We start from the raw sequence: 57,671 nt of genomic DNA, 5'->3' as shown, positions 1-57,671 counted from the left end.
CCTGGACAACGACGATGAATTCATGGCGAACGCCGGAGGCGGTCTGCTTTACTATTTCGCCGAAAACATCGCCCTGCGGGCGGACGTGAGATATCTGGCGGCCTTCAACGAAAGCAATCTGGAAAGCAACCTGCTCTACACCGCCGGCCTGAAGTTCCAGTTTTCCGGCGTTGCCGCGCCCGCCAAAGCCGAACCGATGGACAGCGACGGCGACGGCGTGACGGATGATCTCGACAAATGCCCGGGCACCCCCCGGGGAGTTGCGGTCGATGCCAACGGATGTCCGCTGGACAGCGATGGCGATGGTGTGACCGACGATCTCGATCAGTGCCCCGGCACCCCCAAGGGTGTTCCCGTTGACGCCAAAGGTTGCCCGCTGGACAGTGACGGCGATGGTGTCACCGACGACATCGACGAATGTCCCGGCACCCCCCAGGGAGCTCCCGTTGACGCCAAAGGTTGCCCGCTGGACAGCGACGGCGACGGCGTTCCCGACTATCGGGACAAGTGCCCCAATACAATCAAAGGCATGCCCGTCGATGAAACCGGCTGCGATCTGAAACTTACTCTCCATATCAACTTCGATCTGGATAAGGCCGAGATAAAACCGGAGTTTAAGGATGAAGTGAGGAAGGCGGCCGAGTTCGTTCAAGCCAATCCCAACGTCCCCTATATCCTCATAGCCGGTCATACCGACAGTCTCGGCAGTGACGCGTACAACCAGAAACTCTCCCTGCGGCGGGCCGAAGCCGTCCGGGAAGCTTTGATCAAGGATTACGGTCTCGACGGCGAGCGGTTGAAGGTTCGCGGATACGGAGAAACCACTCCGGTTGCAACCAACGCCACCCCCGAGGGGCGGTACGAGAACCGGCGGGTGGAATTGATCTGCTGTGCCGTCCTTCCTGAATAGAGACTGATTCAACCGACATTCAATGACAATAACAACAAACCCCGCTCCAAAGGAGCGGGGTTTGTTGTTATCCGGAACTTAAACTGACAAAAGGAAAATAAGAGGCTGCCTTTTGACAACAGGTGTCAATGGACTCGGGGCGGACCTTCACGATCGGCAAAATTCGTCAACTTCGGTTCATTTTTTCGATGATCGAGGCCGCCTCTTTCGGAAAGTATTTTTTGAGGCATTTCAGGCATATGCCGTGACTTATGCCTTTCAACTCAATATTAAACCCGATTTCAGCTTGACACCAACTGCAGATCTTATGCATCGGGGACCCCTCCTCCTGAGTCGGCGGGGGACACCGACCCGCCTTCCTGAAAGCCGGTTTTGTCAACAATATCATCCGCCTTTCATATCGCAATTAAAATTATGCAAGATTCCGGCCATGCGAGGACAGATGGACTGCCCAGGAGAGAAAGGAGGGCTGCCAGGGTTGCGGGCAGGAGTACGAAACTAGGTATCCCGCACGGCTTCTGATGCGAGTTCGACAATCTCCACAAACGGAAGGAGATTCCGTGTTGTCGCGACATAGCCATTGGCATGCACGAAATCGATGCCAGGATGATTGGCGATGGTTCTGAAGTCCACGATGCTGCTGTTGCCCAGGCGCAGCAGTTCCCATCCCCGGCAACGGACCGAGGGGGTAATGCACATGACGATTCCGGGATCGGCAAGATGCCGGAAAAAAAGCTCCATCGACAACTTCGGCTCCTCACTGATAGTACTGACGATCGCCCTGAACTGCTTTACCTCAACCACCCTGGCCTCCTTTTTCAGCAGTTCGAGGCGCTGTTTTTTCTGGTCGATCAGCCCGATCAGAGCTTTCCCCATTTCTTTCATGAACTTGTAGATCAGATCCCTTTTCCCCAAGGAGGAAACCAGGGAGAATCGGGACAGAACGTAACCGTCGATCGGGGAAGAGGAGGCCAGAAGAAAACCGGGGTCGACCCCCAGGTCCTCGGCGGTCTTGTGAGGACCGTCCACATCCATCATGTTCATGATGGGATACCAGCCGTACACCTGCATGGCATCCTCATGATACCCCAGATGCTGCATTATCAGATGAAAGGCGCAAGGCAGGGTCCGGTCGTGGTGGTGGTCGAAATTGTGCTTTTCAGGATCGTATTCCATCCCGACATCGATCACGAAGGTTTCGGGATCGGCCAAGTCCTCTTCAGTCGGTTGACAACGGAAAACAGCGGCGTCACCGCAGGTTGCAAGCAGAACGCAGACCGAAAGAAAATCATCCCTGTGGGCATTGCCGGGATGTACGACGATTTTTTGCATGAATCGAACCCAGGATCTAAGGATCGGAATGTCAGGAACGGTTTCCGCCAACCGTCCTGGCATTCACTTTAACAGAAGGTCGGCAATAGACTTCAATTCCGGATCGGCCGTGTGTCCCTCACGATAAAATGACTTTCAGGGGGCCTCATCCCTTCTTGACAAAATGTCCCGTCTCGGAACAGGAAGGGCATTTCTTGGGTTTACAGCGACCTTCCTTTTCGTATCCGCATTTTTCACATTTCCAGACGCTCATGTTTCAATCGCTCCGTAAAATTAATCCTTTAATAACCTAAATGGTAAAGACTTTAAACTTATAGATTTCCCTGTCAAGAAAAATAAAATCCTGGAACATGCCAATTCCGCAAAGCAGCTTGCTGCTGTTGGTCGAATGATATAATGAATCGAAAAGAGAGATCCCGGCGGATACTCCGGCCCGGATTAAGGGAAGCGTAGCATATTGGCCTCCAAAGGAGAAGGAACCCGAACATGAAAAACCTTATTATACTCAGCTGCCTCCTGCTTTTCGCCACTTCTGCCGGTGCCGCAGGCAGAGCCGTCGACTATGAGATGGCGGGACAATCCTTCGAGGGATATTACGTGAGCCCATCGCCCAGAGCTCCGCTGGTATTTCTGATTCACGATTGGGACGGGCTGGGCAGTTACGAGATCAAACGGTCCGAGATGCTGTCCGAAATGGGCTACGCGGTGTTTGCCGCCGACCTCTTCGGCAAGGGGATAAGGCCTGCGGAAATCGCCGAAAGACGGCGCTTGACGGAGGCCCTGTACAAGGACAGAGCCCGCCTGCGGGCCTCGCTGAAGGCAAGTCTTGAGGCCGCGAGAAGCCAGGGCGCCGACATCGGGAATGCCGTCGCTGCCGGCTACTGCTTCGGCGGTGCGGCGGTGCTGGAGCTGGCCCGGGCGGGAGCCGACCTCAAGGGGTTCGTGTCCTTTCACGGCGGACTGGAAACCCCACCCGGACAGGACTATTCAAAGGTAGAGGGAAGGATCCTGGTTCTTCACGGCACCGCTGACAGCAGCGTGACCATGGAGGATTTCGCGGCCCTTGCCAAAAATCTGGAAAAGGCCGGCGTTCCTCACGAGATGATCACCTACGGCGGCGCCCCCCATGCCTTTACGGTCCTCGGCGGCGACCGCTATCGCAAAGACGCCGATGAAAAATCGTGGCGGCGGTTCGGATTTTTCCTGAAAGAGACCTTGAAGTGAATGGAATAAACAGTCGGCAACGCCCGAGTTTTTTTCATTAAAGGGAGGGCTCTCTAGTGCATCAACCAGAGTGCTCCGTCTGTTATGGCAAATATCAGGGCGGGGCAGCGGGCAGGGAAGCCCGAATTCTCTGCGAGAAATCTTCTGCATCGCCGGCATCTTGCGCGGCCTTGTTGATCCACGAGCGCCGGCGCAGCTCGTCAAAGGGCAAGGCTGCAGTCATCCTGCCCGAGGCGTAGAGATAGCCGTCGATGAACCCGTTGAAAAGGTGGCGAAAATCGAAACCGCCAGGCCTGCCTGCGGCATTTGCATAACGAATGATGTTGATCGTGCAGCTGTTGCTTAGCAAATTGTAGAACTCGGGACGATCGGCCAGCTCATTGATCCTCTTCAAATAGACCAGAAAAAGCCGCCGGGCATCCGCAGGCGATGTGTTGAGATGATAAAGAAACACATCTTCGTCCCGATAATTCGTGCGAACGCGCGCGATGTCCCGCTCATCCCCCACGATATAGATCAGCTCGAACTGCTTGAAGAGCGAGGCGACGGGGTCAAAACCCTCCCCTATCTCCGGCCTGGTCTCGATGGAAATGTTGATCGGCGGTGCGTTGTCGAAGATGAAACTGACGAAGGTGTGCGCCACAGGACCGATCTTCCAATAGGAGATGAAGAAATCCACCCCCGTCAGATGCGAGATTTGCACCTCGCGTTCCTCGTATCGCGCCGTAAATTCATTTTTGCTGCGGTACTCGAAATTGCGGAACCCCGTAAAGCGCACGCGATCGCCGTCGATGATTGCCCGTGGCATGACCGCCACCTTCGGCCGCCACGGACGATCATGCGAAGGCCGGATGAAGGTCCAGGCAACGGCCACGACGACAAACAGTCCTGCGAAAGCCCAGAACATGTGGGGTCTTTTGGTCAGCCACAAGACCCAGACATTGCAGGCAAGAAACGACGCCGCCAACACTGCGCGCAGCCATGGCCATGGCAGGTTCGAGTAATAGATCGCCAGAGAAGCCCAAGAGACGAGGAGAATCAGGAGGAGATTTCGGCCCGCCGCAAGAATCAACCGACCGATACGATGGGCCAATCGATTGTGAGCGGTATTCCGGGAGGGTGATTCAGGGACTGTCATCGGTGCCCCCTCTTGCTCTTATGGATGCAGAGTCTCCAGACAGATTAGGGGGTCGGGCCTGTACAAGTATTCGATCCAAAACGGTAATCCATGTCTGCAACCCTTTGGAACCGAATCAGGTTTCGACAAGCATACCACATCCCGGGTTCAATATTATGGCACCGGTACTGCAAGGTGAGGTGCAGCACGGATGGATCATCCTTTATAGCCTTGCCGCCACCCCTCGGCCTGTGGTACCAATGCGCGACTTTACATTCCGAGGGGCGCCATGATTCACCTGAACAATATTTCCAAACAGTACGGGTCGCAGATCCTTTTTTCGAAAGCCAGTTTCCAGATCCCCGCCGGTACCCGCACCGGGCTGGTCGGTCCCAACGGGGCCGGCAAATCCTCAATATTCCGCCTGATAACGGGTGAAGAAACGATCGACAGCGGGGAGATGACCTGCGGCAAAAATACCGTGATCGGATATTTTTCGCAGGACGTCGGCGACATGGCCGGCCGTTCGGCTCTGGCGGAGGTCATGGCCGCTTCGGCCCGCACCATGGAACTGGGCCGGCAGATCGCCGAAATGGAAGGGGCCATGTGCGAACCGATGTCCGACGAGGCGTTGGCGTCACTGCTGGAACGCTATGGCGACGCCCAGGAAGAATTCGAACACCGCGACGGCTACAATCTCGAAAGCCGCGCCCAGGCGGTGCTCACCGGCCTCGGCATCGGTCCCGAAGCCCATGACCGGCCGGTGGAGGCGTTCAGCGGCGGCTGGAAGATGCGCATCGCCCTGGCGAAAATCCTTACCCTGAACCCCGACGTGCTGCTGCTCGATGAACCGACCAACCACCTGGACGTCGAGTCGATTGTCTGGCTGGAGAACTGGCTGGCGGAGGATTACAAGGGCGCGCTGCTGATGACCAGCCATGACCGCGACTTCATGAACCGGCTGGTGACGCGGATCATCGAGGTCGGCAATCAGACCGTCACCACCTATGGCGGCAATTACGATTTTTATCTGCGGGAACGGGACATTCGCCGCGAACAGCTTATGGCCAGCCATCGTCGTCAGCAGGAGATGCTGGCCAAGGAAGAAGAATTCATCGCCCGCTTCGCCGCCCGTGCCTCCCATGCCGCCCAGGTGCAGTCGCGGGTGAAAAAGCTGGAAAAGATCGAGCGGATCGTCCTGCCGCCGGAACAGAAGAAGATCCGCTTCGAATTCGTCGAGCCGCCGCGCAGCGGCGACGACGTGGTCCTCCTGCAGGACCTGACCAAGAGCTGGACAACCCCCGAAGGCAATGACCATCCGGTCTTCAGCGGGATCTCGGGTCTGATCCGGCGCGGCGAAAAGATCGCCGTCACCGGGGTGAACGGCGCCGGCAAATCCACCTTCCTCAAGGTTCTGGCCGGCCAGACCGAACCCACCCATGGCACCGTCACCATCGGGGCCAGCGTTCATGCGGGCTACTTCAGCCAGCACTCCATGGATATTCTCGATCCGAAAAAGACCGTTCTGGAAACGGTCAGCGACGCCCTGCCCATGGCGTCCGTCGGTGTCATACGCAACCTCTGCGCCGCCTTCCTCTTTCAGGGCGACGACGTGGAAAAACGGATCGAGATCCTCTCCGGCGGAGAAAAAAGTCGTCTGGTGCTCGCAACCCTCCTGGCCAAACCCCTCAACTTCCTGATTCTCGACGAACCGACCAACCACCTAGACATCGCCTCCCGCGAAATCCTCCTCGAAGCCCTGCAAGGCTTCACCGGCACCGTAGTTCTGGTGAGCCACGACCGCCATTTCCTCCGCTCACTCGTCAACCGCGTCTTCGAAGTCGACCACGGCCAGTTAATGACTTATGACGGCGATTACGGCTATTACCTGCACAAATCGGGGCGTGAGGGGTTGGTGGCGTAGGTTTTGAGGGTCTAAAGGGAACGAAAGAAAAGAAGGAAGAGCTTTTGAAAGGTCGGTGAAAAAGGGACGGATGACCATTGTATCGATCTGGGGTGTCCCATAAATCCCATCTAAAGCCAGAAAACAATCTGGAGCAACAAATTGGAATGGCTATTTTGGAAAATTAAGTGGCCGTTTAAGTGTTTCAGATGTGGTGAAAAATCGGCACCCCATCGGACTGTCATCTTCTTTCCTTAAAGCAATAAAGCAGGACCGTCCCTAGCCTTCCCGAGTCTTCCTTTCTTGGGCGAGTCGACCCCAGGTCGGCCTAGTAGTAAATTAAAAAGCCCGCGGTTATGACTGCCGCGGGCTGCTTGTCTTTCTGCTTTCCTTAGAAGCGGATAGCGACGTAAATGTTGTGCCCTTCGTATTCGCCTGTAAAATTACCAAACTTGGGATTTTCAGCATCGAAATAGCGGTAGCCGACGTCGAAACCCACCGGTTGCATGGCGAAGCTGAGACCGACCATGGCCTGCCAGGCGAAAGCGTAATCGTCGTCGTCCACCTTCCCGAAACCCGTTACCGTCCCTAAATCGGCGTCAATTCTGGCCACGCCCGTACCGAGGCCGATGAAGGGGCTGAACTGCCACAAGTCGAAATCGAGGTAGGTATTGACCATGCCGCTTATGGCCTCGACCTTGTCGCCGTTCCCCGCTCTGATGCCACCGATGCCGATGCCGTCGATATCATTGCTGCGGTAAGCAACCTCGCCTTCCAGCCGGAACAGTTCAAACTGTTGGCCGACCGCAACAAATGCGCCCCAGCCATCGTCGAAACCAACCTCCCAGTCAGGACCAGGTGCGCTGACATCGGCATCGCTCAAATCGATCCACATTCCGCCCAGGCTGAGGTACGGTTCTGCCGAAGCGCTGCTGGCCGCAAAGAGCAGTGCCATGCAGATGAAGAAGATTCTTTTCGCCATGATTGCCTCCTGTAGCCAGAGTACGTACTTCACAGTTGCTGCACCCCTGTGCAGCAACGCAGGAAAACCGCCCATGGTGTAGTTCTACGGAAAGGTTTACCAGGCGCAGAAGATTATTCAATCGTCTGCGGAAGGAAACGAAGGGGTAGGACAGGGGAATGGCGGCTGCGGAGAAGGGGGCAGTCGGGCCAATCTTCCTTTTTTTCTTCCAACCGCAGGGAGCAACGCCTCGTCAAAGACCTTGGCAAGAACCCTGGCAGTCTCGCGCACGTTAAAACCCTAGCATTCGAGGCCGATGCGTTGCATTGATTTTTTGTCGTCGGCTGAATTTTTGCTGCTTATATTCTGTGTCAGTAGACCTCTTCCAGCAATAAGTCAACCCCACCGAGAATCGAGCCGCTTAAAGCTATGCGTCATGTCACAGGGGAGCCTTTTCCAGTATGTGGTGGTTTCAGCAAAATTCAAATGCTTCCTGTTTCAGATAAATCCGACAATTTCAAGTGAACCGTTAATTTACACCCGGCAGAAGGTAAGTCAGGATGTGTCTAAGAAGTTGTTCCGGCATATCTCATCTGTCCAATCCGGCTGAAGCACGAGGGGCTCTGTTTCCGTACCGCCCTTCGCTGTAGATGGCACCACAGCCACCTCCTGAGAGCACGACTTCTCGCCCAAAATAACCGATCCAACCCATTATTGTTTATGAAGCCAGGATCGTAAAGTCGGGCTGGGCCTCGATGAAGCGGCGGTGGTATGCGAGATAGGCGGTGCGGTAGAGGCGGTCGATTTCGTCCGCCTCGGGGAAACCGGCGCAGAAGCCGGGGCAGGACGGTTCGATGGCCAGCTGCGCCGCCCGCAGCATGTGGGCAATCAGAGCCCGTGGGTCCTCCAGGCCCACGGAGATGCGGGTGGTGGTGAGGGCGATCCCGGCCTCCTTCAGGGCCTGCGGGGAGAGTTCCGAATGGCTGGTCAGGGCCGGGCAGAGCGCCATGGTGTTGGTCTGGCCGAGGCTGACCTGCAGCCCCACGGCCGGCTCGAGGGAATCGAAGAAACGTTTGAAGGCGTCCCGGGGAACCGGCGGACGCCCCTTTTTCCCCTCGAAATCGATGGAAAACAGCGGGGCGGGGAGTCCGAGGAACATGAGCTTCTCCCGCAGCGGGCCGTTGGGATGGTCTTCCAGTGCCGGGCTGTGGACATTGATGTCGGGATGGCGATCGAGGATCCGGGTCAGCACCAGAGTGTTGATCCCTTTCTGAAGTATGCGGCCTTCCAGGGTGCGCAGTCCGTTGAGGACCTCGAAGGCCTTGTCTGCATCGAGAAAAGCCCCCTTGACGTAGTAGACGTTCCAGAACAGGGTCTCCTCCCAGGGGATGGTCTGAGGCCGCCCGTCCGGTCCGTCGATGACGGCGCTCTCCCCCTTGGGGAGAAACATCCGCTCGTTGCGGCCGATCACCACGCCGGCGATGGTGGTGCCGCTCCCGGAAAGGTCCTTGGTATAGGAATGGATGACGAAATCGGGACGCTCCTGCAGATCCCGGCGCTGCAGGACCGGAAAAAGGACCGGGGTGCCGACGGTGGTGTCGCAGATCACCAGAGAACCGTGCCGGTGGGCGATGCGGCTGATTTCGGGCACGTCGAGGATGGTGCCGTGAGGGTTGCAGGGGGATTCGAGGTAGACATAGATCCGTCTCCCCTCTTCCAGACGTCCGGCATATTTTTCCCGGGTCTGCTGAAACGCCTTTTCGAAGGCCGGACCGTCGAAACCGTCGAACCATTCGAGGGCGATGTCGAGGTTGCCTTTCTTGGCATACCAGTCGTGCAGCAGCTGGTAGGTGCCGCCGTAAACGTTGCGGCTGGCGACAATAATATCCCGGGCTCCGGTCACATGGGCCAGCACGCTGTCGATAGCGGCCATGCCCGAATTGAAATTCCAGGCCAGGTACTCCCCGGCCAGAGGGCCGGCTTCCAGGTCGACCATGTGATGGGCGAGGCTGATGGAGGTCGGGTTGAAAAGCCGCGAATAGATATCCAGCAGCGGTTCCCGTCCGTGGAAGGCGTCCTCGACCCACTCGGTACAGGCAAAGAGGTAGGTGGCCGTGCGGGTGATGACCGGGTTGGCGCTGAAGATCGCCGCCACATTGTCGAACAGAGGATAGGCCCCGCGACCCGCAAAACCGTGGGGTCGCACGCTGATCGACCGATAGGTCCGCCGCAACGGATTCTGCAGGGCATCGAGGATCTTGGCCAGCTGGAAGGAGGCGAACCGCTTGGCGTTGAACCAGGCGATCCGGTCTTCCCGTTCAAGTCCTCCAAGGGTCTCCGAGGTGAGGCGCCACAACTCGTGCACCGCCCCTTGGGCCTGGTAAAGCCTGAGGGTCAGATCGGCGAGTGCTCTGCCGTAATCGCTTTCAGGATCGATACCGAAATGCCGCAGCTGCTCGGCGGTCAGGGCGGCGGGGTCTTCGGCATGGGTGGTATTGCGCAGCGGACTGAGTTGCTGGATCGGCGTGGGCATGTATCCTCCTCTTCCCTGTCGGCCATAAGGCCAGTTTACCACTTGCCGACTCGCTATGACCAACATCGGCCGGGGAGGACAACTTTCCTACCTGCGAAAAAATTCTATGGTCCTGTTTATCAGGGCGGGGATGATTTTCATTTCCTGGCTTATGGCGTTGCTGCGACACTTTTGCAGGACCTGCAGATAGTACCCTTCGGGAACCAGCTGATAACTCAATGAAACCGCCAACAACAGGCCGAGTACCGCGTTCAGACGTGGGAAAAGACGTTTCAATGCTCTTCTACGGAGCATCGCGTTGTCCGCCGGGTATCTCCGCAACTTTTCGAGGTAAAGTTCCTTGCTGGAAACAAAGGAGTCGTAAACGCCGATCACCCAAAACAGGCTGGACAGAACAACCACCAGCACTGCCGTAACCAGGCAGGCTTCGAGCAGTCCGCTGCCCGATCCACTCTTGACAGCCGGCCAGGCCAGAGGCGCAACGGCAAGCAGGACGACGGAGAGAACACCCGCCCCTGCCGTCAGAAGAAAAAAAAGGCCTTTTCCCGGTTGGCCGTTCAGAAACTGGCCCCATCCAGGGAATGCCAGGGAAAAAACCAGAGGCAGATATTCATTGTCAACACCTCGAAACTTTGAAGCGCGCAGGCGTGCTGCCCGATAATAGACATCGACGGCATTTGCGAACCAGCAGACGACTCCCAGGGTCAGAAAGCCGAAAAAGCTGACCAGCAGAACCACGGACTGGATTCCTGTATCGGCCGCGAGCCGGCCGATGGAGGGGCGAAAAAACCACAAAGAGACCAGGGGGACATAGAAGAAAAACATGGCGGCCAGGAAAACCGAGCCGGAGCGATAGGCCCGCAGATAAAGATGCCCGGCCCCCCAGAAGATCATCGAAAGGCTGAAGGCCCAAGCCGGGTTTTTCGGCTTCGAAAAGTGCCGGGATCGGCTTTCGGAATTTTCCGCCGCTCCTTGCCCGACAGGAGAAACCGTGGAGTCCACATGCTCAGAATCGTTTAAGCACCAGATTTTCTGCTTCATTTGCCCTCCCAATGTCAGATCCGGTCCCGACAAGGATTCCTAAACAACGGAATCGCTATCGGGACCGGATTGGTCTCTTCCTGTTTAAACCTCCTATCCGGCCGGCAGGAAATCGATCGGGTAGAGTATAGTCGTCTTCGGCACTCCTTCCTTGGGACCGAAGTTGAACCTCTTGACCCGCTCGACAATCTGGGCCACCAGTTCTTCAGAAGCCAGGTCGGTCGATTCGGCCCGGCACAGGGACACCTCCCCGCCCGGCTCGATGGTGAGCCGCAGCAGCAGCTTGCCGCGCAGGGTCGGATCCTCCCGCAGCTTCTTGTTGTAGATCCGGTAAAGGGTCGCCTTATAGCGGTCGAAAACGATCTGGATCTCCTCGTCGGTCCGTCCCGGTCCTGGGCCGTCGCTGAGAGGTCTGCCGGCCTCTTCCTTCAGTCCCGCCACGGCGCTCTCGACCCGGCCGAAGCCTATGCCGTCGCCGTCGCCGCTGCCGGTGCCGTTGCCGCGGCCGAAACCGCCGCCCCTGCCGTAGCCGGCGCCGCCGCCATTGCCGCCGTTGCCGAGGTTCGTGCTGACGCCCAGGTTGGAGATTCCGCCGCTGCCGCCGCTGCCCTGCATGGCCACCAACGAGCGGTGGGCCCGGGCTTGTCCCGCCACCTGGGGAACATTTTTGTTCAACCGCGCCTCGGCGCCGAGCCGGGCCACCGGAACTTCATCCATCAAATCCTCGAAGGAACTCTTGAAGGCCAGAACCCCTGTGGTTTCGGCGCGTGACCGTGCAGTCTGGGAGCCACCACCGCCACTGCCGCCGGAAGGCGTCGCTTTGGGCTTGGTGCTTTTCTTGCCCTGATCGGCTTTGGCCTGCTTTTGGTCGGCCTTGGTCGGCTCGACCTTGTCGGGCGAGGCTTTCTCCTCCCGTTCCAGCCGCTTCGGCACCGGCGCCGGCTTGGGCGGTTCGCTCTTGACCAGCATGGCCAGCCGTTCCGGAATCTCGGGCATCACGATCCGGCGATCCGGTATCGGTACCGTCACCAGCGGAATCAGGATTCCGAAGAGAAGGGACCAGAACAGCGAACCCAGCAGCACCTTGCGGAAGCGCCGCTCGCTCTCGCCCTGCATGTGCCAGGGCATAACCATCTGTCGATAGGGAACCGGCGAAAGGTCCCTTTCAACAACAAATTCTTCCTGGCGTCTCTCCTCCCGGGCATAGGCGTCATGCACCTCTTCGTGCAGATAGTCCAGCTCGTCGAGCTGCTGGTCGACCATCGCCTGGAGGGAATCCCGGACTTCCCGTGCCTCCCGGGTTTCCTCCTCGAAGTCGATAGTCCTTGCCTGCAGCCGAATCAGGTGCTCGGCCGGATCCGGGGAACCCGGCAAACCTTCCCAGAAGAGACCCTGCGCGTCGAGTTCACCCAACTGTTCAAGGGCGGTGCTGATCTGCCGCAATAAATCGAAACGCTTTTCTTCTTCGGCGAAAGTTTCGACCTCCGCCTCTGCCACGCGCAGTTCGGCCTGCAGTTCCTGCAACCGTTTCCGGGCCTGCTCGATCTGGGCGTTCAGGGGCGCCAATTCCTGGGCCAAAATGGATGCGTCCACTGAAATCATCCTAGCTTTGCGGGGCCTTCTGGATGACCGCGAGGGAAATCCTCCCGTATCCCGAGCCCGTACAGGTTGACATGACTTTCTTCAGCACCTTGAAGGGGATGGTTTTATCCGCCAAGATGGTGACTTCCTTGCCGGCCACCGCTGCCTTGGTGCTTATGCCGATGATGTTCCTTTCAAGCTGATTCAACCGGTCAGCTATGGCCGGGACATCCTCGCTCTTCGATCCCAGCAGGTCGGCGGTGCCGATCACCGGTTCTCCCTGAACCAGGACAGATTCGGGGCCGACCAGGATGACAACCGTCTCCCGCGGCTTGGTTTCGACAATGGAATCCGGCAGCTTGATCTGCTTCGGGGTCGCCAGAACTTCGCTGGAAGAGGAGTTGGCCAGCAGAAAGAACACCAGGATGGTGAACACGTCCATCAGCGAGGTCAGATTCAGGCCCGTCACCTTTTTCCGGTTCCGTTCCATGCGCCTCATGCGTCGCGATTCTCTCATGGCGCGTCTCCAATCGATATGCGGGGGAAAAGCTCTACTTTTACCATCTCGTCCCCTTGCTCCGCCTTGACTTCGGTTTCCCGTAACGCATCCATGATCCGGATGAGAGAGTCGTACTCGATATCTGGTTCCATCAGGACCGTGGCGTCGTCCTTTTCCGGATAGTCCTTCTTCAGGCGGACCAGCATTTCGTTCAAAGTTTCCATATCGTACTGGTCTTTCTTCTTCGGAAGCGCCGCCACGACGCTGGCACCGTTGGCCAGTTCCAGTCCGGCTTTGCGAACGATCACCTCGATGGTGAAATTCGGCTTTGCGACAGCAGAACCGCCGGCGGCGGTCGGCACGCTCAGCTCCAGGATCGTCACCCGCGAGAAGACGGCGCCGATCAGCAGAAAGGGAACGAGAACGACCATCAGGTTCATGAAGGTCGTGATGTCGAGGTCAGGTGCTTCCCCGGACCTCCTCGATGTCCGATAGTGATGTCGTCTGGCCATGGTCAGCTCGTCGGGTATTGGCGTTTGGCAAAGTTGGAAATGCTGTTCAGGGCCTTGACCGAAGCCATCTCCAGGCTGTCGACAATCTGACCGGTGGTCGAGGTCAGCTTGGCGTGGATGAGCAGCAGGGGGATGGCGACTATCAGTCCAAAAGCCGTGGTGTTCATGGCCACCGAGATGCTGGCCGACAGCAGGTCGGCCTTCTCAGCGGGGTTGGCGTTGGCGACCGCAGTAAACGCCTCGATCAGACCCATGATGGTGCCGAGCAATCCGAGCAGGGTGGCGATATTCGCCAGCAGGCCGACGTAGGGTGTGCGCTTTTCCAACTGGGGGATAATCTCCATCATGCTCTCCTCCATGGCGATTTCGATATCTTCACGCCGCCGGACAGCCCCCTGCCGCGCCAGCCCCATTCCCAGCATCTGGGAGATGGTCGACTGATCCTTGTCGACCATTTCCCGGGCCTTGTCGAAATCCCCCTTCACCAGCACCGGCTGCAGCAGGTTCCACATCTTGCGGTTGGCGTTGCGGGTGCGGATCAACTGAATCCATCGTTCGATGGCGATCGCCATGCCCACCGTGAAAACGAGCAGAATGGGATACATGAACAATCCGCCCTTTTGGAAAAAACTCACCAGAGAATAGAAAACGCCCATCTTTGTTCCTCCTGTTCCAAAAATATGATCCTGGTTGTGACTTGACTGAAGTCGTGTCTGCTTATTGGTCGAGTGACTTAAATCGATCCCGATTATGATTTACCTGCCCGAAGCGACCTCGTAGAAATCCAGTTGCCGCTGAAAAACGTCCCGATCCACCGGTGCATTGCCATTGTTGAGCATCAGGCTCAACCCGGTCTCGATGCCGAGCTCTGAACTTTTCCATGGGACGATATAGAGAGATTTCGGAGCTTCGTCGTTGCCGACGATCGACATGCCGGACAACTCCTTGGCTTCCGATTCCCCGTTTTTCGCCTCCTTGCCCTTCTCCTCGGCCAGGGCCGGAACAGCGATGGCCAGAGCCAAAAACAGGCATATCATCAATTTTCGCCTCATTGTTCCCCCGTAGGGGCGGACCCCTGTGTCCGCCCTATCCCATGTGTTTGCCCTGTCCCCACGTCTCCTCACCGGCGGCCACCCGATCATCTGTTTCCCAGCCGCATCCGCAGGTCTGCAATCCATATCCGGATCTGATCGTCCTGAGGCGTCGCCTCACTGTAGATTTCGTAATGGCCGACCGCGCAGGCCGGGTCGTTCAGATAGATGTCGCAGAGAATCCCGAGATTCTTGTGCACCGGAAGGTACTCGGGAAATTTTGCGAGGGCCTGTTCGTAAATTGTCCGCGCCTCGGCAAACCGCCCGGCCTTGCGCAGCAGCAGACCGTACTCGTTGCAGGCGACCGGATGACCGGGAAACAGGGTCAGAGCCTTCTGCAGATGGGTTTCAGCCTGCTCGGCCTGACCATTTCGGGCACAGGCCATGCCGAGGTTGATGCGGGCCGCCGTGTTTTCCGGGAACTTCTCGACCACTTTTTCCAGTAAGGCGATGGCCCCGGAGTAATCCGCCTGGTTCATCAGGACAACGGCACGCTCGAAGTCGGCCAGGGCCGCGCCGTCCAGGGTAGAGGGCTGCACGATGGAAAAGCCCTCTCGTCCGTCGGCCAGACGCTGCACCCCTGTCTCTTCTGAGACGGGAATCTGGGCCGACGGCGGCGGGACTTCAGGGGCTTCGGCAACCGGCGGGAGCTTGCCGCCGGGGGCACAGCCGAAAGCCATCGAAAGAGCCACGGCCAGGATGGTAAATCCGGTGGAAATAGCCATTTTTCCCTTCAATCCCGGATATCTGATTCTGTCAGGCATTTCTTCCCCCTATCCTTTCATTCATCCCTGCTGCTGTGCCGCGGCATTTGGCAGCTCAGGTTCGCTTTGCTCGCCGGTCGCGGCTTCCCCATCCGGAGTCTGGACCTTGTTTTCGACCTCCGCCGGATCTTCCGCCGGGGACGAAACCGGCCGAACGATGGCAAAGGTATAATGACCCGGAGAAGGAATGGCGCTGCTGGCCTCCTCCGCCCGGGCATAGCGGGCCGGCACAAACACAGCCAGTTTTTCCAGACTGCGGTTCACCCAGTCGTTGAAGATCCCCTGGGACAGCAGTTGAAGGTTGCTTTCATGCACCTTGATGGCTTTTTCCTCGAAGGGATAGGCCTGCTCCTCGAGAGCCAGCTCATACTGTTCGAGCTCCTCGGGGTACAAGCCTCGAGGTATTTTGAGTTTTTTTCCTGCAACGAGGATTTTCGATTTATTTAAATCGTTAGCGTTGACAATCCTGCTGATATCGCATTTGGTTCGTTTGGCGATTTTGGTGAGGTTGTCGCCAGGTTGGATAGTGTAGCTGTCAAAAGTCAGATCAGGACGTTCCGAAATCATCAGGGCCTTGCTGAAGTGGGCATAGATCTCAGCCATGTAGAAGGTAGAGGCTGCAGTCACTTCGGCTATTTCATAATCCAGCAGTTTGCCAAAATCCCGAGTCGCCACTTTCATCAGGTCCTGCTTCTTGCGCAGGTTGTCCTGGAAGGGTTTGACCAGACGAATGTTAACGAACCGGTCGAAATTCTGCTCCGCCAGCACCAGGGCGGCTTTGGCGGCCAGGTAACGGGTCCTTTCGGTGCGCTCACCCCCTGCCGAGGCTTCGATGGAAACGATCTTTTTGAGCTGTTCCAGGTAGGCGACCCGATTGTCGGTTTTGAGGAATTCGGCGATCTTGTTCCGGGTTTCCAGGTTGAGCTCGACAGGTTTCGGGAAGTCGGCGACGTAGCGCCGGTAGACATCCAGGGCGCGATCCTTGCGCTCCGCCTCGATATAAAGATCCGCAGCGACCAGCAGGGCCTCCCGGCGAACCTCCGGATCTTCGGACTCCCTTTCGATCCTCTCGTACTCCTCTGCGGCCTGGGCCAGCCGCCCGTCCTCCCGGTAGACAAAGGCGATCTTCTTGGTGACCTCGGGCTGAAGCTCGTGTTCCGGGAAGGATTCGCGGAATCCGGTCAGCACGACGGCGGCGGCGCTCCAGTCCTTGAGCAGGATAAGAGCGGTCGCGGCATCATACTCCGCGTTCGGCCTGATCTTGGAACTCGGCGCCATCCGGCCCACCCGTAGAAAATGATCGGCCGCCAGCCGGTAATCCTCGGCGGCATTGGCCGCCTCGCCCTGCTTGTAGATCGAGGCCGCCAGGTTGTCGGTCAGACTTGCCCGCAATTCGTCCTCCGGCGCCAGCATGGCCAGGACTTTGACGTAGGCGTTCTCAGCCTCGGCGTAGCGCGACAGCTCATAGGAGGCATGGGCGACGATCAGCCAGGCACTGCGCTGAACATTGGGGTCCGCCTGCGGAAAGGACTGGATCAGTTTGTCTGCAGTGACCATCGCCTGCTCGAAATCCTTCAGGGCGTAGAGGTCGTCCGCCGCCGCACCCAGTACGATGGCCGCCTGCTCGTGTTCGGGGAAGGTTTCGGCAAAGCGCAAGGAACTCGTTACCACCTGGCGGCGCACCGGATCCCGCCGGTCCTCGGCAAGAGCGGCCAACTGCTCCCGGCGGGCGAAAACGGCGGCATAGCCCGCCTTGGACGATTTTTCGTGGGCGGGATAATCGTAAGCGGTTTTTTCGTACTCCATTGCCGCGTCGGCAAAGGAGCGGTTTTCCAAAAGCAGGTCGGCCAACTGGTAATTGATGTCCGGCGATTCCGTTTCCTTCGGGAAGGACGCCAGGAATTCCCGGTACCAGTGGAGGGCCTCGGTGAAATTTGCCGGTTTCTCTTCAGCCTGTTTCGGGTTCTGGTAGAGGGCGTGGTAGTGGTTGGCCAGGTCCTTCAGGTTGGTTTTCAGATAGCCGAGGACCTGGGGATTTTCGGAAGGGTCGAAATGCTGCCAGTAATCCGCCTTGAGACCGTAGCGGGTGGCGAAAGTCTTTTTCGAATCGATGACCAGACTGGGGAAGCCGCCGGCCATGTTGATCTCGATCACCCGCATGTCGAAATGGGGCGCCATCTTGTGGAAAGGATTGCGGCTGACGAAGGCGTCGTAGGTTGCGGTAGCGTCGGCGTAACGCCTTTTGTCGTAATAATATTCGGCGAGATTGGAATAGATCCGGTCCTCGAAGCTGCGCCGCCCCCGCGTGCCAAAATAGTCGACTACCACGTCCGCGCCGCCGAGATAGGAAAAGCTCAGGCTGATGACGCGGAAGGTATCGTCCATCCGCTTGCGTTCCGGCTCGTCTTCGGTCTGTTCGAAGTCGTACCCAACCGCCACCTGATGGTCCAGCAGGGCGACGAACCGGTCCAAGCCGTCTTCGTAAAGTTCCTGTTTATAGAAGGTCCAACCCAGCTTGTAGAGGGCGAATTGATAGAAGGAGGAGGCCACGCCGGTCTCCACGATCGACGTGTAGGCGTCCTCGGCTTCCAGGTACCTGCGCCGGGTGAAGAAGAATTCGGCGCGTCGGAATTGCACCTCGTCCAGATAACGCGACCTCGGGTAATCCCGGACCAGCCGGTTCATGACCTCCATGGCCTCGTCGACCCGGCCCAGTTCCTCGTAGGCACGGGACATCTGGTACAGCACCTGGTCGTTGCGGTCGTAAAGCGGATATTCCCGCAGCAGTTTCTGATACAGTTCGATTGCCTCGAGTGCCCCTGCTCTTTCCAGGTCGTCTGTGGCGGCAACCGGCTCCGGCCGCTCCCCTTCGACGATCGCCGCAACTTCCGCACGGCTGGCCCGCCGTTCGAAATCGACGTCCGATTCGCCGCCCGGCACAGCAGCGGCAGGTTTGTTCGCCGCGATTTCCTTAGGCCTGGAGGTATCCGGAGCCGGCATTGCCGAGGGCAGGGCGGCGCCCGAACCTGTGCCATCGGTAATGATTCCGTACTCCTTTTCCACCTTGAGATCGGCGAGGCGACGAATCGCTTCGGGAGCCAGAGGCGAGTCCGTCGTCTCCCGGAGAAAATGCTGGTAGCTTTCCATCGCCTTCTCGAGGCCGCCGACCACCTTTTCTTCCCTGATTTCGATCTGTTTGTCGCGCAACTGGGCGATCGTACCCCGTTCGTCGAGGGGCGAACAGGCAAAGAGGACCAGGGGCAGTGCCAGCAGCAGGTTTCGTGTGCGGATCATGGCTCCACCTTCTTCAGGCCTTCGGCCCGGGCGGCACGATCGTAACTGTCCGCCAGGGAGAAACGGGCCTTGATCTGATATTCCGCCAGTCGGTCCTGACGGGCTGCAAGTTCGGCGACGGCCATCTCCTCCAGGAAATGACCCTGCCGGGCCATCAGCACCGTCACCTGTTCCTCGGCATCCCTGATTCGCTGCCGCTGGCGCCGGATCCCATGATCGTAGCCCTGGTAGCTCTGGGTCGCCGCCTGACGAATCCGCACAAAGGCCGCATATTGCTCCTGCAGGGCCTCGATGTCACGGTTCAGTTCCAGCAGATGATGATGGGCCTCGGTCAGGCGCCGGTCGTAATCGGTATAAATGTCCCAGTCCAGAACCCCGCGCAGGCGGCGAATCCGGGTCTTCAATTCCTCGTCTCCATCCAGGGCTCCTTCGAGGACGGCGATCTGTTCCTTGAAGATCCGTTCCCCGGCGGTGGCCAGGTGTTGCGGGCGGGGTGCCGTGAGCAGATCGTGCAGACGCTTCTCCACGTGATCCCGCTGTTCCAGCCGCAACCGCATCTGCGAATCGAGGCGACGGAACTGCCGGTCGATCTCGGGAAGGAGCGGCTCGTAATAGGCCCGGCGCAGGCTGATCAGTTCCTCGAAGGCTTCCAGGTCCCCTTCCCAGGCTTCCAGTTTTCGGCGCAACTCCTCGAGATCCAGATAATTCTTCAGCGATTCCTGGAAATCGTGGCCAGCCATCAATTCGAGCAGATAGAAGGTTTCCGGGGTCTCCGGGAGTTCCCGCAGCCGGACCACCCAGTTGGCATCCTGTTTCAGCTCCTCTCGCACCAGAGCCTCGAGGAACTTGCCCTCGCGGATGCTCTTGATGGAGGCGCCGAGCTTGTCGACCTCGTTACCGAAGGCGTCCAGCGCCCGGCCGTAGAGAAGAGCCGCCTTGCTGTAGATGCCGAGCTTGGCATAGGCATAGGGGACGGCGAGCAGGCCTTCCTGTACGGCGGAATCGGTCATCTCCCGCTCCGACAGGATAGTCCAGGGCACCAGAGCTCTCTCGAAGCGGTTTTCGAAGGCATCGGCCCACCCCGACCCGAGCAGCGCCCGGTTGGAGAAGGCGCCGTTGAGGCGAACCCGGTCAAGGATCTCTTTGGCACTGCCGTACAGTTTTCCCTGCAGCAGCTTTTCTCCCAGCACCAGGTTCGATTTGTCCCTGATCGCCAGCGTGGCGGGAAGATCGGTGTCGTTCCGGCCGCTCCGCTCGAGGACGCGGTTCCCCTCCAGCTCCTTGCCGTCCCCCATCAGGGCGATGCCGAGGTTGTAGTCGGCGAAGCCCGCAAAATCCTCCGATCCCTGCAACCCCTTCAGAAGCGGGACAGCCTCGGCATATCGGCCATTGGCCATCAGGATCTGCCCCCGCAGAAAATCGAGGTCATCCTTCAGGGCCTCGGGCACATCGCCCTGAATCCTGTCCAGGGCATGAAAGGCATTGACCGGCTGGTCCTTGCGAAAGTAGAGCCGGGCCAGGCGGAATATGGCCGCGTTGCGTACCGGTTGCTCCACATCCCCCTCGATGACCGCCGAAATGGCCCGGCCGGCCCTCTGATGCATCCGGTAGGCCAGCTCGAAATCCCCTACGGCGAATTCAGCCTGTCCAACATGTTTGAAAAGAGCGTCGAGTTCCGGTTCATCGAGCCCGTGGTGCAGCACCAGCTCGGTATCAAGGCGGGCCAGGGCATCGAACCACTCTCCCTGGAAAGCGTGATAGAGGGTCTCGCCGTAATAGAGATCCTCCAGCTCCCGGGGGGCGGTTGTCGCGATGGCTTCCTGCTCCCGCTCGGCGGCGAAAACAGGGGAAGCAAACAGCAGTAACGTGAATAGAACAAGTAGCCTGGTCATAGTTTTCTCAAAAAAGTCATGCTTCTTATCCGATCGATCAGTCCGATCCGACGGATCTGACCGATCCAACCCACGCTCACCAGTCCCGGAACCCGAGCTCCCCTCCCGCCAGGCTTATTTCTAAAATCTTCGGCCCAACCTCCTTGCTGAAGGTAAAGGTCTCGGACCGGAGCAGATCGCTGCCGCCTTTGGTCTTGCCGGCGAGAATGACCTGCAGTTCATGGCTGCCGGTGGTGACGTTGCCGGTATAGATCCGCTGCACTCCGCCCTTGCGCAGGGCTTCGAGTTCCTGAAAGGTATACAGGTGGGTCGCCACCCGTTTGCCGCCGATCCGGATCTCGACCGAATCGACCCGCAGTTCCTCCCCCTCGACCAGGGAAACGAATACCGCGACCTGGGTGTCGGAGGGGTAGAGCAGCTTCTCTTCGAGCTGATAGAGCTCGGCCGCGATCCCCAGCACATCGGTCTTGATGTCCTGAACCTGTTCGTCGAGACCTTTCATCTGCTCCCTGGAGATTTCGGCATGGGCGGTGAAACCCAGGAGCAATATCGTCGCCAGTGAAATGAAAACCTTCCGCATAATTTGCCACCTTTTCTGGTTTATCGCCCGGCCGACCGGGTCAGACGCGGCCGGCGTTGCTAAAGAAACTATTTCCGCTACATCTTCCCGATCAGGTTAATGAACAGACCCTGGTGGTCGTAGTTCAGGTCGGTCAGATCATCGGAAAATTTGCTGAAGTTGTAGCCGACCCCCAGCTTGATGTGGTTGCCGAAATGCCGGTAAACACCAACCAGCGCCCCGCTCAGGCTATCCTCCGCATCGGGCAGGTCGAGCATGCGGGCTTCGAGCAGGGCGTCCCAGCGGTGCAGGAAGTGCCAGTCCGCCCGCAGGACATAGAGGTGGGCCCGGCTGCTGAAGAATTCCGGATCTTCCCGGTCCTGGCTCACTTCGCCCTGGCGATAGGCAACCTTCCCGCCCACGGTCCAGCGCGGCGTCAGGTCGTACATCAGGTCGAGAGCGAAGATGTGGCTGCGCTGAATGACGTCACTGCCGGAATCGACCGTGCTCACCTGATCGGGAGCCGGCACATTGTAGAAGTAGGTGTATTTCATCAAGGCGTTGAGCCGGTCGTGCTTCACAGGACGGTAGGCGAATCCGAGGACCCCCTCCGTATAGTTGCCATCGTAGAACTGCCCCTGGGAACTCTCGCTGAAGGAGTGATCAAATTTGCCCAAAAGGCGCCAGTCGGAGGACATCTGATACTTGAGGCTGTTCTTGAACAGCCAGGTGGTGCGCTCCACGGTGCTGGCGTCCGCCTGCTCGGAATCATCGACCCGGTATTCCACGGCACTGGCCAGTTTCAGGCTGTCGAAACCGTAGCCCATCCTTATTCCGGCCGCTTTCCGATCGAGTTCCGCCCCCGTCTGAGGGTCCTTGAGGGTGCCGACGTCGAGATTTGCGCCAAAATTGAGACGATCGGTGGGGGCAAGATCGACCCCGGTGCTGTGCACCAGGCCTGTGGGCACCTCGCCGTGGGTGTAGCGCTCCTCCAGAAAGACGCTGGCGCTGTCCGAGTAACGGGTGCGGAACCCGGAAGCCAGGTTCCCCTTGCGGGCCAGCAGGCCATTGTCGCTGCGCTCGTTTTCGAGGGCATAGTTGAGATAGACGGTGGTGCGGTCCGAATAGAGATATTCCGTGCCGAGGCTGGCACCGGTTCCCAGATCACCATGGGACAACTCGCCCTCGACCTTGAACCGGTCGGTGACCCGCAAACTGCCGCCGGCGCCGAGGCGGTTGTTGTCCTCACGGGTTCCGGTAGCCTGAACTGTCCCCTGAGCAAAACCGTAGGCGCTCCAGCGGGAGCGGGAGTCGTACAGGATCCGGGCAACGACGTCCGTCCGATCCCCCTCTTCCTGTGTTTCGGGGACCACCGCCGAATTGTCCTCGCGGCTGTCGCGGCGCACTCCGGAGCTGAGGGTCCAGTGCTCGCCGGCCCGATATTCGACATCCAGTTCACCGGCCTCTGTTTCCAGCCCATCCTTCTGGACCTGGAAGTCTGTTTTGAAGCGCAGGTTGAATCGATCGAAGAGCGGCAGCACTCCTGTCCCGCCGTAGCGGGTCAGATCCCGGTCGGTGATCAGGCCGGGCGCCGCATAGTCCGCCTCGAGCATTTCATAGTAAAGGGTGAACCGCCCCCGTCCTTGGGCGAAGAAATCCTGTACCCCGATGCTGGTATCGACCCGGTAGGCCAGAGCCTCGCCGGCTTCGGCCGAGTCGACCGGGTCGATGGTGTAACCGCCGTCGACGGAGGTCGTGGTGGCCACCCCCGGCCCTTCGCTGCGGCCTGCTTCAAGCCGGACCCAGGATTGGGCGGATTTGCGCAAGGTGACATCGGCCCCGTACAGGTTTTTATCAACGTCCTCTTCCTCTCCCCGGTCGGCGGTCACCCCAAACTTGATGTAATCATTGAGCCAGTAGTGAGCCCGCCCGCCGAAAGCCATCGTATCCAGCTCATCAACCCCTGGGGTGAACTCGTAGCGGACCACCAGGAAAGCGGGATGGCCCCCTGTGGAGTCGCTCATGACCAGCAGGTTGTCGGAAGCGGTGGAAGCGAGCGGTTCCGCCAGCAGGACGCGGCCCTGCAGGTAGTCGATGTCGTAGTCGAGGGTCGGACTGAGGTTCTTGACCGCCAGCACTACCCCGGAATCCTTGTCGCGGACCTCGATGCGCACGCTTTCCGAACCCTCGAGGATGTCCTGCCGCCGCAGGTAGTAGAGCGATCCGCCGGTGCCCCGCAGTTCGTCCCGCCCGGCTATGGTTCCCGGGTCGGCGGCGAAGCCGTCAACCCAGAAGCGCTGCTCGCCGAAGCTGGTGACGTCGCGGCTCTGGTAATGCAGATTGCCGCCGTACAGTCCGCGATCGACGTGGGCCAGGTAGTTGTCGGTGTAGGCGATCTTGAAATTGCCCCAGACACCGTAGTTCTCCTCTTTCTCCAGACGGAGATAGAACTTGCCGTTGGTGGGTGCGTCCTCGATCACGGTGCCGTCGTCGCCGAAGGTCGGGTAGTGGCGGTCCGGATCGAGACGCCGGAACAGGGCATCGGGAGACTTGTCGAGGAAATTGGTGAAGATTTCGTCCAGGGGTCCTTCGCGGGTGTCGGCGCTGGCGGTCAGTTTCCAGCCCTCGCCGAATCGGCCCTTGGAGTAGAAGGCGAGGCGCCCCTCGAGAGCCGCATCTTCGCTGTAGTGTTCGTTATCGGGAGCCACCAGATCGGCCGGCCCGGTGGTGTGATGGCCGGACAGGGTCAGATCGGCGATCCCCACGGTGAACCAGTCGCTCTTCTTCAGCTCCAGATCGCGCAGATACAGCTGCCCGTTGCCCGACTCGTCAAGGACCGCAACCTCTACGGTATGCATCCCTTCCGGCAGAATCTCCTCGGCGACGAACCGGCCCTCTGCGTCCACCGGCACGGCGCGACCGGCCAGCCACACGGTGAACCCGGCGGGGATCGCGCTGCCGAAGGCCTGGACCACGCCACCCTTGAGCGGGATGTTGCGCCGGGCCAGACGGCTCTCGCCGTAACCGGCCAGCAGTTCCGCAGCCCTGTCGGCTTCGGCGATGGCCGGATCGATCCGGTCCACCACCCACAGCGGCTGGGTCGCGGTCTCGTCGTAGTTCCCCGCCTCGTCATAGACCCGGACCAGGTATTCCAGCTGCCGAACCGGGGTGGCATAGGTTTCAAAGGCGGGCTGCCATTGGGCCATACCGTTGTCGTTCATCTCGATGACCGCCAGGGGCAGGTCGCGGACCGACTGTTCCCTATCGAAGATCCGCACCTCGGCCCGATGGATGAAACTGCGGTAATTGGCATAGAGGCGGAATTCGACCTGGTTTTCGACGAAATCCGTCTCCGGCAGATCCTCCCGGCCGATGGAGCGCGGCCAGGCGGTCACATTCAGTCGGGGCTCCATCTGCAGATTGTCGTGCTTGAAGCGGATCCGGGCGTCTTCCAGGGCCACGTCGGTGCAGCGCTGCACGTCGGAGCTGCATTTTCCCGGGTCGTCGAGGGGGGCTCCGTCCACGGTGATGCGCATCAGGTTCAGCGAGAAGGGATCGGCCGGTTCGACTTCCCGGGTGATGGGGGTAATCTCGACCCCTTCGTAGTCGTCGAGGGGCACCAGTTCGTCGTAGACCACCTGCACCTGCACCCGCGAGGTATCCGATTCGATGAAGCCGGCATTGACCACATCATCGCTCTGGACGTAGCCGCGCCCTTCGAACTCGGCCTTCTCCTCCGACAGGCTCATGGACTGGCAGACGACATCCATGGCCCGTCGCGCCCGGGCGGTGGACAGCCCGACGTCGTCTCCATAAACGGCGGCGGTGCGACGGTCGAGACGCTGGTTGCGGGTGTAGCCGACGAAGCGCAGGCGCACGTTGTCCTTGTCGGCGACCTCGCCCATGCTGCGGCGCAGTCTCTCGACGCAGGCCGCCGGCAGTAACGGTTGGCCGTTTTCGAACAGAATCGGTTCGACGGGGCCCTCGGGTGATTCGTAGACCCGGGTGACGATCCGGCCGCCGGAGGTATCGGGGCACAACTGGGGCTCGTCGGGCAGCTCCTGCAGCGGGTCGTCATACCAGAACTCGACTTCGACCCTCCGGTTCAGAGCCCGCCCCTGCTGGGTCTCGTTGGAGGCCACCGGCTGTGCGGCACCCCGCCCCTCGCACTCCACTGCGGCATTGGGCAATTCGAGGCCGCCCTGAACGGCGAGCAACACCCGCCGGGCCACGGCCTTGGAGAAACCGAGTTGATCGCCATAGATCCGCTTGTCCCGCCCTTCGAGGGGCAGCGCATCGGTATGAGCGGTAAACTTGACGGCGAGGTTCTGCTTGTTCCCGAGGTTTTTCATCGCCTGCCGGACCTGCTGCAGGAAGGATTCCGGCACCTCGAGCAGACCCTGCTGATAGTGGAGAGGCGCAATCAGGTTTTTGATCCGGGCACGGTGGGCATGTCCTTCCAGATAGCGCATCTTGCAGACCGTCTCGGTCCGGCAGACCAGGACCCGGTGCACCTCGAAGGGGATGACCACCTCTTTTTCCACCAGCTTCTCGCTGATTTCATCATACCAGACCTGCACCTCCACCCGCCGGTTGAGCCGCCGCCCACCTTCGGTCGCGTTGCTGGCCACGGGCCTGCTGTCCCCCATCCCTTCATAGGAGATCGCTTCAGGGGGCAGACCGAGGGCCTGCTGGAAATATTCCGCGACGGTACCCGCGCGCTCCCGCGAGAGTCCGACGTTGTCGCCGAAAATCTTCTCCAGGGCGGGGGTCAAAGACAGGGGATCGGCATGGCCGACGAGGTGAAGCCGGACGTTGGTCCGATCACGCATATCGTGCAGTACGCTCCGCAGGCGTTCCACATAGTCTTCGGGAATCTCCGCCACGCCCAGGGGGAACAGGATGGGCGGGACCATGTTCTCGAGCTTGATGGTCTTGACCTCCTGCTCCAACTCCTGGCGCATTTCGATCCGGTCTCCCTGGGCCTCTTCGAAGATGGATGGATCGTGCAGCCAAGGAGTCAGCGGCCGGTCGGAGGGAAGATGGCCTTCGGCCCCTTCGCCGGCTGCAGCCCCTTCCCGGATCTCCGTCCCGTCATCGGTACTGAAGAAGCCTGCTTCTGCCACGCGGGAAACATGAGCCAGCGCAGCCAGGACCAGGCATACAACGAAAAGTGCGATACGGCGTTCAACCATTGTTTTCCATCTACTTAAAAGAGGCATTGCAGCAGGTTTCATTCGGAAACCCTAACTTTCTCTTCCCTCGGCGAGGCGGGGTTTTGTCAACGCTTCGGAGGTGCACCCCGGCGCCAGAAAATTTCCCTTTCGATATCGAGCCGGTAGCCGCTGCCTGCTTTTTCCCACTGCGCGGCAATCTGCTTCTTCAGGGCATCGACGCGGTCCTCAACCAGCTCTTCTTCCTCCACATCGGCCAGGTAGGACAGCCGCAGCACCGAGGGGGCCTTCGCCAGCTCCGCCAGCAGCTGGTCGATCTTCGGCTGCCACTGCATTCGCAGTTCGGTGGTCCCCGGTTCGAAAGCTCCGTCGGCGATATCGATGCGCACCACGCGATGGATGGTTGCGCCGAAGTTGAAGCGCAGCATCTTGCCCCGGGTGGCCCGCTGCACCCGCGGATTTTCAGTGGTCAGGCGGTAGCCGGTGGGCAGGCTGTGTTCATCGAGCTTGAGGATGAAGTTGCTGCCCCGATCCTGGTCGGGCACCGCCGCGCAGGTGATGTGGAATCGTCCGTGTTCGTCGGCGGTGGCCACGAGACCGCGGGCGGTCGCCACCCGGGCGCCGGCCAGACCCATCTCGCCGTCGTCCTGCCAGCCGTTGAGATTGCGGTCGTCGAAGACCTTTCCGATCACGTCAGTACAGTCGAAGTCCGGATCGGGAACGACCCTGACGGTGGCCGATGCCTCGCCGGACACGGCCGTACCCAGGGCGCTGTTCATCACCTGGGCCCGGTTGACATATTCCCCTTCGGACACCCCGGAACCCACCACCAGCAACAGCTTGAGAGTCAGGCTCTGATTGACCTGCAGTTCGAGGTTGTCCCACACCAGCTCACGACCATTGATCGTCGGCTCGACCGTAGCACCTTCAAGACGGGCGGATCCGGCCAGGTATTTGAAACCGGCGGGGAAACGGTCGATGATGGAGACGTCGTAAAGGGGTACGCCGAACACGTTGGTCACGGTAATCGTGTAGGGGACCAGTTCGCCCCGGGCAACGTTGATCAGGGAGGAGGTCTTGGTGATGGCCACCGCCCCGCCCAGTTCCGGATCAAGAGGAATGGAGTTGTTGAAAATCTGGCTCTGGCCCGGCACGCTGCCGTTGTCCAGGATCAAATGCAGCTGATAGAGGGTGCCGGCCGTGCGCGGCAGAACCGAAACCGGCGGCGCGGTTGCCCAGGTGGTCGCCTCGCAGTACTCGGTGGTGGCAGGCACCGCATCGGCGGCACTGCCGGGGCAGGTCGGCACCGAAAAAGCCGAGGTGCTCGCGTCGCTGGCGGGCGGAATGACCTGGGAAACCGTCCCGACGAAGCCGCTGGCCGGCGGGGTTACGCTGAGCAGATAGGTGCCGCCCCGCGGGCAGGCGCCATCGCTGAAATTCAGGTCGAACTTGTAGAAACCGTCCGCAGCCGTGACCTGATTCTGCTGCAGCGGATCGTCGAAACACAGGGTCGGCAGGGCCGAGCCGGTGACCGAATTCACCAGTTCGACACGGGCACCGGCCACCGGTTGCCGGGAAATCGAGTTGTAAACGGTCCCGTTGGGCCAGATCGGCAGGTTCAGATTCTGCAGACTGGCTCCGGAAGCCATGGTGATGTCGCTGATGCGCTGCGGGCCGTTGGTGAACACCGAATCGGCCATGCCCAGAGAAGGGGTATTCGGGCCGGCACCCGCCGCACGGAAGCGCACCTCGTACTGATCGGTGGTGCCGTCATTGGGGATCAGACCGGTCAGACTCCAGGACCCGTCAGCTTCGGTCGTGGTGGAGGCGACCAGCAGATTGTTGCGGTAGAGCTCCACAGCCCAGTTTTCCAGAACGGTTTCACTGCCGCTGTCAAATACCCGATCGAGATCGGCATCGTGCCAGACATGCCCGTTCAGAGCGGAACTGCCCGGGGTGCCCCCGACGTCGAGAGACACGCTGGCCGAAGCGGTCTGCGCCGGGTCGTTCCAGCGGACCGTACCGGTATTGGTGATAGTGGTGCCGATGGCCAGGGTGGGGCCGATCGTGACCCGGAAGCGCAGGACAGCGCTCGCTCCGGGAGCCAGGGCCCCGTACTGGGTACTGTAGTCGGCGGTCAGAATCGTTCCGGCATAGCCGACACCGGCAGCAAGACCGTTGAGGGTGCCGGAACCGGCCACATAGCTGACTTGGCTGCCCAGAGGCGGGCTCAGGTCGTCGGTAAGGACCACGCCGGTGGCAGGCAGGCTGCCGGTGTTGGTCACGCGGACCACGTATTCCAGCTGGCTGCCGGGCAGTGCCGAGCCCCCGCCGACAACCGCAACCTGCTTGGTCACGGACAGCAGCTGAACATCGCCGACAACAACGACCGTCGGCTGGCGGCCGTTGGACGGCACGCCGTCGGCATCGGTGAGATCAGGCGTCGCCAGCTCATTCGCGGCAAGAGTGCCCTGGTTGCTGATGAGGGTGCCGGTCGGCACGCTGTCGTTGACCCGGGCATCAAAGGTGACCACGGCCGTCGCCCCGGCGGAGATGATGCCGAAACCGGGGTTGTCGTCAGAATGAACCGCGAGGCCGGTGATCAAGGGGGAAACCCCGCCGTCCGGCCCGAGGAAAGTGCCGTTCAGGCGCAGGGAGTCGGCCACATAGCTGGTATTGGTCGGGACCGCATCGATGAGCATCACATCGGTGGCCGGGGTGCCGCTGGAATTGCTGATCTGGATGGAGTAGCGCAGCACATCGCCCGGATCGACGATGCCGACGGTGCCGAAATCCTGCTGCAGGGCCACGGTTTTGTGAGCATAGAGCAGCGGAAGGTTGCCGACCACGTTGCGGGTCGGATCATCGGGAATGGGTGTTGCGGGATCGTCGGAGGGCTGCTCGGGCAAAGGTCCGCTTCCGGTCCCGCTGCCGCCGGCGAAGCCCTGGTTCTCGATGACCAGACCGTCCATGACCCCCGCATCGACGATCACGTCGAACGTCACGGTGGCGGTGGTGGATGCAGCGGCGGTGGCGTCGGCCCGAAGGGTGCCGGGAGTGGGGTTTTCCGGGGCATGGACCGGGATGCCGGCGTGAAGCGGATTGACGCCGGGGCTTGGATCGGCCACGGCCGCGCCGTTGAGGGTGGTGCTGCCGGCCACGTAGGTGGTGTTGGCCGGAGTGAAGTCCCGCAGGACGACGTTCTGCGCGTCCTCGGTGCCGATATTGCGGAGGGTGATGGTGTAGCGCAGGGATTCCCCGGCCATCAACACGGTGGGATCCCCCGAGAGAATGTTAGAGGTCTTCTGCACCTGCAGGATCGGAGCCGAAGCAATCAGCGTCTCGGTGGGATCTTCGTCGCCGGCCAGGTTGGGATCGTCGCTGAGCAGGGAATCCGGCGCCGAGAAGGCCAGCTCCGCCTGGTTGCGCACCACGGTGCCGCTGGTGATCGCCGATGCCAGGGTGACGTCGAATTCCACCACCACCGTATCGTCCGCACCCGATGCGCCGATACTCAGGTTGGTGATATTCACCAGCCCGGTGCCGTGGGTGCCGCCGGTGGCGCTGGTGGCGGAGGTGTCGGCGCCGGCCGGGACGGTGACCAGGCTGAGGGTTCCGGCGGCGAAAAATGGGGTAGCGTTGAGACGGTCGACCTCATCGGCGATGGAGAAGGACGAGAGGCCGACGGGACCGGAGTTGACCACCCGGATGGTATAGCGCAAAGTATCTCCAGGGCTGGCGTCGCTGCCGGGATTCTGCCCGGTGGTCAGGTTCACCACACTCTTTTCAAAGGCCAGGGTCGGCGCCTCGGTGGAAACGGTATGGCTGTCCTCGTGGTCCAGGGTGCCCGGCGTTCCGTCGGTCAGTACGCGTTCGTAGGTGAGCGGTGTGGTTCCCGTCGCTCCGGGGTCGGCGCCGTACCAGCGGGTAACGCCGGCCACGTTGGTCAGGTTGACGCCGTTTTCTGTGGCGGCATCCAGTTCCAGATCGTAATGGACGATCAGGCGCCGGTCGGGGGGCAGGCCGCCGGCGGCCGACAGCAGGCTGATGGTCCATTCACAGGCAGGCGCACCACCGAAAGTCAAGGTATAGTCGGTCCCCTCCACCAGCACGGGAGACACCGCGGTGGTGCCGTCCGCCGCGAAAATCTGCGCCGTCACGTTGCTCGGCCCGGCGGCACACATGCCCCCCGTCGTCTCGTTCGGCAGGCGGTCGGTGAGGATCGGGTTCCAGGCCGTGCCGCTGCTTGGATTGTGCAGGTTCAGGGTAAAGGCGGCGGGTGTGCCGAGCTGCATGGCCGCCGGTCCGGATTTCTCCAGGGTGAGGGTATCGGGACCGACGATGGTCATGTCGGGGGTGTTGTCCGGACCGCCGGGAGACTGGGTCGCCGGATCGCCGTCGATCTGATTGTAGGTATAGTCGGCGGTATTGCTGAAGGTCAGCCCGCTGACGTTGGTGGCGGTATTCTCGAGCACCACCGTGATATCGAGAACGATCTGCTCCCCGGCCGGAATGTCGATGCCGATGGTGGTGTCCTCGATCACAAGATTGGTGGCGGAGCCGGTGTTGACCGGAGTCCAGGGCTGGGAGCCGGAGAATTTGGCGACGGAAACGAAGGTCAGATCGGCCGCCGAGGCGCTTAGGTCGTCAAGAATCCGCACGTCGTAAAGAGTCACGCCCAGAGGGGTAGCGGGCACCGTGATGCGATAGGTGAACGGCTCGCCGACGGCAGCGGTCAGACTGGCCGGGTTCTGCTTGGACAGCGCCACGGGCGTCGCCGTCGTGAGGGTGGTGGAAGCCACATTGCTGGGGCCATAGACCTGACGGACGCCGGTCACACCGCCCTGAGCGGGTACGGCCTCGTCGTCAAAGGAGTAGTAGAGCAGGACCTGAGCCTGGTTGGTGAGGGTCAGTCCCGCGCCGATCGAACTGTCGATCTGCGTCTGGTAGACGATGCGCAGGGTATCGCCGGCCGGGATGGTGTATTGATCGGCGGTTCCCGTATCGAAATTCCAGGTGGCGACACCGCTGGCGGCATCGTACGTGGGGGCAAGATTCGGCAGAACGGCGCCGGACAGCAGCTGGGTGCCGACCATGGTGATGGTGGCCGCGCCATTGCGCATCCCTGCGGGGATGACATCCTCGAGCACCGCGTCGTAAGCCGGAGCGGTGCCGGTGTTGGCGATATCGACGGTGTAGGTGACCAGTTCATTGGCTTCCACCACCGTGTCCCCGCCCGCCGCCGCAACCGATTTGGTCACGGTCAGTTCGGGCTGCAGCACGGTGACGGTCTCGCTGTCGGTCAGGGAGGGCGCGGGTCCGGCGGCCGTGTTGTAATCGAGGCGCACGTTGTTGGCGAGCGCGATGTTGGCGACCTGCGGATGGGCATCGTTCAACACCCTGGCCCGGTAGGTGATGACAAAAACGTCATTGGCCGGGTTGCCGTCCGCCTGGTTGACGATGTCGCCGATGTTCAAAGTGATGGTGGTCGGTCCGCTGGCCGGATCACCGGCAACGGAGATGCCGGCGGCGGTGATGTCGGCGTGGGCGAAAGGCGCCACGGCGCTGAAGGGCGCACTGCCGTCGCCATTGACGGCCGCGATGCCGTGGAAGGCCAACCCCTGCGGCAGGGTGTCGGTCACTTCCACGCCGGCACGGGTGCCTTCCTGCAGTCCCAGGCGCAATTCGTAGAGGACGATGTCGCCAATGCGCAGGTCGGCGTCGCCCGCGCCGTAGGTGTCCAGCAACCGTGTTTTGGTGATCGTGGTGTTATCCTGGATCGTCAGGGTGCTGGTGACCGGACCGACGAAGTAGTCGTTCCAGGCCGGCGTGAGGGTGCCGTTGCGCTCCTCCCCGCTCGGGCCGTCCAGGCTGGTCCACTGGGCCGTGGCGCTGTTGCTCAGCTCCTGGTTGGCCAAGACGCTGTCCAGCACCCGCACCTCGTAGGTCACGTCGATCGTGGTGCCTTCGGGGATGTCGATATCCGCGTTGCCCGCCTCCGGGCTCCAGGCCAGGACCTGGGCCGTGGTGATCCCGTCGCCGGTGAGGGCGGGAGCGCCGATGGTGTTGCCGGCGCCCGTTACGGAAACACTTCCGAGATAGGCCAGGCCCAGGCTCAGGCTATCGTCGATACGCAGGTCGAAGGCATCGGTGAAATCGTCACCCGCCGCCCCGCCGGCTGCGGTGAAGGTCAGGGTGTAGCGCAGAACATCACCGGCCTGCGGCGGATTGCCCGGGTTGCTGACATTCTCCACCGATTTGACCAGATCCAGATCGGGCTCGACGATGAGGATTGGCGCCGTGGTAGAGCTGCCGCCGCCCTGGGTCACGCCCGGGGTCTCGGGTTCTTCGAAAGTGTAGAGCGCGGTATTGGTGAAGGTGACCCCCTCCTGAGCACCGACAACATTGCGCACCCGGGCGCGCAGCCTGACGACCGCCTGCTGACCTGCCGGAATCTGGCTGATGGACAGATTCACCTGGTGGGGGGGCACGCTGTTGTCGGTGAGGACGAAACCGTTGCCGCTGATCTCGTCGGCACTGACGAATTCCAGGTTCTCGTCCAGGGCGTCAACGATGACCACGTTGTTCATGGCCGCGTTCTTCAATGTGGGATCGGCCGGCACCCTGATCTCGAAAACGATTTCTTCGCCGATCGTGGCTTCGCCGGAAGCAGGCGAGAAAACGGTTTTTTCCGGCGGGTTGTTGGCCGCCACGTTGTGCATGAAAAAGGTCGCCGGCCCAACCAGTCCGTACAGCTGCCCGGACTGAGACGGCAAAGACCAGTAGGCCGTGACGGTGGCGCTGTTCTGCCATACCTGATTGGAACCGAAGTCGGTGTGGAAGGCGATATCGTAATCGATAATGAGACACTGGCCCGGATCGACCGGCGTATTCAGCAAAAATTCCATGGTGCCGCCACGCCCGGCCGGCGCTGTGTAGGAATAGTCGGTGCCTGCATTGAGCACGGTGCCGCCGACGGAAACCACCAGGTTGGCGATGCTCCCTTCATCGAGCTGGCTGTCGAGCTGATCGCTCACGGCCACGCTGTAGGCAGGGGCCTGGCCGGTATTGCAGGCCTGCAGGCGGAACTGCATGGTGTCGTCGGCCACGATCACCGATGCCGGGCTGGTACGGCCGCCCCGGTCGGTCTTGGTGATCTGGCTGATGACCGGCTGGTGCAGGACCGTTGCGGCGGTATCGCTGATCGACGGTGCATCGGCATAATGGAGCGAGCCGGTGTTGGTGAGGGTGGTGGAAGCGACATGGGCGATGCCGCTGTCCGGCATGATGCGGGCGCGGTAGATGATTTCGAGGGTATCCGTGGTGGGATCGCCGGCGGGGTCGTTCACGACATCGCCGATGATCCACGCCACTGTGCCGGTCTGACCCGGTGCGGGCGCACTGGCGGCAGTGATGGGGGCGTAGGCGAAGTTGGACCCCGCGCCGCTGACAGGCGAAGCATAGGGTGCGCTGCTATCGCCGTTGATGCTGACCGTTTCGACAAAGGCCATGCCGGCGGGCAGGAGATCCTCGGCCCGTACCTCGCGGGTCAGCCCGCCGCGCAGATCCAGACCGAGGCGATAGGTGACCGTATCGCCCACCCGGGCGATGGCATCGGTGTCGGTGCTGAGGGGTGCCACGTCATAGGTATCGAACAGGACGTCCTTGAACATGCTGTTGCTGTCGACCGTCGGCATGGTGGTGGTGGCCGGTCCGGCACAGTAGTCGTTGGGCGCGGTCCAGGAGGGGCAGCCCGCCCCGGTCCGTTCAAAAAGGTTGGTGTCGTTCAGCGAGGTCCAGTCGACCCATACGCTGTTGTCGAGATCGCCGCCGGCCTCTTCCACCACCACCCGGTAGGTCAGAATCAGGGTCTGCCCGACGGGGAGGTCCAGGCTGCCGTCGCCGTTGTCCCGACCCCAGACCAGGGGACCATGGGGCGCACCGGCCGGAGCGGCCGTGAAACCTGCTACCGGCGAGGCGTTGATGGTGGCGGTGGGGGTGAATCCCGAGGACAGACCCTGGCCCGGCGACAAGGTATCGACCAGGTTGACATCCTGCGCGGTGGCGGTGCCGCCGTTGGTGACGGTGACCCTGTACTCGAGGATATCCCCGCCGACCGCATCCGCGCCGGGCTGAGTCACGTTGCGCACCGTCTTGGTGACCGTCAGCAGCGGTTCGACCACGGTCACCGCCGCGGTACCGGCCGTCAGAGCCTCCGGCGCACCGGTTTCGCCATGGCTGTAATTCACCACCACGGAGTTGCGCAGCGGATCGCCGCTGTCGGTGTCCAGGTCGTTGTTGATCCGCGCGTAATAGTTGATCAGGATCCGCGGGGCGATGGCGGTTTCGCTCGGATCGTTCTCGGTCTGGGTCACTACCGTACCGATATTCCAGACGGCGCTGCCGCTGGTACCGTCGGCCGGGAAGGCGGTGAAGGCCGCTTCCCCCGGCGCCTGACCGTTGATGGAGGCGATGCCCTGGAAGGTGTAGGTGATATCGAACCCGGCATTGTTGGCCAGCAGATAGCTCACCCCGGCGGCATCGAGACTGTCGGTGGCGACGACGTTTTGGGTCGTCCCTTCCGGCAGGCGAATTTCGAGCTGAAAGTTCTTGTGCACGCCGATGGTGGGAACCAGGGCCGGATCGAGATCGGTCTTGGCGGTGGTGGCGGCGGGAACCGTTACCTGGTTCCCGGCCTCGGCTTCATAATCGTTTACGGCGTCGCCGGCGTTGGGCAGGGCGCCGATGCGCATGCCGGTGGCGCTGCCGTTGGCACCGATCTGGCCGCTGCTGTTGAGGGCTGTGGTCCGGCCGGGCAGGGAAGTCCAGTCGGCTTGAATGGTGTTGTCGAGGATTTCGAGAGGTTGGGCCGCGGTATCGACGCGGACCTCGAAGGTAAAGCTGACGGTGGCACCGGGAGCGATGCCGTTGGGCGGATTCCAGCTGAAGATCGGCCGGTTGGCGCCCAGGGTCGTGGTATCGACAGTACCTGGGGGATCGGTGCCGCTGACATTGCCGAGATAGGTCAGATTGCGGCCGACCAGATCGTCCAGCACCCGCAGGTTGTAAGCGGTGGCATCTCCGGAGTTGGTGGCGGTCACCGTCACCGTCAGGATGTCGCCGGCATCGGCAGTGGCCACGGCGAAGGCCTTGGTCAGCTCTATGAGAGGTTCCTGCACCAGCACGTCGACCTGACCAAAATTCTGGGAAACGGTGTTGCCCCCTTCGTCGATGTAGGTGGCGGTGGCCGCGGTGGCGGGATGGCCGTTGGACAGCACATCACCGTTATTGGTGCCGGCGGTATTGTCCACCCGGGCGATGAAGCCGATCTCGAAATCGTAGCGGTTGCCGATGCCGGCCGTGCCGGTGGTCACCCGCTGGTCGCCGAAATTCCATTCCACCAGGTTGCCGCTGCAGGTCGGGGTGATGGTGCCGCCGGGCACGAAGTTGGCCGCCGAGTAGGGCGCCGCGTCCAGGTTGACCGCCGGAGCTTCACTGCAGCTCATCCCGGCGGGCAGTTCGTCCCGAATGACGAAATTGCGCAGCAGGGCCACCGGCAGCAGGGTGTTGAAGCGGAATTCGATCTCCTCACCGATCGATACCTCCTGGGTGCCGGGGCCGGAGAGCAGAGGTGTGTTGGACAGGGCGGCGATCCGCTTAGGCTGAGTTTCCACGGGAATGATGCGCACCGCGGCCGTATCGGGCTCGCTGGCATAGGCCCGCGCGCCGGCGATATCGCTGTTGGGGCGCGGAACCACCGTCTGACTGCCCGTCGGTCCCTCGAGGCTGTCGTAGGTCGCCTCCGCCGAGTTGGTAAAGGTCTGCAGCGGCGCCGCGTCGTCGTCGATATCCACACGATAGTAAAGCTGGACGGAAGCGCCGGGATCGATGCGCAGCAGGGGGCTGCTGTTGGTGTAGGAGAAGGTCAGTTCCGCCGGGGTGCCGTTGCGGACGGTGTTGTCGCCGATGGTCCCCTCGCCGCCGGCATCCGCGCCGTCGACAGCCCCGTCGCCGTCATTGTCCAGGCCGTCGCCGGCAAAGGGCAGCACGTAGGCCAGGTCGCTGGCGTCGAGGAGGTCGGTGACGGTGACATCGTAGGCCGGGGCCCGGGGCACGCCGTCGCTGGCCGCCTCGTTGCTCACCGTGAGGCGATAGATATAAGAGTTGTACGCATCGCCGTCATCGGCCAGGGGCACGAAGTTGGTGCAGGAGGGCCCGGTCCCGTACAGGGATTCGTTGCAGACCTCCTTGACCACGGTAATTTCCGGCTCGGTGACGGTCAGCTCGATGCGGCGCACTTCCAGACGGGGGTAGCCCACGGTGCTGGGACCCAGCAGATAGCGCTCGATGTTGCCGTCCTCGTCTTCGAAGATCGCCCGGAAAGTCGAATTGAGCACGTTGACGCTGGGAGCGGCGTGCAGGTTGGGGGCCGCACTGACGTCGACCGGGTCGTTCAGCAGCCGGCTGACCATGTCGACCAGGAACCAGTGGTCCCTTTCCGTGATCTGCAGGGCGTCCCCCCAGTTGAAGGTCCAGTTCATCCAGTCCGGTGCGGCGACTTCATTCGGCGCGGCAAGTCCGGCGGGGTTGATGCCGATGGCCTGGATCGCGCTGGTCGTACCGGTATAGTTCGGATCGTGCCAGATGTAGCCCTGGCCGTCGGGCAGCTGGTCGTAGACGGTGATGTCCTGGACCGCGATCAGGGCGAAGCCGGGGGTCTGGAAACCGAACCAGCCGCCGGTATCGATGTGATAGGTGCACTCCTCGCCGATCTGCACCTGCCGGTCAGGCGAGGTCGGCGGCGGATTGTTTTCCGAACAGGTGCCGACCTGCGACTTGAGCAGGTTGAAGCCGATGACCCGGGCGCGGATGGCGTCGAGGCTGTAGTTGTTGGCATTGTCGATGCCGCCGTCGCTCCGGGCGCCGGCCTGGGGTGGATTGAGCGGCGTCGGGAACCACAGCGGCGTGCCGTCGCTGAGGGTGATCTCCCCCGTGACATCGGCGCGGAAAGTCAGGTCGTCCGCCTCGATATCCGCCGGCACGGTGCTCTTGAGCACCTCGAAATTCAGGGCGCGGGTCGCTCCGGGTGCAATGGCCGAACCGCTGCATTCATAAACAGTGGCACCGGTTGGAATTGCCGAGGGATCGAGCCATTCCTGATGGGACAGAGGATAGGTGGTGGGGACACAGCCGGACGGCACGGTGACCACGTCCATGGTCTGGCCGAAAGTGACGTAGGCGAAATAGTCGTCCGCCTGGTGTCCGCCGCGGTTGGTCAGGTTGACGGTCAGGGGCAGCCGCTGATTGGGGTCGCCGGTCAGGATGAAGACCAGTTCGCTGCCGGCGATGTCGATGTCCAGATCCTCGGGATTGGTCTGATGGTTGGTCACCAGCGGGTTGGTCGGCGGGGTTTTCCTCACCCCGGGTTCGCAGAAATCCTCGAACTCGACGTACAGCTGGTTGGTGACCTGGATGGCGTTGGCCGGATCGGTGTTGGCCGGATCGCTGTTCGGCGCTTCGACGCGGACGTCAAGATCGGCCGTTTTGTCGTAGGACTGGGGCCGGATCAGAACCACGCGGAAGGTAATGACCAGCCGGTCGCCATGGCGCAGCATATCGAACTGGTCGGGGTAGATCGGATGGGTCGTGCTGCTGTAGAGCCGGAATTCGGGCGCGGTGTTGGACAGGGCCACGGCGGGATCGGTGGTCGTCAGGTTCGGGAAAGTCCCGGCTACCGGGTTGGTCCATTCAATCCGGTCAGTCATGCCGAGATAGGCGCCGTAGGCACCGGTGGCGGCGACCGCCGGAGTGAAAGTGGGGTCGACAACGTATTCGGCCGGCAGAATATCCCTGAGGTAGATCCCCTTGACGGAACCGCCGGTGAGGTTGCGGATGGTAATGCGCACCGTGCCCTTGCTGCCTGCGGGCTGGGAGGTGTTGGTGCCGATGATCTCGGTCTGGATGTTCAGATTGTTGCCGGAATTGACCGATCGGGTACTGAGAGTAGCCGTGGCGATACCCGGGGTGGCCCCCGTCGAAGTCGAGGTGATGCCCCCGGCAGGGGGATCGGACTCGCATCCCCACTGGAAATCGGAAGCGGTGTTGGTGCGGTTGGCCGAACAGGAACTGTTGGGGCTTTCCGGAATCTTGCCGACCAGATAGACGTAGGCGCTCTGGCCCTGCAGCACGTCCACCAGATCAGGAGCATCGCCGCCGGGGTTGCCGAAGGGATTGTCGACGTCGAAATTGTCTATGTAGTTGCTGGCCGGGACGCAACCCGTGCCCCCCGGATTGATGCCGTTGTTCGCAGCAACGGCCGAGGCGGCTGCCTCAGTGGGACAGGCGTAGTTGACAATCATGTTCCCCGGCTCCATCAGATCGTCGAACCGCAGGTCCTGCAGGTCGGCGGTGCCGGTGTTGTTCACCCGGACGCGCCAGATCACGTCGTCATTGATGTTGCCGTAGACGGTCTGGGAATACTGGCTCGAACTCTGGCTGGCGTCGACGTTCCGCCCCCGCTTGCTGACTACAGGATTCGGTTCGTTCAGCGGCAGGAGATCCAGTCCGGTCGATATCGTGTTCGTCCCAGAGAAACATGCCGGATCGGTACTGTAGGCCAGGCGCGCCTCGATCAGGCGCGTAGCACTGATCAGCCCTTCCTCCGACAGGCTGGAAGAACGGGTTACGGCGAAGGTAATGGCTATGATGCCGACACTATTGCTGGGGTGGGTGAAGTCCAGGCGCCCGAGGGCCGGAATCTGGGCCGAGGACCAGGTCAGGATCGACCCGTTTGCTCCGCTGACCGCTGGAGCCGAGCCGACCTGAAGGGGACCGCCGTTGACCCGGTAGGTAACCGGCATGGGAGCTGTCGGATCGTATGTCAGACCGGAGCTTTGCAGATTCTCCACCACCGTCATGCCGATCATGTCCACCCCCTCATAGGGATTGGAAACGATGATCGTCACATAGCCGTAGCCGCACAACTCGCAATAGCTGTTGGCCAGGTCGTGTCGGATAAGGGGCGGGGGATTGTTCTTCAGGTCGCAGGGAGCGGCCGATGCTGTTTGCGCAAGCCAAAGAGCAGGCAGAACGATCAGAATAGCCTTGCTTAAAACCAACCAGAGTTTCGGTCTTGCTTTTCGGGGCGGCATAGGTGGTATCGGGTTCCCTCCGACATCATGTCGGGCCAACAATCGGACAAGAGGTCCGAAAATAAAAAAGCGCTCATCTTCGGCCGAAGATGAGCGCTCCTGGTGAAATGACACGGGTTGCCAGGATGAATTTGCTCACCTCTTCGGCAACCCGGCTATCCGCTTTCGCTCGTTTTTCGCGTCAGTGGACCCGTGGCTTTGCGTCACCAGATCTCTCTGGTTTTGCCTTTTCGGAGATAACTGTTACTGAATGCAACAATTGCCTGTGCCCGGCTAATAGCAGGAAGTGTTCCAGCAATTAAAACCAATTGGCAAAACCGAGTTAACCTTTCGATAAATCGTGAGAATTTTGTGACTAAAAGAGGTTTGCAGAGCCTGTCCCGGCCAAGACCGCCGAGAGCCGGTGACGGGAAGAGTCATTGGGTGCGGTGTTTTCCCGTACAGGATTGAAAAGCAGTCGGAAAAATGGAAAAAATCTTTTTAAATCAGGAGTTTATGCTTTCTTCCCAAACCTCGGGATAAGTCTTCCGGGGGAGATGAATGAGCTGAAATCATTCGAGAATTTGCAATTCTTGTCACCGGCGAAAACGCGGGTCGAGAGGGCGACCCGGCAGGCGGACCATGGGCGAGATGTCGAATCGTTCGAAGACGGGATAGACCGCGACCCGCTCGCCGCCCTTCAAGCAGTATTCGAACTCCTGAGAGAGACCGTCGATCAGCAGCAGATCCACTTCTTCGAGCGGCACACCGAGGGCGGCGATCAGTTCGCCGACTTCAGGCATACCAGAAAGTTCTATGGCAAAGGCGCGTTTTCGCCGATCAGGCGGCAGGTGATCGTTGAGCTCTTCATAGAAACGAAACTCAACGGCTGGGGGAAAGGAGGTCATCGGTTCCTCCAAGGACGATCGGTTCAGGTTCCAGCAGAACCCCGAAGCGATTGAAGACACTCTCCTGAATGGCGGCGGCCAGGGCCATCACCTCCCGGCCCCTGGCCTGTCCGCGGTTGACCAGAACCAGAGCCTGCCGGTCATGAACTCCTGCCCCGCCCATGTTTCTCCCCTTCCAGCCGCAGGCTTCGATCAGCCAGCCAGCGGCCAGCTTGTAGTCACCATCCGGGAGGGAAAAGTGAACAATGCCGGGTTCCCGTTCGGCCAGGGCGCGGAACTGAGCAGCGGAAATCACCGGGTTCTTGAAGAAGCTGCCGGCACTGCCGATCTCTGCCGGGTCGGGCAGTTTGGATCGGCGCACCGAACAGATGCGATCGAATATCCCAATCGGTGTAAGAGGGGCGACCGATTCCGCAGCCAGCCGGGCAAGATCGGGGTAGTCAAGAACCGGTTGCCAGGGCCGGGGCAGGCGCAGGCGTACCCGGGTGATGAGACAGGTGCCTGCCAGATCCCGTTTGAAGATGCTGTCCCGGTAGCCGAACCGACAGTCCTCGCGAAACAGGGTGCGGGTCCGGCCGGTCGCCAGTTCCACGATATCCAGCGATTCGAACCTATCTGCCAGTTCCAGGCCGTAGGCGCCGATATTCTGCACCGGCGCGGCTCCCACCGTGCCGGGAATGAGAGCCAGATTCTCCAGGCCGGGCAGGTCCCGGGCCAGGGTCCATTCCACCAGACCGTGCCAGGATTCGCCGGCTCCGGCCTGCACGATCCAAGCATCCGGCCGGGTTTCCAGCAGGTCCAGACCGGGGACTTCCACCTTGAGCACCAGAGCCTGCAGGTCCCCGGTGAACACGACATTGCTGCCGCCCCCCAGGATGAAACGTGGCAGGGAGCCGATCATGCGGTCGGCAATAATGGCCCGCACATCGTCCTCGTCAGTCACTCTGACCAGAAAAGCAGCCCGGGCCGGGAGGCCGAAGGTATTCAGGGTTTCGAGATTGACCTGTTTTTCGATCAGCACTGCTGATTTCACCTCTCTCCGCCCGGTTTTCCTGGCGGGTCCGTCCTTGTCGTACATGTTGCTATTTAACATGTCTCGCCAGAAACTGGTCCAGCCCGTTGGCGAATTTTTTCCGATCGGCTTGGCTCATGGCCGCCGGGCCACCGGTTTCGATCCCGCTGGATCGAAGCGTGTCCATAAGATCACGCATCACCAGGCGCTCTTTGATATTGTCCAGGTTATAGGACTCACCCCGGGGATCGAGGACGTAGCCGCCCTTGTCTACCACCTCCGCGGCCAGAGGGATATCGGCCGTGATGACCAGATCGCCGGGGTCGAGTCTTTTGACGATTTCGTTGTCTGCGACATCAAAACCTGAAGGGACGTGCAGAAAATCGATATGCCGCGAAGGCGGAATGCGCATGAAGTGATTGGCGACCAGGGTCAGGGAGATCCCGGTTCGCTCTGCCGCCCGGAACAGAATGTCCTTGATTACGGCAGGGCATGCATCCGCGTCGACCCATATTTTCATCGTAACCCATTTCTGTTGTTCGAGGATAGCGGCATTAAAACCAAAACAGGTTGCCGCCGACAAGCTTTAAATGATATAAGGGAGCAAATGTTACCACAGGGCTTGGTCCCTGTGGTTTTTTGTTTGGCCACGAGGAGTCGCCATGGAAGAATTTGATCTGGAAGGTCGCGAATTCGTCGAATTGAACGATCTGCTGAAACTGACCGGGATGTGCCCCAGCGGCGGGGTCGCCAAATTGATGATCGCCGAGGGATCCGTCAACGTCGATGGCCAGGTGGAACTGCGCAAACGCTGCAAGGTCCGCCCCGGTCAGGTGGTCGAATTCGAGGGACGCAGGATACAGGTGGTGAACTCTTTGCAGTGACCGCGCGGTTTCTGCTAAAGTGCCTGGTATTAACCTGTCAGGAGAATTCGATGACCGACCCGCATCCTTTCCAGAAGCTGACGCCCGCTTTCATCATGGATGCCGTGGAAAGCCAGGGCTACCTGTGCGATTGCCGGACCCTGGCCCTGAACAGTTACGAAAACCGGGTCTACCAGGTCGGCATCGAAGGAGAAAATCCTTTAGTGGCGAAGTTCTATCGTCCCCGACGCTGGACCGACGAGCAGATCCTGGAAGAGCATCGGTTCTGTTTCGAGCTGGCGGAGCACGAACTCCCGGTTGTAGCGCCCAGCCGGAATGCCGAAGGCCAAAGCCTGTTTCATTTCCGCGGCTTCCGCTTCGCCCTCTATCCACGACGGGGCGGTCACGCGCCCGAGTTGGACAACCTCGGCAATCTGCTTATCCTTGGTCGGCTCATGGGCCGCATCCACCGCATCGGGGCCTTGAGGGATTTCGAGGGACGGCCCCGGCTCGATATCCGTACCTTCGGTTACGAACCAGCTGCACTCGTCAGCGAACGGTACGTGCCTCCCGAGTACAAAGAGCATTACGATGGTCTGACCCGAGACCTGCTGCAGGGAATCGAGGAGATCCTGTCGCGAACGGGACCGGTGCGCTATCTGCGCACCCACGGAGACTGCCACGGGGGCAATATTCTGTGGCGGGACGGGGGACCTCATTTCGTCGATTTCGATGATGCGCGCATGGCGCCCGCGGTGCAGGACCTCTGGATGATGCTGTCAGGAGACCGGGCGGCAAAAACCGCCCAACTTGGAGAAATCCTGGAAGGTTACGGGGAATTCAACGACTTCGATCTCCGGGAACTGCAGCTCGTCGAAGCGCTGCGAAGCCTTCGCATTCTGCACTTTACCGCCTGGCTCGCCCAGCGCTGGGAAGATCCCGCCTTTCCGAACAGCTTTCCCTGGTTCAACACTCCCCGTTACTGGGGAGACCACATCCTGGAACTGCGCGAGCAGATCGCCGCCCTGCAGGAACCGGCGCTGCAGGTTTGAGCAGAAAAACCAGCCGGGAAGTCCCTTTAAAAGGGCATCCATTGATGCCAAATTTTCCCATTTGGACTGAATTGCCGTTTTCCGGTGAAGGCCAGGGGAACATAGGAATCCGACAAAAAGCGCCCCAGCCTTTCTTCGGTCAAATCCAGTACTTCCGGAAACCATCCGCTGCGGGACTGCTTGAAGTTTATGCCGCAGGCCTCACACTTCGGCAGGGAGCCCCGCTCGTCAAGGATGCGTGAGCGCATGGCGCGCATCTCCTCCCCGTTCCAGATTTCCCTGAAAGACTTTTCCTTCACGTTGCCGATCTTCATGCTCGAGTCGAAATCGTAGCAGCAGGGAACCACGTCGCCATTGGAGAAAATATTGGCCATCAGAAAAGGGCGATCACAGGGAACTTCCTGGCGAATCCGCTGCCCGTCTTTGTCGTAGGCGAAGCGCTGGTAGCGGGCATCATCGGGAACAAGAGTCATATCCATGTCCGTCGTGCCGCAACTGGGATTGAGGGTTTTGACGTTGAACCAGTCCACCCCGACCTTGCGTGCCAGACGACGCAGAGAAACAACCTCGTGCTGGTTCTGTTTCATTACAACCATGCGCAGATTGATGAGGGTGGAAGCATTCATTTCACGCTTCAGAGTTACGGCCTTTTCCAGCCCCTTTATTGCCCGCGACAAAGATCCCTTCTGGCGATAGGTCCGATAGCTTTCGTCATGCAGGGAATCGACCGCCACGATCAGGGTCGACAGGCCCGCTGAGAAGAGGCGCCGGAGGTACTCGTCATTTTCAAGAAAATGAGCGTTGGTGCTGGTCATGGTGCGGATATCGCGAGACGTCGCATAGGCCACCATGTCCGGCAGTTGCGGATTCATGAACGGTTCTCCCCAATCCCACAGCAGCAGGAACTGCAGATAGTCCGCCATATCGTCCACGATTCCCTGAAAGGTTTCCAGAGACATGTGTTCCGTCGCGCGTCCCAGTTCATTGCGGCCGACCGGGCACAGGGGGCAGCCGAGATTGCAGGCATTGGTCGGCTCGATCTGCAGCATGAAAGGATAGGCCAGGGCGTGGCGGTCTTCCGGTATCTGAAATTTTTTACGGTTCAGATGCAGCCAGAAGTTGCGGTGCTTGCTGTCACTCAAATCGTTCCAGACCTGGGGGACGGTGTCGTGGACGTAGACGAAAGGACCGCTGCTCCCCTTGTATTTTTTTTGGATGTACCGCATCGCCGGCGCGAGTTTCTGATTGCCGGTGATGGTGTTGACCGCCACCCGGTCCCGGTAGTCCACCATGGGCCTGGGAACGAAAACGGGCGGAGACAGAGCCGTGAGACGGATAATGAGATCCCAGTCATTCAGCCGGAGCAGCTGGTCGTCAAACCCCCCGGCGATGCTTGTCAGTTCCCGGGCATGCACAAAGGAATTGAGGTCGATATAGTTTCGCCGCAACAGCTCACGAAAGCTGAAAGGCTTCCCGATATGGCAATGCAATCGCAGCTCGTGCGACTCTTTGTCGCGCCTCAGAAATCGGGCCTGACAATAAGCGGTGGCCAGACCTTCAGGGCTGTCGAGCAGGGCCTGGCGCATGGAATCGAGAAAATCCGGATCCCAGCTGTTGTCCGAATCGAGATAGGCAATGAAGGGACGGGTTGCCCTTGACAGAGCATAGTTGCGCGCCTTGCAGACCCCCTCATGGGGCCGTTGGAAAAAACGGATCCGGGGATCCTGCCGAGCCTGCACGACGGAAGAAGTACCGTCGGTAGACCCGTCATCCACCACAATCAGTTCGAAATCCTGCCAGGTCTGGCTCAGGACACTGTCGATGGCTGCCCCGACCTCACCGGCGCGGTTCCATACCGGCATGACAATGCTGAACATAGTCTTTGTTCCCTCCAGAAAAAGAACGACTGATCACCCGCCCCTTCCCCCTTTGGGAGCAAGGCATCGAATATACAGAGGATGAACGAAATTCCGCAGGATCAGTCGATACAGGGGACGGAGCAGGAAAAAACGGCCGGGCGCCATGATGTGAGCGATCTCCTCTTTAGCCTCATGGCGGGTCAGGACTTTTTTCCGCGCATGCAGCCTCCAGATCTTCTCGCACTGCTGCAGCCTTGCCAGCAACCGCCCCAGCCTACCCGGTCCAAGCCCCTTTTTGCCCGGGTATTTTTGTAACAGACGACGATGATCAGCCAGATGGGCCAGGGATCGGCGATTGTTCTGGGTTGCCTGACCGTCATGCAGACGAAATCCGACCAGTGGCACACCCAGGTAGAAAAAATCCCCCTCTTCAAGCAGGCGGAGCCACATCTCGAAATCGAGCAGCTGGCAATAGTCCGGATCGAACCCCGGGCGTCCGACCCGGCGGCGGAAGAGGACGGCCGTCGGCTCTCCAATGCGGTTGACAACATCGATCAGGCAGTGTCTGGCCACCTCACTACCCGGACAGTGCAAACCATCCGCATAGGACACTATCTCCTGCAGCAGCCGTGACTGGCCGTCGATAATGCGGCGCGCGCAGGCCACCAGCGCCACACCGGGATGAGCGTCCAGCGCAGCCGCCATCCGGGCCAGGGCATCGGGGGCGAGCAGGACGTCGTCAGCGAACAGAAATTTGATATAGCTTCCCCGGGCCAGTTCCATGCAGCGGTTGCAATTGGTTGAGATGCCCAGGTTGTAGGGATTGACGAAACAGCGTATGCGGGGGTCCCGGGCGGCAAAGGCGGCGGAAATCCGCACTGTATCGTCGCTCGATCCGTCATCGACCATGACCACTTCATAATCCCGAAAGTCCTGGGCCCATACCGACTCCAAAGCTTCCTCCAGGAAGGCGGCGCTATTATACGTCGGAATACAGATGCTGACACGGGGAGGTGAAACCGTCATGACCTCCCCCTGTGGGCCGTTGGCCGCAAAGATTCCCGGAACTTCCGCCACAGGGCTTCCGTCGGCCACTGCGGATGGCCTATTGTCTGATGGCGCCACCTGCCGAGTTGATGCAGGGAATAGCCGGCCGCGGCAATCTTGCGGGAAAAGCCGATTTCGGCGGCGACGGCCTCTCCATGTTCATTCCGGATCGGATAACCGTCTACCTCTTCAAGAATCCGGCGGGCGGTAAACTGCACTACAGAAGTCAGATGGGCTGCGGTTTGACCGGCAGGAATTCCCCATTGTTGCAGCAGTTGACGATAGAGCATTGCCCGTTGACGTTTTTTCTCGCTGAAGGACTCGCTTTCAATCAGATCCTGCCATGAATGGTTCCAGCCGGGGTTCAGATTTTCCCCAATCAGCCCGCAGTCACGGTCACCGGCAAATCGCTGTAAAAACAGGCGGACCCAGTTTCCACGGCGGATGAAACATTCATCCTGCAAAAACAGGTAGTAATCATATCCGGCCAGATGCCGCCAGGCATGATCCCAGGCGCCGAGGTTATATCCGGTGTTTTCCCGGCGGAAAACATGGCGGAAAACGGCCGCCAGATCTTCCGGCAGATCGTAGCCTTCTCCATTGATCGACAGCACCGGATCGAACGGGACTCCAGGCGCGAAACGCTTCATGGAATTGACCAGACGACGCAACACCAGCGCTGGATGTCCCTCCCAGGCGCTGATCACCACCGCAACCCCCGGTTTCATTGAGAGACCCTTTCCTCAGGTTCGGCCGCCAGATTTCGCAGCAGTTCGATCAGTCGATCGGCGTTGGCTTGCAGAGAGAACCGGCGGACGATGGTCTCACGGCCGAGGTTCCCCATTGTTTGGCGCAGGTCCCTGTCCTTTAACAGGCGAACCAGACGCTCCACCCATTCCTCGGGTCTGCGGGCCCAAAAACCTTCTCGCCCATCGGTGACGATTTCGGCATTGACTCCCACCGGAGAGCAGACCACCGGGGTTCCGACAGCCATGTACTGGATCAGCTTGAAACCGCATTTCCCACGACACCAGGGGGTATCGGGCAGGGGCATGATGCCGATGTCGAAAGATTCCAGATCGCTGATTTCCTCCTCGGAACGCCAGGGCTTTTTGATCACCTCCACATCTTTGAAATCGAGGAAAGCATCCGAGACAATCTTGAAGCGGGTTCCGGGAACAGCCTGGCAGGCTGCTTGCAGCTGGGGGACGATCTCCTGAAGATAGGGTAGATTTGTGCGACTGCCCATCCAACCGATAACGAGATTGCCCTTCTCGTTTCGGACCGGCTTGCACTGCCTCGGCCGGTAGCGCTGTTCATCAATCACCGTCGGCAGAATCTGCAGATTGCCGTTCAGAGCAGCAGTATTTTCCGCAAGGTAGCGGTTTCCGCAGACCACCAGATCGACACGTCGCACAGTGCCTGCAAAACGGCGGAACTGCCGACATCGGGAACTGAAATCCGTTTCCGATTCCTTCAGCATGATCGCGTCGTCAAAATCGAAAATCAGGCGTCTGGACAGGGCGCTGATGAAATGCCAGACCGGGCCGTTGAGCAGCTTTTTCTGGACAAAAACGACATCAGCCCGGGAGATTTCGGCCCCCAGGCTGATCCAACCAACGGTTTTTCCGGACAGCGGCCGGACCGCGCAGACAATCCCCGCCTGCTCCAGAAACGGCAGGTACTGCAATACCCTGTAGCGTGTACTGGCTTTGTCCAACCGGGGGACCAGAAACAGGACCTTCACCGGAAAACCTACCCTCTGGCTCTGGCCAGGATGGAAAGACGAACACTTGGATAATGTGCGTTTTGCAACATCGTTATCGATTGCAGGAACATGCGGGCATGACCGCTCTACTCATAGCATTTTCAGCCATTTTAATCAAGAGACTTCAATTGGATCTTCAAGGGGGAGCGAGCGGATGTAGTAGCCGGAGACCCGCCAGCGGCCATCCGTTTCCAACATGGGCGTAACCGATTCCATATGGCGTAAGTTGATTTGAAGTACGAGTACCAGATCGCAAAGCTGACGATCTCAGTTAGGTCTAGGGCAGACCTGACTCTCCTTATCTTCACCGACGACTATGGGCGCACTTGCTCATGTAAACCAACGTGACCTGCATCGAAAGCCGCTCATGCCTTGTGATCTGGTAGCCGTGGCGAAGGTACAGACGGATATTCCTTTCGCTCCTGCTGCCGGTGAAAAGTTCGAAACGGTTGACTTTGGGTACGGCTCCCTCGATAGCCTTGAGCAGCATGGTTCCGATCCCCTGCCCCTGAAACTCCGGCTCCACGATGAGCCGACCGATGGAACAGACCCTTTCGGTCACACTTGCCCGAACAGAACCAACAATGGTCCTGCCTTTTACGGCCTTCAGCACGATCGCCGTTTCTATTTCATCTCTCAGCGCGGGGAGTGTTTGGGTAAGAGGTGGAATATTCCAGTCGTTGTACAACCGGGCCTCGGACTGGTAGGCGCGTTTCTGCAAAGCCAGAATGACTTCGGCATCATTCGGTTCGGCGGGAGTGATAAGGACCATCGCACAATTACCTTGAGCCTCATCGGCTGCGAGCGAATCATGAAGGGCAGATATGTTGCCGAAGAGAGTGCCGGCCTGCCCCTCGGGAGTGTCCAAACCCTGAAAACCTCGACCGCTCCTAACTGATGCAGGCGACAGGGCAGACCGGAACGCAGTCGCGACAGCCGGAGCAGAGCGAGGGCGTGATGACCGCCTTCGTACCAACATTTATAGCTCCGGTGGGACAAACGGCCGCACAGGCGCCGCATCCGACGCATTCGTCGTCGACCGAAGGAACGACAATCAGGGTTCCCTGCTCGATCGCCTCCACCGGGCATTCCGGATCGCAGGCGCCGCAACCGATACAGAGGTTGGGGTTGATGGAGTAAATCCCGTTACTGCTTTGAATGGCATTCGTCGGACAGACGTCCGCGCAGGCGCCGCATCCGAAACAGGCATCAGCATCGATTTTCCGCCGATAATTCCCGGTTTGCAGCATGGAGCCCCGAGCTCTGCCCTGCAGACAGGCAATCAGTCCCAGAAATGCGAAGGGAGTTTGGATCAGAAGTCTCCTGCGTGCGGCATTCTGCAGTTTTTCATCCTTTTTCATGCGTCTCCTCCTTTTCCGTGGGGATATGGCTCTTCAGAACGGTATCCATCGATAGGGGAATTTCCCCGTTGAGAGAAACAGCCGCCTAAGAGAGTGCACCCGAACAGATCGCGGAAACCATTGACTCCCGAAGGAATCGGGGCTATCGTATTCAGGAATTCTCAGGGCGGGGTGAAAGTCCCCACCGGCGGTGATGTTGTCAGGCTAATGTCAGGCAAACAAGCCCGCGAGCGCCTGTCCCATGGGCAGGGTCAGCTGACACCGGTTGGAATCCGGGGCCGACGGTTACAGTCCGGACGGGAGAGAATCGCAATTTTTTGGGCTCCTTTGCCCGAACCCTCGCGCGAGCGACCTCCCCTTCACGCCTTGAGATGGTTGTCCATCTTCATTTCAAGGAGTGTCTTCATGCCCTGCTCACTGCTCGACCATTTTGGAACCCCTCTCGAACGCGTACACAAGGCCGTGGAACGACTGCGCCAGGGGCGCGGCATTTTGCTGGTTGACGATGCAAACCGGGAGAACGAAGGTGATCTGATCTTTCCCGCGGAAACCATAACGGCGCCTCAGATGGCCATGCTGATCCGCGAATGCAGCGGCATCGTCTGCCTCTGCCTGACCGAAGATAAACTCAGGCAGCTCGACCTGCCGCAGATGGTCGGCGACAACACCAGCGCCAATCGCACTGCCTTCACAATCTCCATCGAAGCCCGTCAGGGAGTCACCACCGGGGTCTCGGCGGCTGACCGGGTCACAACAATCCGCACCGCCATTGCCGACGACTGCCGCCCCGAAGACCTGGCCCGCCCGGGCCACGTCTTCCCCTTGCGGGCCCATCCCGGCGGCGTTCTGTCCCGGCGGGGACACACCGAGGGCACTGTCGATCTGATGCGTCTGGCCGGGCACAAACCCGCCGGCGTACTCTGCGAACTCACCAAAGAGGACGGCACCATGGCTCGTCTGCCGGAGATCGTGGCCTTTGCCGAAAAGCACTACCTGACAGTGGTCACCATCGAGGACCTGGTATTGTACGTCGAGAACTCCCTGCAGAAGTCGGCGTGAGCCAGCTCTCCCCCCGGTGTTTTCAACATCCGATGGCCAAGCATGATCCTTCCTTACCGGCGCAACCCTAAAAGACAAGTGAGTGCCATGATTGAAACCGTAATCCGCATGGTAGTTTTCATAGAACCGTCCTCCAGACAACAGTTCTACCTGATGTAGTAACCTGATACCCGCCAGCGGCCATTTTTCTCCAGCATGGGGGTTACGGTTTCAACGGCCGATGTCTTGTTTTCGAAGGATGTTTCGAATTGGATGACGACATAGTTACCGTCGGGGGCGCCGGGCAAAGAGGTCATGGGTACGGCGCTCTGGATCTTTCGGGATCTGACTCCGCCCAGCGGCGTCCTGACTGCCTTCAGGCTGTCCCGAAACTTTTCCTTGGTTACGGAACTTTTCAGGTAATCGGCCGCCTGCTTCCAGCTTTGTCCGTAATGGCCCGAGTCGACAATAGCGAGCCATTCTTCTGCTGCGGCGATGGCAGCCGTTTCCTTTTCGGAATTCTGCGCCAAGGCAAGGGGTGAGCACAGGAAAAGGGAGAAAATCAAGATACAAAGAATTGAATGTTTCATGGAGGCTCCAATTGTTTGGGTGATATTATAAACCCCGTAGGTTACCTTGACCCGCTTCGAGACGTTGAAATACGAGTACCAGATCGCAAAACTGATGACTCCGGTGATTAGCCCCTTCATAGCCCCAACCATCACCGCTTCGGCATCCACCCCCGACAGGAAGACGAGTGGCGTGCTGAGAACATTCCACGTCAGCGTAATCAGCAGCCATCTCTTGGCTTCCTGGACCACGCCGGGCACCATATCGCGGAGACGGCGCGCAATCATAATCCACTTGACGACGAAAAAGATCCCGACAGCCGTTTCAATCAAACCGACAACAACGAGGCCCGGATAGTCCCCGGCCAGCATGCCGAAGCCGACGAACGCGAAAATCTGCTGAAGTCCGAACAGTACGGGGGCGATGTACATATTGACGACCACGAAAAACTTCAACCAGCCGCCGATTCCAAAAAGGGGATTTTCCGTGTCTCCGGCGAGAGGAGTTTGATGCGTCACATCGGTCGCGGTACAGGCGGCAGGCAATTGTGATGGGGTTGCTACGGCAAAAAAGAACGGAATCAGAAGGCAAAAGCCGCCGAGACCGACAAGGTTCATCGCGACTCCCCAGCCTTCATAGAACCGCCGTATGTCGAGGCTCAGGTCGAACCTCAGAATCAGGGCCGGAATCTGCCAGGCCAGGCGAGTGGCAAGACCCACTGCCAGAAAGGCGATAAACCAGGTCTTGCCGGGGAAATTTCTGCGAGTTGCGGCCAGGATGATGAGAACGATACTGGCCAGAATATACAACCCTCCGATAATCCCTTGTGCTGCTTGCATCCGCAATGACTCCTTTTCGATGCGAACCGGGAAGACATTCAATTCGATTTCCCCTTGGCCTCGAACAAAAACCGCCCGGTCTCATATTACGGCGTAGGCTTCGAATCGCCCCACAGGCGCCCGATCTGCTCGTTCATGGCGAACAGGAAATCCGCTCCCTCGACGACCTTTCCACCTTTAATCGTGAGGACCGCCACCCCTTTGTATTGCAAACGATGGCCGTCCCTGTTGGTGAAATCCACCTCCCAGTGAGCTGCTGCCACATTGTTGCCGATCAGATCGAACACGTTCGAAACGCTGACGCTGTGTACGGTAAACTTCAACTGGGGCATCTGCCGCATCAGGTTCTCGAACCAGCCCCTGATGGCCTGCTTGCCGACGAATCTGCCGCCGACCGGCAAATCGCCCGGATAATGCCAGACAGCATTGTCCGCCCAGGACGATAAAAACGTGGAAACATCGCGCCGGTTCAGCGCTTCCAGGCCCGCTCTAACTTTTTTCTTTGCGATAATGGCTCCTATCATGGTGCCTCCCCCTTTGATATTGAACCTGCTCTCTGCCAGAAACGTCCCTGGTCCCTTTCAATGTTTTGCAGCTATCGTCAAAAGTTGGGAGGAAAACATCTCCCCCGGGGATATGACCGTCTCTTCCATGGGAACGTGATTTCCATATCGCTCTTTCATCTTCGCCTTTACGGCGACGTCGGTCAGATCAAAATCCCGGAGCTTCTGCAAGTTGCCGATGCGGACGCCAACGCCGCGGTCATATATTTTCCAGACGAGTTCCGAGCAGTAGATACGATCGTCGGACCACTCGAAGGTGAGGTCGTAGGATTTCCCCTGGAACTTGTCTGCGGCCTGGCGAAGCTTTGAGATTGCATCGGGAGTCAATATGCGCCTGGCCTCGCGCAGTCCCTTCACGACATAGTGGCCATCCTGGCCTCGCGCAATCCATTGCTTCAGCGGAGTGTAACGGACGGTCTGGACAGCCTCAAACACGTACGGCTCGCCGTTGCGGTGAAAAATAATCCCCATATGGCTATACCTGGAGTGGGTGGCCTCTTGAATGACAGCACTTTGGGACGAGCGGGACGTGTGGAAGATGATATCGCCATCCCGAAGCTGATCCGCGGACGAGGTCCCGCAGCCGGAAAGTGCGAAAAGAACAAGTGCGAAAAATGTAAGAACTCTTTGCAAGACTCCCCCTATTGTTCAGCTCGAAATGTTTCATACTTTACCTTTCCCTAATTAGATAAATCAACATCAAACAAATATCCTGTTGGAATCGATGAACCAAGAAAACGCCGCAGGAAACCGCCACCTAAACAACGGGAACCTTTTCCATATTTTTCATTGCCACCACCCTTCGCTTGCGCTAGCATCTCCGCCATTCCCGGGACTGCTCGAGCAGGCGGTACCCGCTCATTTTCAAACGGCACGACAACGATCGAGCCGTGGCCTGTTTGCCGTTGAATGTCATGACATGACCCAAGAATGCTGTTTCACCTATCGCCCCATCGGCATCCTGCGCTCCCCCTATACCCGGCGTATCGATGCACCCCATCAAAGCACAGTGGCGGAAGGCACGGAAACCGGAGAGTTCGCGCTGGCCACTCTTGAGCTTCAGGATTGGCTGGACGAGAAAGTCCTTCAGGATCTGGGCGGTTTCGAGCGGCTTTGGCTCATCTTCGCCTTTCATCGGAGTGAAGGCTGGAGAAGCAGCGTCAAGCCGCCCCGGGGTGGACCGAAGCGGGGCGTTCTGGCCACCCGCTCCCCTCATCGTCCCAACTCCATCGGCCTTTCGGCGGTGGAATTGGCCAAAATCGAAGGCAGGACGCTGCACCTTCGCGGCGTGGACCTCCTGGATGGCACCCCTGTGCTGGATATCAAACCCTACGTCCCCTACGCGGACGCCTTCCCCGACGCCAAGGCCGGCTGGATCGACGATCTGGACGAAAAGCTGGGACGTCATTCCGCGCCAGGACCTCGCAGGCCCAAAAGCAGGTAGGGTTCCGAATTTCAGGACAAACATGCATGGAAGAACCGTGTCCTGTTTCTCCAAAAAAACCAGGAAAACATTGCAGAAATGCACGGCTCCGTCTATAGTGACGGTTTGTTCAAAACCGGAAGGAGATTGCCATGATTACGGCTGTCAGCCCGCTGGACGGGCGTTATGCATCGAAGGTGACGGAACTGGTCGAATGCTTTTCCGAGTACGCCCTGCTGCGCAACCGGGTGAAGGTCGAGGTGCTGTGGCTTCTGGCGCTGAGTGCCGAGCCCGGAATTTCCGAGTGCCGGGCGGTGACGGAGGAGGAGGAGAAGGTTCTGCGTGCCATCGTTGCCGATTTCACTCCCGAAGAAGCGGAGAAGGTCAAGAAGATCGAGGCGGTGACCAACCATGACGTGAAGGCGGTGGAATACTACCTCAAGGAGAAGATCGCCGGCACCTCGCTGGAGGAAATTTCGGAGTTTCTGCACTTCGCCTGCACCTCTGAGGACATCAACAACCTCTCTCACGCGCTGATGCTCAAGGACGGCCTGGCGGCGCTGACGCCGCTGCAGCAGGAGATCGTCGATCATCTCAAAAAGCTGGCGGAGGATTTCAGGGACGTACCGATGCTGGCCCGCACCCACGGCCAGACCGCTTCGCCGACCACCCTTGGCAAGGAACTGGCGGTTTTTTCCGCGCGGTTGCAGAAGCAGAGCCGCAATATTGCCCAGGTGGAAATCCTCGGCAAACTGAACGGCGCGGTGGGCAATTTCAACGCCCATCTGTCGGCCTATCCGGAAGTGGACTGGCCGCGGCTGGCCAAGGGAGTGATCGAGAAGGAACTGGGGCTGAAGCAGAATCTTTTCACCACCCAGATCGAACCCCACGACTACATGGCCGAACTGTTCGACGCCATCGCGCGCTGGAACACCATACTCATCGACCTCGACCGGGACATCTGGACCTACATCTCCATGGCCTACTTCGGCCAGAAGACCGTGGCCGGCGAGGTTGGCTCCTCGACCATGCCGCACAAGGTCAATCCCATCGACTTCGAAAACTCGGAAGGCAACTGCGGACTGGCCAACGCCATCTTCGGCCACCTGTCGGCCAAGCTGCCGATTTCCCGTTTACAGCGGGACCTGACCGACTCGACTGTGCTGCGCAACATGGGGGTCGGCTTTGGTTACAGCATGATCGCCTACCGCGCGACCCTCAAAGGCCTTGGCAAGCTGAAGCTGAACGAAGGAAAACTGGCCGCCGATCTGGACAATGCCTGGGAGGTGCTGGCCGAACCGATCCAGACGGTGATGCGCAAGGCCGGCATCGAAAAGCCTTACGAAAAGCTCAAGGACCTGACCCGGGGCCAGGCCATCGACCGGGAGACGATCCGCGCCTTCGTCGAGTCCCTCGACCTGTCCCGCGAGGACAAGGACCGGCTGCTCGCCCTGACTCCGGCAAGCTACACCGGCATGGCACCGAAAATCGTCGACCTGCTGGATTAAACTATCCGGAGCCGCTTGGCGAAAGAGGGATCGCGCCGGCGGTCCCTTTTTCGCTTCTCAGGAAAACATTTTGCAACCTGTTACACTCATTGAATAAGTGATGAGCGATGGATATTAAAAAAGGCGTTTACCGCCACTTCAAAGGCAGCTACTACGAAGTCATCGATCTGGCCCGGCACAGTGAAACGGAAGAATGGTTCGTGGTTTACCGGCCCCTTAATGGGGACAAGGGAACCTGGATCAGGCCGGCGAAGATGTTCTTCGACACCGTGGGAAAAGAGGGGCAGGAACGGCCGCGATTCAGCTATGTCGCCGACAGACCCGATTTAATAAAGAACGACAACCTGAGCAGTTGAACGAAACTCCAACCTAAAAAGGATAAATCTCATGGCACAGGCAAAACAAGGCGATCGGGTAAGGGTCCATCTTACCGGCACCCTGCAGGATGGTACGGTTTTCGATTCGACCGCCATTGATCCCGAAACCGAGGAAGAGTCGGGTCCCTACGAATTGGTCATTGGCGACGAAGAGATTTTCGACGAAATCGAGGAGGCCCTGATCGGAATGTCCCCAGGAGAAAAAAAAACGATCACCATTCCGGTCGAAAATGCCTTCGGTCCCTATGATGATGAAAACGTTTTCAGCGTCGGACGGGATCAGTTGCCCGCGGAATCTCTTCCGGAAGTCGGCCAGGAGGTCGAACTCACCGATGAGGAGGGGGAAAACATGGTGGCTATGGTGATAGAGGTCAACGATAATGAGGTGACTTTCGATGCCAACCATCCCCTGGCCGGCGAGGACCTGCATTACGAGATCGAACTGGTGGAAATTCTGTAAGGGATCAAATTGCATCAACAACGGCCCCCGTTTATGCCAGGGGGCCGTGTTGATGCAATCCGCTTACTTCTTCTTATCTAGCTTCTTTTTCAAAACATCGCCGAGAGTGCCCATCGATTCGGAGGCGGGCTTTTCCACAAAGGATGTCGGCTTTTCCTCGGCCGGCTCGGCTTCTTCCGTTCCTCCGACCGGTATGAGGGAAATGCGCCGTTGCTCCTGTTCTATCTTTTCCACCTTCACGTCTAACGCCTGACCCGCCTGCAGAGCCTCGGAAGCATGCTTGAGGCGTCGTCCCGCTCCCAGCTTGGAGATGTGCACCAAACCGTCGATCCCTTCCTCCAGGGTGACAAAGGCTCCGAAAGGTGCCAGACGTGCCACCCTGCCGTGATAAACAGCGCCTTCGACATAGACGGAACCGACCTTTTTCCAGGGATCGGCCAGGGTATCGCGCAGGCTGAAAGAGAAGCGGTTGGCGTCCCAGTCGAGCTTCTTGACCGCCAGTTCCAGTTCCTGCCCGACCCGTAGCACTTCACCGAGATTTTCGACCCGCCCGTAACTGATCTCGGAAATGGGCAGCAGCCCTTCGATTCCGCCGATATCGACGAAGGCCCCGAAATCCCTCAGGGAGGTCACGGTACCCTTGACCACCATCCCTTCCTTCAGGGTCTCCTTCAGGGCGTCCCGCTGCCGGGCGCGCTCTTCCTCGAGAATCACCCGGTGGGATACGACAACATTGCGCCCCTGCTCGCCGAACTGAATTACCTTGAAGGACCGGCTCTGCCCGGCAATGGACTCGGGATAGTCTTCCCGGCGCAAACCCAGCTGGGAGAACGGGCAAAAGGCGCGCATGCCTCCGGGAAGCCGCACCTCGAATCCCCCCTTGACCTCTTTTTCCAGACGACCTTCCACGGGTATGCCGCTGCGCCAGGCCTCCTCGATCTGAGCCGCTCCCGCCGCCCCGGCCCCGAGACGGGTGGTAAAGCGCAGTTCCCCTCCAGTCCGGGACAGGAAATAGACATCCACCTTGTCCCCGACGGCTGCGGTCAGAGCGCCCGATTCGTCCTGGAGCTCCCTGACCTCCAGCACCCCCTCGCCTTTCTGGCCGACATCGAGAAAAACCCATTCCTTGCCGATCTGCAGGACTGTCGCCCGGACTTTCTGGCCGGGCTTCAGTTCCCTGGTCTCGACCATGCTCTGCTCGAGCATTTCGGCAAAACTTTCCTCGTCCTCGGAATCCTGTTCCTCTTCGTTCTCGTCAAAACCGTCTGGATAGTCTTCCATGTAACGCCTCGTCAAGATTCGGATTTATTTGTTTGTCCCCGATTATATGCCTGATCCTGCCCTCCCGGCAAGAAACATCGGCAGTCCGGCCTCACACCCGAGAGAAAAACATCTCTTTCCCCCAGCGTTGACATCGGGAGCCCAACTACAGTATTTAAGATAGAAAAGCAGATTACGGATCATTGCACAATGCCCGACCCTCAAAGTTTTGACAAAAACCCCTGT

41 protein-coding genes and 2 riboswitches (2 of these 43 running past the window's edge) are annotated in these 57,671 nt (G+C 59.7%); of the genes, 11 read left to right on the top strand and 30 right to left on the bottom strand.

Features of this window, described 5'->3' with window-relative positions; genetic code table 11:
- On the top strand, nt 1-910 hold the 3' portion of the coding sequence (locus R2940_17460) for an OmpA family protein (protein ID MEZ4601579.1). It extends 413 nt beyond the left edge of the window; only the last 910 of its 1,323 coding nucleotides appear in the window; the start codon falls outside the window, past its left edge; it ends in the stop codon at nt 908-910.
- A gap of 498 nt (nt 911-1,408) precedes the next feature.
- Here R2940_17460 and R2940_17455 read toward each other — a convergent pair whose 3' ends face one another.
- Nucleotides 1,409-2,242 (bottom strand): MYG1 family protein, encoded by an 834-nt coding sequence (locus R2940_17455; GenBank protein ID MEZ4601578.1) that lies wholly within the window; start codon nt 2,240-2,242, stop codon nt 1,409-1,411.
- A 486-nt stretch (nt 2,243-2,728) separates the two neighbouring features.
- On the opposite strand from R2940_17455, the gene R2940_17450 reads away from it, so the two are divergent.
- Complete coding sequence (locus R2940_17450; GenBank protein ID MEZ4601577.1) at nt 2,729-3,466, top strand: dienelactone hydrolase family protein; 738 nt, start codon at nt 2,729-2,731, stop codon at nt 3,464-3,466.
- Nucleotides 3,467-3,560: 94 nt separating this feature from the next.
- Here the strand turns inward: R2940_17450 and R2940_17445 are convergent, their stop codons facing one another.
- Nucleotides 3,561-4,604: a DUF4105 domain-containing protein gene (locus R2940_17445; GenBank protein ID MEZ4601576.1), complete on the bottom strand. Its 1,044-nt coding sequence runs from the start codon at nt 4,602-4,604 to the stop codon at nt 3,561-3,563.
- Nucleotides 4,605-4,872: 268 nt separating this feature from the next.
- On the opposite strand from R2940_17445, the gene R2940_17440 reads away from it, so the two are divergent.
- Nucleotides 4,873-6,507, top strand: coding sequence for an ABC-F family ATP-binding cassette domain-containing protein (locus tag R2940_17440; protein ID MEZ4601575.1), 1,635 nt, complete (start codon nt 4,873-4,875; stop codon nt 6,505-6,507).
- 370 nt (nt 6,508-6,877) lie between these two features.
- Here R2940_17440 and R2940_17435 read toward each other — a convergent pair whose 3' ends face one another.
- The 17 genes from R2940_17435 to R2940_17355 all read right to left on the bottom strand — a co-directional run bounded on the left by R2940_17435 (nt 6,878) and on the right by R2940_17355 (nt 41,957).
- A complete protein-coding gene (locus tag R2940_17435; protein ID MEZ4601574.1) occupies nt 6,878-7,468 on the bottom strand; it encodes a hypothetical protein in 591 nt (196 codons plus the stop codon).
- A gap of 697 nt (nt 7,469-8,165) precedes the next feature.
- The gene (locus R2940_17430; GenBank protein ID MEZ4601573.1) at nt 8,166-9,980 is read right to left on the bottom strand and encodes an aminotransferase class I/II-fold pyridoxal phosphate-dependent enzyme; all 1,815 of its coding nucleotides are present in this window, start codon (nt 9,978-9,980) and stop codon (nt 8,166-8,168) included.
- Nucleotides 9,981-10,067: 87 nt separating this feature from the next.
- Nucleotides 10,068-11,021: a hypothetical protein gene (locus tag R2940_17425; GenBank protein ID MEZ4601572.1), complete on the bottom strand. Its 954-nt coding sequence runs from the start codon at nt 11,019-11,021 to the stop codon at nt 10,068-10,070.
- A 93-nt stretch (nt 11,022-11,114) separates the two neighbouring features.
- On the bottom strand, nt 11,115-12,614 hold the full coding sequence (locus R2940_17420) for an AgmX/PglI C-terminal domain-containing protein (protein ID MEZ4601571.1): 1,500 nt from the start codon (nt 12,612-12,614) through the stop codon (nt 11,115-11,117).
- Nucleotides 12,615-12,624: 10 nt separating this feature from the next.
- Nucleotides 12,625-13,119: a biopolymer transporter ExbD gene (locus tag R2940_17415; protein ID MEZ4601570.1), complete on the bottom strand. Its 495-nt coding sequence runs from the start codon at nt 13,117-13,119 to the stop codon at nt 12,625-12,627.
- Complete coding sequence (locus tag R2940_17410; protein MEZ4601569.1) at nt 13,116-13,613, bottom strand: biopolymer transporter ExbD; 498 nt, start codon at nt 13,611-13,613, stop codon at nt 13,116-13,118. The genes R2940_17415 and R2940_17410 overlap by 4 nt, the downstream gene beginning before the upstream one ends.
- 2 nt (nt 13,614-13,615) lie before the next feature.
- Entirely contained in the window at nt 13,616-14,269 is a 654-nt protein-coding gene (locus R2940_17405; protein MEZ4601568.1) for a MotA/TolQ/ExbB proton channel family protein, read from the bottom strand.
- Between the two features lie 99 nt (nt 14,270-14,368).
- On the bottom strand, nt 14,369-14,665 hold the full coding sequence (locus tag R2940_17400) for a hypothetical protein (protein ID MEZ4601567.1): 297 nt from the start codon (nt 14,663-14,665) through the stop codon (nt 14,369-14,371).
- 86 nt (nt 14,666-14,751) lie between these two features.
- Nucleotides 14,752-15,468, bottom strand: coding sequence for a tetratricopeptide repeat protein (locus R2940_17395; protein MEZ4601566.1), 717 nt, complete (start codon nt 15,466-15,468; stop codon nt 14,752-14,754).
- Between the two features lie 21 nt (nt 15,469-15,489).
- Complete coding sequence (locus tag R2940_17390) at nt 15,490-18,762, bottom strand: tetratricopeptide repeat protein (protein ID MEZ4601565.1); 3,273 nt, start codon at nt 18,760-18,762, stop codon at nt 15,490-15,492.
- Complete coding sequence (locus R2940_17385) at nt 18,759-20,654, bottom strand: hypothetical protein (GenBank protein ID MEZ4601564.1); 1,896 nt, start codon at nt 20,652-20,654, stop codon at nt 18,759-18,761. Before R2940_17385 ends, R2940_17390 begins: the two co-directional genes overlap by 4 nt.
- 76 nt (nt 20,655-20,730) lie before the next feature.
- The gene (locus R2940_17380; GenBank protein ID MEZ4601563.1) at nt 20,731-21,234 is read right to left on the bottom strand and encodes a hypothetical protein; all 504 of its coding nucleotides are present in this window, start codon (nt 21,232-21,234) and stop codon (nt 20,731-20,733) included.
- Between the two features lie 77 nt (nt 21,235-21,311).
- Nucleotides 21,312-26,408, bottom strand: coding sequence for an OmpA family protein (locus R2940_17375; protein MEZ4601562.1), 5,097 nt, complete (start codon nt 26,406-26,408; stop codon nt 21,312-21,314).
- A gap of 86 nt (nt 26,409-26,494) precedes the next feature.
- Nucleotides 26,495-39,505 (bottom strand): hypothetical protein, encoded by a 13,011-nt coding sequence (locus R2940_17370; protein MEZ4601561.1) that lies wholly within the window; start codon nt 39,503-39,505, stop codon nt 26,495-26,497.
- A 175-nt stretch (nt 39,506-39,680) separates the two neighbouring features.
- Nucleotides 39,681-39,775: riboswitch (cyclic di-GMP riboswitch) on the bottom strand.
- Nucleotides 39,776-40,113: 338 nt separating this feature from the next.
- Complete coding sequence (locus R2940_17365) at nt 40,114-40,425, bottom strand: hypothetical protein (protein ID MEZ4601560.1); 312 nt, start codon at nt 40,423-40,425, stop codon at nt 40,114-40,116.
- Entirely contained in the window at nt 40,400-41,458 is a 1,059-nt protein-coding gene (gene murB, locus R2940_17360; GenBank protein ID MEZ4601559.1) for a UDP-N-acetylmuramate dehydrogenase, read from the bottom strand. Before murB ends, R2940_17365 begins: the two co-directional genes overlap by 26 nt.
- Before the next feature lie 49 nt (nt 41,459-41,507).
- Nucleotides 41,508-41,957 carry a YaiI/YqxD family protein gene (locus R2940_17355; protein MEZ4601558.1) on the bottom strand — a complete coding sequence of 150 codons (450 nt, stop codon included), beginning with the start codon at nt 41,955-41,957 and terminating at the stop codon, nt 41,508-41,510.
- Between the two features lie 142 nt (nt 41,958-42,099).
- Between R2940_17355 and R2940_17350 the strand changes: the two genes are divergently transcribed.
- Together R2940_17350 and R2940_17345 are read left to right on the top strand one after the other, a co-directional pair.
- Nucleotides 42,100-42,321 (top strand): RNA-binding S4 domain-containing protein, encoded by a 222-nt coding sequence (locus R2940_17350; GenBank protein MEZ4601557.1) that lies wholly within the window; start codon nt 42,100-42,102, stop codon nt 42,319-42,321.
- 50 nt (nt 42,322-42,371) lie between these two features.
- Nucleotides 42,372-43,352 carry a serine/threonine protein kinase gene (locus tag R2940_17345; GenBank protein ID MEZ4601556.1) on the top strand — a complete coding sequence of 327 codons (981 nt, stop codon included), beginning with the start codon at nt 42,372-42,374 and terminating at the stop codon, nt 43,350-43,352.
- A gap of 26 nt (nt 43,353-43,378) precedes the next feature.
- Here the strand turns inward: R2940_17345 and R2940_17340 are convergent, their stop codons facing one another.
- From R2940_17340 to R2940_17315, 6 genes are all read right to left on the bottom strand, one after another.
- Nucleotides 43,379-45,229, bottom strand: coding sequence for a glycosyltransferase (locus R2940_17340; GenBank protein ID MEZ4601555.1), 1,851 nt, complete (start codon nt 45,227-45,229; stop codon nt 43,379-43,381).
- Between the two features lie 33 nt (nt 45,230-45,262).
- Entirely contained in the window at nt 45,263-46,237 is a 975-nt protein-coding gene (locus tag R2940_17335; protein MEZ4601554.1) for a glycosyltransferase, read from the bottom strand.
- Nucleotides 46,234-46,986 (bottom strand): hypothetical protein, encoded by a 753-nt coding sequence (locus R2940_17330; protein MEZ4601553.1) that lies wholly within the window; start codon nt 46,984-46,986, stop codon nt 46,234-46,236. The genes R2940_17335 and R2940_17330 overlap by 4 nt, the downstream gene beginning before the upstream one ends.
- Entirely contained in the window at nt 46,983-48,005 is a 1,023-nt protein-coding gene (locus tag R2940_17325; protein ID MEZ4601552.1) for a glycosyltransferase family 4 protein, read from the bottom strand. Before R2940_17325 ends, R2940_17330 begins: the two co-directional genes overlap by 4 nt.
- A gap of 325 nt (nt 48,006-48,330) precedes the next feature.
- Entirely contained in the window at nt 48,331-48,798 is a 468-nt protein-coding gene (locus tag R2940_17320; GenBank protein MEZ4601551.1) for a GNAT family N-acetyltransferase, read from the bottom strand.
- Between the two features lie 118 nt (nt 48,799-48,916).
- A complete protein-coding gene (locus R2940_17315) occupies nt 48,917-49,387 on the bottom strand; it encodes a 4Fe-4S binding protein (GenBank protein MEZ4601550.1) in 471 nt (156 codons plus the stop codon).
- Between the two features lie 153 nt (nt 49,388-49,540).
- Nucleotides 49,541-49,699, top strand: a riboswitch (FMN riboswitch).
- Nucleotides 49,700-49,792: 93 nt separating this feature from the next.
- On the opposite strand from R2940_17315, the gene ribB reads away from it, so the two are divergent.
- Nucleotides 49,793-50,446 carry a 3,4-dihydroxy-2-butanone-4-phosphate synthase gene (gene ribB / locus R2940_17310; GenBank protein ID MEZ4601549.1) on the top strand — a complete coding sequence of 218 codons (654 nt, stop codon included), beginning with the start codon at nt 49,793-49,795 and terminating at the stop codon, nt 50,444-50,446.
- 146 nt (nt 50,447-50,592) lie between these two features.
- Here the strand turns inward: ribB and R2940_17305 are convergent, their stop codons facing one another.
- The 4 genes from R2940_17305 to R2940_17290 form a co-directional block, all read right to left on the bottom strand.
- Nucleotides 50,593-51,834: a DUF4019 domain-containing protein gene (locus R2940_17305; GenBank protein ID MEZ4601548.1), complete on the bottom strand. Its 1,242-nt coding sequence runs from the start codon at nt 51,832-51,834 to the stop codon at nt 50,593-50,595.
- Nucleotides 51,835-51,920: 86 nt separating this feature from the next.
- Nucleotides 51,921-52,358 (bottom strand): nuclear transport factor 2 family protein, encoded by a 438-nt coding sequence (locus R2940_17300; GenBank protein MEZ4601547.1) that lies wholly within the window; start codon nt 52,356-52,358, stop codon nt 51,921-51,923.
- Nucleotides 52,359-52,415: 57 nt separating this feature from the next.
- Nucleotides 52,416-53,030 (bottom strand): YiiX family permuted papain-like enzyme, encoded by a 615-nt coding sequence (locus R2940_17295; protein MEZ4601546.1) that lies wholly within the window; start codon nt 53,028-53,030, stop codon nt 52,416-52,418.
- 47 nt (nt 53,031-53,077) lie between these two features.
- Entirely contained in the window at nt 53,078-53,224 is a 147-nt protein-coding gene (locus R2940_17290) for a hypothetical protein (protein MEZ4601545.1), read from the bottom strand.
- 92 nt (nt 53,225-53,316) lie between these two features.
- Between R2940_17290 and tsaA the strand changes: the two genes are divergently transcribed.
- The 4 genes from tsaA to R2940_17270 all read left to right on the top strand — a co-directional run bounded on the left by tsaA (nt 53,317) and on the right by R2940_17270 (nt 56,165).
- Nucleotides 53,317-53,841 (top strand): tRNA (N6-threonylcarbamoyladenosine(37)-N6)-methyltransferase TrmO, encoded by a 525-nt coding sequence (gene tsaA, locus R2940_17285; GenBank protein MEZ4601544.1) that lies wholly within the window; start codon nt 53,317-53,319, stop codon nt 53,839-53,841.
- Nucleotides 53,842-53,972: 131 nt separating this feature from the next.
- Nucleotides 53,973-55,328, top strand: coding sequence for an adenylosuccinate lyase (gene purB / locus R2940_17280; GenBank protein MEZ4601543.1), 1,356 nt, complete (start codon nt 53,973-53,975; stop codon nt 55,326-55,328).
- A gap of 107 nt (nt 55,329-55,435) precedes the next feature.
- The gene (locus tag R2940_17275) at nt 55,436-55,684 is read left to right on the top strand and encodes a DUF1653 domain-containing protein (GenBank protein ID MEZ4601542.1); all 249 of its coding nucleotides are present in this window, start codon (nt 55,436-55,438) and stop codon (nt 55,682-55,684) included.
- A 31-nt stretch (nt 55,685-55,715) separates the two neighbouring features.
- Nucleotides 55,716-56,165: an FKBP-type peptidyl-prolyl cis-trans isomerase gene (locus R2940_17270; GenBank protein ID MEZ4601541.1), complete on the top strand. Its 450-nt coding sequence runs from the start codon at nt 55,716-55,718 to the stop codon at nt 56,163-56,165.
- 63 nt (nt 56,166-56,228) lie between these two features.
- Here the strand turns inward: R2940_17270 and rpsA are convergent, their stop codons facing one another.
- On the bottom strand, nt 56,229-57,446 hold the full coding sequence (gene rpsA / locus R2940_17265; GenBank protein ID MEZ4601540.1) for a 30S ribosomal protein S1: 1,218 nt from the start codon (nt 57,444-57,446) through the stop codon (nt 56,229-56,231).
- Nucleotides 57,447-57,635: 189 nt separating this feature from the next.
- Between rpsA and R2940_17260 the strand changes: the two genes are divergently transcribed.
- A protein-coding gene (locus R2940_17260) for an ATP-binding protein (protein MEZ4601539.1) crosses the window boundary here: on the top strand, nt 57,636-57,671 show its 5' portion. The gene runs 1,116 nt beyond the window's last position; only the first 36 of its 1,152 coding nucleotides appear in the window; its start codon is at nt 57,636-57,638; the stop codon falls past the right edge of the window.

The organism is Syntrophotaleaceae bacterium (assembly GCA_041390365.1).
Classification (GTDB): domain Bacteria; phylum Desulfobacterota; class Desulfuromonadia; order Desulfuromonadales; family Syntrophotaleaceae; genus JAWKQB01.
Note: the sequence above shows the minus strand (reverse complement) of the source record. Positions and strands in the feature narration are given on the sequence as shown.

Bases quoted from the DNA above. Each gene is read 5' to 3' on its own strand.
- R2940_17435 (MEZ4601574.1), bottom strand. From the start codon at position 7,468: ATGGCGAAAAGAATCTTCTTCATCTGCATGGCACTGCTCTTTGCGGCC.
- R2940_17455 (MEZ4601578.1), bottom strand. From the start codon at position 2,242: ATGCAAAAAATCGTCGTACATCCCGGCAATGCCCACAGGGATGATTTT.
- R2940_17270 (MEZ4601541.1), top strand. From the start codon at position 55,716: ATGGCACAGGCAAAACAAGGCGATCGGGTAAGGGTCCATCTTACCGGC.
- R2940_17305 (MEZ4601548.1), bottom strand. From the start codon at position 51,834: ATGCAAGCAGCACAAGGGATTATCGGAGGGTTGTATATTCTGGCCAGT.
- R2940_17425 (MEZ4601572.1), bottom strand. From the start codon at position 11,021: ATGAAGCAGAAAATCTGGTGCTTAAACGATTCTGAGCATGTGGACTCC.
- R2940_17390 (MEZ4601565.1), bottom strand. From the start codon at position 18,762: ATGATCCGCACACGAAACCTGCTGCTGGCACTGCCCCTGGTCCTCTTT.
- R2940_17335 (MEZ4601554.1), bottom strand. From the start codon at position 46,237: ATGACGGTTTCACCTCCCCGTGTCAGCATCTGTATTCCGACGTATAAT.
- tsaA (MEZ4601544.1), top strand. From the start codon at position 53,317: ATGACCCAAGAATGCTGTTTCACCTATCGCCCCATCGGCATCCTGCGC.
- R2940_17330 (MEZ4601553.1), bottom strand. From the start codon at position 46,986: ATGAAACCGGGGGTTGCGGTGGTGATCAGCGCCTGGGAGGGACATCCA.
- R2940_17365 (MEZ4601560.1), bottom strand. From the start codon at position 40,425: ATGACCTCCTTTCCCCCAGCCGTTGAGTTTCGTTTCTATGAAGAGCTC.
- R2940_17320 (MEZ4601551.1), bottom strand. From the start codon at position 48,798: ATGGTCCTTATCACTCCCGCCGAACCGAATGATGCCGAAGTCATTCTG.
- R2940_17450 (MEZ4601577.1), top strand. From the start codon at position 2,729: ATGAAAAACCTTATTATACTCAGCTGCCTCCTGCTTTTCGCCACTTCT.
- R2940_17355 (MEZ4601558.1), bottom strand. From the start codon at position 41,957: ATGAAAATATGGGTCGACGCGGATGCATGCCCTGCCGTAATCAAGGAC.
- R2940_17375 (MEZ4601562.1), bottom strand. From the start codon at position 26,408: ATGGTTGAACGCCGTATCGCACTTTTCGTTGTATGCCTGGTCCTGGCT.
- R2940_17300 (MEZ4601547.1), bottom strand. From the start codon at position 52,358: ATGATAGGAGCCATTATCGCAAAGAAAAAAGTTAGAGCGGGCCTGGAA.
- R2940_17350 (MEZ4601557.1), top strand. From the start codon at position 42,100: ATGGAAGAATTTGATCTGGAAGGTCGCGAATTCGTCGAATTGAACGAT.
- R2940_17345 (MEZ4601556.1), top strand. From the start codon at position 42,372: ATGACCGACCCGCATCCTTTCCAGAAGCTGACGCCCGCTTTCATCATG.
- R2940_17290 (MEZ4601545.1), bottom strand. From the start codon at position 53,224: ATGGCGGAGATGCTAGCGCAAGCGAAGGGTGGTGGCAATGAAAAATAT.
- rpsA (MEZ4601540.1), bottom strand. From the start codon at position 57,446: ATGGAAGACTATCCAGACGGTTTTGACGAGAACGAAGAGGAACAGGAT.
- R2940_17315 (MEZ4601550.1), bottom strand. From the start codon at position 49,387: ATGAAAAAGGATGAAAAACTGCAGAATGCCGCACGCAGGAGACTTCTG.
- R2940_17380 (MEZ4601563.1), bottom strand. From the start codon at position 21,234: ATGCGGAAGGTTTTCATTTCACTGGCGACGATATTGCTCCTGGGTTTC.
- ribB (MEZ4601549.1), top strand. From the start codon at position 49,793: ATGCCCTGCTCACTGCTCGACCATTTTGGAACCCCTCTCGAACGCGTA.
- R2940_17340 (MEZ4601555.1), bottom strand. From the start codon at position 45,229: ATGTTCAGCATTGTCATGCCGGTATGGAACCGCGCCGGTGAGGTCGGG.
- R2940_17395 (MEZ4601566.1), bottom strand. From the start codon at position 15,468: ATGCCTGACAGAATCAGATATCCGGGATTGAAGGGAAAAATGGCTATT.
- R2940_17415 (MEZ4601570.1), bottom strand. From the start codon at position 13,119: ATGAGAGAATCGCGACGCATGAGGCGCATGGAACGGAACCGGAAAAAG.
- R2940_17405 (MEZ4601568.1), bottom strand. From the start codon at position 14,269: ATGGGCGTTTTCTATTCTCTGGTGAGTTTTTTCCAAAAGGGCGGATTG.
- R2940_17445 (MEZ4601576.1), bottom strand. From the start codon at position 4,604: ATGACAGTCCCTGAATCACCCTCCCGGAATACCGCTCACAATCGATTG.
- R2940_17430 (MEZ4601573.1), bottom strand. From the start codon at position 9,980: ATGCCCACGCCGATCCAGCAACTCAGTCCGCTGCGCAATACCACCCAT.
- R2940_17275 (MEZ4601542.1), top strand. From the start codon at position 55,436: ATGGATATTAAAAAAGGCGTTTACCGCCACTTCAAAGGCAGCTACTAC.
- R2940_17400 (MEZ4601567.1), bottom strand. From the start codon at position 14,665: ATGAGGCGAAAATTGATGATATGCCTGTTTTTGGCTCTGGCCATCGCT.
- R2940_17410 (MEZ4601569.1), bottom strand. From the start codon at position 13,613: ATGGCCAGACGACATCACTATCGGACATCGAGGAGGTCCGGGGAAGCA.
- purB (MEZ4601543.1), top strand. From the start codon at position 53,973: ATGATTACGGCTGTCAGCCCGCTGGACGGGCGTTATGCATCGAAGGTG.
- R2940_17385 (MEZ4601564.1), bottom strand. From the start codon at position 20,654: ATGACCAGGCTACTTGTTCTATTCACGTTACTGCTGTTTGCTTCCCCT.
- R2940_17440 (MEZ4601575.1), top strand. From the start codon at position 4,873: ATGATTCACCTGAACAATATTTCCAAACAGTACGGGTCGCAGATCCTT.